The sequence below is a fragment of the Streptosporangium sp. NPDC006007 genome, assembly GCF_040614315.1.
Classification (GTDB): domain Bacteria; phylum Actinomycetota; class Actinomycetes; order Streptosporangiales; family Streptosporangiaceae; genus Streptosporangium.
In genome coordinates this window covers 1-44237 of record NZ_JBEXUG010000042.1, presented here as the reverse complement: position 1 = coordinate 44237, position 44237 = coordinate 1, and the positions used below count along the sequence as shown (strand labels likewise).

Annotated in this window: 40 protein-coding genes and 1 pseudogene; 27 read left to right on the top strand and 14 right to left on the bottom strand. The window is 70.5% G+C overall.

Annotation, left to right across the window (positions count from 1 at the left end):
• The 4 genes and pseudogenes from ABZ194_RS25380 to ABZ194_RS25365 form a co-directional block, all read right to left on the bottom strand.
• Positions 1 to 824: DNA translocase FtsK (locus tag ABZ194_RS25380; RefSeq protein ID WP_355599510.1), on the bottom strand; the 824-nt coding region annotated here is incomplete at its 3' end.
• 117 nt (positions 825 to 941) lie between these two features.
• Positions 942 to 1295, bottom strand: a pseudogene (locus tag ABZ194_RS25375) (Scr1 family TA system antitoxin-like transcriptional regulator); the annotation flags it as partial.
• 57 nt (positions 1296 to 1352) lie between these two features.
• A complete protein-coding gene (locus ABZ194_RS25370) occupies positions 1353 to 1895 on the bottom strand; it encodes a DUF6879 family protein (RefSeq protein ID WP_355599509.1) in 543 nt (180 codons plus the stop codon).
• Positions 1896 to 1898: 3 nt separating this feature from the next.
• Positions 1899 to 2099, bottom strand: coding sequence for a hypothetical protein (locus tag ABZ194_RS25365; protein ID WP_355599508.1), 201 nt, complete (start codon positions 2097 to 2099; stop codon positions 1899 to 1901).
• An 817-nt stretch (positions 2100 to 2916) separates the two neighbouring features.
• Here ABZ194_RS25365 and ABZ194_RS25360 point away from each other — a divergent pair.
• A complete protein-coding gene (locus ABZ194_RS25360; protein ID WP_355599507.1) occupies positions 2917 to 3225 on the top strand; it encodes a hypothetical protein in 309 nt (102 codons plus the stop codon).
• Between the two features lie 371 nt (positions 3226 to 3596).
• Here ABZ194_RS25360 and ABZ194_RS25355 read toward each other — a convergent pair whose 3' ends face one another.
• The 3 genes from ABZ194_RS25355 to ABZ194_RS25345 all read right to left on the bottom strand — a co-directional run bounded on the left by ABZ194_RS25355 (position 3597) and on the right by ABZ194_RS25345 (position 5835).
• Positions 3597 to 4190 carry an AAA family ATPase gene (locus tag ABZ194_RS25355; protein WP_355599506.1) on the bottom strand — a complete coding sequence of 198 codons (594 nt, stop codon included), beginning with the start codon at positions 4188 to 4190 and terminating at the stop codon, positions 3597 to 3599.
• A gap of 440 nt (positions 4191 to 4630) precedes the next feature.
• Complete coding sequence (locus ABZ194_RS25350; RefSeq protein WP_355599505.1) at positions 4631 to 5293, bottom strand: TetR/AcrR family transcriptional regulator; 663 nt, start codon at positions 5291 to 5293, stop codon at positions 4631 to 4633.
• Positions 5294 to 5301: 8 nt separating this feature from the next.
• Positions 5302 to 5835: a hypothetical protein gene (locus ABZ194_RS25345; protein ID WP_355599504.1), complete on the bottom strand. Its 534-nt coding sequence runs from the start codon at positions 5833 to 5835 to the stop codon at positions 5302 to 5304.
• A gap of 402 nt (positions 5836 to 6237) precedes the next feature.
• Between ABZ194_RS25345 and ABZ194_RS25340 the strand changes: the two genes are divergently transcribed.
• From ABZ194_RS25340 to ABZ194_RS25330, 3 genes are all read left to right on the top strand, one after another.
• The gene (locus ABZ194_RS25340; protein WP_355599503.1) at positions 6238 to 6495 is read left to right on the top strand and encodes a hypothetical protein; all 258 of its coding nucleotides are present in this window, start codon (positions 6238 to 6240) and stop codon (positions 6493 to 6495) included.
• 381 nt (positions 6496 to 6876) lie between these two features.
• Positions 6877 to 7719: an alpha/beta hydrolase gene (locus ABZ194_RS25335; RefSeq protein WP_355599502.1), complete on the top strand. Its 843-nt coding sequence runs from the start codon at positions 6877 to 6879 to the stop codon at positions 7717 to 7719.
• A 104-nt stretch (positions 7720 to 7823) separates the two neighbouring features.
• The gene (locus tag ABZ194_RS25330; protein WP_355599501.1) at positions 7824 to 8573 is read left to right on the top strand and encodes a DUF4232 domain-containing protein; all 750 of its coding nucleotides are present in this window, start codon (positions 7824 to 7826) and stop codon (positions 8571 to 8573) included.
• 77 nt (positions 8574 to 8650) lie between these two features.
• Here the strand turns inward: ABZ194_RS25330 and ABZ194_RS25325 are convergent, their stop codons facing one another.
• Positions 8651 to 9265 (bottom strand): phosphatase PAP2 family protein, encoded by a 615-nt coding sequence (locus ABZ194_RS25325; protein ID WP_355599500.1) that lies wholly within the window; start codon positions 9263 to 9265, stop codon positions 8651 to 8653.
• Positions 9266 to 9343: 78 nt separating this feature from the next.
• Entirely contained in the window at positions 9344 to 10321 is a 978-nt protein-coding gene (gene dapD / locus ABZ194_RS25320) for a 2,3,4,5-tetrahydropyridine-2,6-dicarboxylate N-succinyltransferase (protein ID WP_355599499.1), read from the bottom strand.
• A gap of 94 nt (positions 10322 to 10415) precedes the next feature.
• Here dapD and ABZ194_RS25315 point away from each other — a divergent pair, with 94 nt between their 5' ends.
• From ABZ194_RS25315 to ABZ194_RS25305, 3 genes are all read left to right on the top strand, one after another.
• Positions 10416 to 11021 (top strand): GH25 family lysozyme, encoded by a 606-nt coding sequence (locus ABZ194_RS25315; RefSeq protein WP_355599498.1) that lies wholly within the window; start codon positions 10416 to 10418, stop codon positions 11019 to 11021.
• Between the two features lie 215 nt (positions 11022 to 11236).
• Positions 11237 to 13204, top strand: a complete 1968-nt coding sequence (thrS, locus tag ABZ194_RS25310; protein ID WP_355599497.1) for a threonine--tRNA ligase — start codon at positions 11237 to 11239, stop codon at positions 13202 to 13204.
• Between the two features lie 137 nt (positions 13205 to 13341).
• Positions 13342 to 13908, top strand: a complete 567-nt coding sequence (locus ABZ194_RS25305) for an HIT domain-containing protein (protein WP_355599496.1) — start codon at positions 13342 to 13344, stop codon at positions 13906 to 13908.
• On the opposite strand, the gene ABZ194_RS25300 is transcribed toward ABZ194_RS25305, so the two are convergent.
• The 3 genes from ABZ194_RS25300 to ABZ194_RS25290 form a co-directional block, all read right to left on the bottom strand.
• On the bottom strand, positions 13851 to 16088 hold the full coding sequence (locus ABZ194_RS25300) for a hypothetical protein (protein WP_355599495.1): 2238 nt from the start codon (positions 16086 to 16088) through the stop codon (positions 13851 to 13853). The genes ABZ194_RS25305 and ABZ194_RS25300 overlap by 58 nt on opposite strands.
• A 93-nt stretch (positions 16089 to 16181) precedes the next feature.
• Positions 16182 to 17822 carry a family 10 glycosylhydrolase gene (locus ABZ194_RS25295; protein ID WP_355599494.1) on the bottom strand — a complete coding sequence of 547 codons (1641 nt, stop codon included), beginning with the start codon at positions 17820 to 17822 and terminating at the stop codon, positions 16182 to 16184.
• A gap of 127 nt (positions 17823 to 17949) precedes the next feature.
• Positions 17950 to 20082: an elongation factor G-like protein EF-G2 gene (locus tag ABZ194_RS25290; protein WP_355599493.1), complete on the bottom strand. Its 2133-nt coding sequence runs from the start codon at positions 20080 to 20082 to the stop codon at positions 17950 to 17952.
• A 198-nt stretch (positions 20083 to 20280) separates the two neighbouring features.
• Between ABZ194_RS25290 and pgsA the strand changes: the two genes are divergently transcribed.
• The 17 genes from pgsA (at position 20281) to ABZ194_RS25205 (ending at position 38017) form a co-directional block, all read left to right on the top strand.
• Complete coding sequence (pgsA, locus tag ABZ194_RS25285) at positions 20281 to 20913, top strand: phosphatidylinositol phosphate synthase (RefSeq protein ID WP_355599492.1); 633 nt, start codon at positions 20281 to 20283, stop codon at positions 20911 to 20913.
• A complete protein-coding gene (locus ABZ194_RS25280) occupies positions 20910 to 21824 on the top strand; it encodes a phosphatidylinositol mannoside acyltransferase (protein WP_355599491.1) in 915 nt (304 codons plus the stop codon). The genes pgsA and ABZ194_RS25280 overlap by 4 nt, the downstream gene beginning before the upstream one ends.
• A gap of 72 nt (positions 21825 to 21896) precedes the next feature.
• Positions 21897 to 23024, top strand: coding sequence for a glycosyltransferase family 4 protein (locus ABZ194_RS25275; protein ID WP_355599490.1), 1128 nt, complete (start codon positions 21897 to 21899; stop codon positions 23022 to 23024).
• Positions 23021 to 23560: a hypothetical protein gene (locus tag ABZ194_RS25270; RefSeq protein ID WP_355599489.1), complete on the top strand. Its 540-nt coding sequence runs from the start codon at positions 23021 to 23023 to the stop codon at positions 23558 to 23560. The genes ABZ194_RS25275 and ABZ194_RS25270 overlap by 4 nt, the downstream gene beginning before the upstream one ends.
• Positions 23561 to 23642: 82 nt before the next feature.
• A complete protein-coding gene (locus tag ABZ194_RS25265) occupies positions 23643 to 24650 on the top strand; it encodes a DUF3048 domain-containing protein (protein ID WP_355599488.1) in 1008 nt (335 codons plus the stop codon).
• A 368-nt stretch (positions 24651 to 25018) separates the two neighbouring features.
• Positions 25019 to 25933, top strand: coding sequence for a pyridoxal 5'-phosphate synthase lyase subunit PdxS (gene pdxS, locus ABZ194_RS25260; protein ID WP_355599487.1), 915 nt, complete (start codon positions 25019 to 25021; stop codon positions 25931 to 25933).
• 328 nt (positions 25934 to 26261) lie between these two features.
• Entirely contained in the window at positions 26262 to 26852 is a 591-nt protein-coding gene (gene pdxT / locus ABZ194_RS25255; protein WP_355599486.1) for a pyridoxal 5'-phosphate synthase glutaminase subunit PdxT, read from the top strand.
• Between the two features lie 3 nt (positions 26853 to 26855).
• Complete coding sequence (locus ABZ194_RS25250) at positions 26856 to 27608, top strand: YebC/PmpR family DNA-binding transcriptional regulator (protein WP_355599485.1); 753 nt, start codon at positions 26856 to 26858, stop codon at positions 27606 to 27608.
• Positions 27609 to 27858: 250 nt separating this feature from the next.
• Positions 27859 to 29016, top strand: coding sequence for a GNAT family N-acetyltransferase (locus ABZ194_RS25245; RefSeq protein WP_355599484.1), 1158 nt, complete (start codon positions 27859 to 27861; stop codon positions 29014 to 29016).
• Positions 29017 to 29119: 103 nt separating this feature from the next.
• Positions 29120 to 29710 carry a crossover junction endodeoxyribonuclease RuvC gene (gene ruvC / locus ABZ194_RS25240; RefSeq protein WP_355599511.1) on the top strand — a complete coding sequence of 197 codons (591 nt, stop codon included), beginning with the start codon at positions 29120 to 29122 and terminating at the stop codon, positions 29708 to 29710.
• The gene (gene ruvA, locus ABZ194_RS25235; RefSeq protein ID WP_355599483.1) at positions 29707 to 30327 is read left to right on the top strand and encodes a Holliday junction branch migration protein RuvA; all 621 of its coding nucleotides are present in this window, start codon (positions 29707 to 29709) and stop codon (positions 30325 to 30327) included. The genes ruvC and ruvA overlap by 4 nt, the downstream gene beginning before the upstream one ends.
• 124 nt (positions 30328 to 30451) lie before the next feature.
• Entirely contained in the window at positions 30452 to 31510 is a 1059-nt protein-coding gene (gene ruvB / locus ABZ194_RS25230; protein ID WP_355599482.1) for a Holliday junction branch migration DNA helicase RuvB, read from the top strand.
• Between the two features lie 253 nt (positions 31511 to 31763).
• Complete coding sequence (yajC, locus tag ABZ194_RS25225) at positions 31764 to 32111, top strand: preprotein translocase subunit YajC (RefSeq protein WP_355599481.1); 348 nt, start codon at positions 31764 to 31766, stop codon at positions 32109 to 32111.
• An 83-nt stretch (positions 32112 to 32194) separates the two neighbouring features.
• Complete coding sequence (gene secD / locus ABZ194_RS25220; protein WP_355599480.1) at positions 32195 to 33961, top strand: protein translocase subunit SecD; 1767 nt, start codon at positions 32195 to 32197, stop codon at positions 33959 to 33961.
• Entirely contained in the window at positions 33961 to 34998 is a 1038-nt protein-coding gene (secF, locus tag ABZ194_RS25215) for a protein translocase subunit SecF (protein ID WP_355599479.1), read from the top strand. Before secD ends, secF begins: the two co-directional genes overlap by 1 nt.
• A gap of 65 nt (positions 34999 to 35063) precedes the next feature.
• On the top strand, positions 35064 to 35582 hold the full coding sequence (locus ABZ194_RS25210; protein WP_355599478.1) for an adenine phosphoribosyltransferase: 519 nt from the start codon (positions 35064 to 35066) through the stop codon (positions 35580 to 35582).
• A gap of 239 nt (positions 35583 to 35821) precedes the next feature.
• A complete protein-coding gene (locus ABZ194_RS25205) occupies positions 35822 to 38017 on the top strand; it encodes a bifunctional (p)ppGpp synthetase/guanosine-3',5'-bis(diphosphate) 3'-pyrophosphohydrolase (RefSeq protein WP_355599477.1) in 2196 nt (731 codons plus the stop codon).
• Between the two features lie 98 nt (positions 38018 to 38115).
• Here ABZ194_RS25205 and ABZ194_RS25200 read toward each other — a convergent pair whose 3' ends face one another.
• Positions 38116 to 39366, bottom strand: coding sequence for a DUF349 domain-containing protein (locus ABZ194_RS25200; protein ID WP_355599476.1), 1251 nt, complete (start codon positions 39364 to 39366; stop codon positions 38116 to 38118).
• A 38-nt stretch (positions 39367 to 39404) separates the two neighbouring features.
• Positions 39405 to 40268 (bottom strand): peptidylprolyl isomerase, encoded by an 864-nt coding sequence (locus ABZ194_RS25195; protein WP_355599475.1) that lies wholly within the window; start codon positions 40266 to 40268, stop codon positions 39405 to 39407.
• Between the two features lie 148 nt (positions 40269 to 40416).
• Here ABZ194_RS25195 and ABZ194_RS25190 point away from each other — a divergent pair, with 148 nt between their 5' ends.
• The 3 genes from ABZ194_RS25190 to aspS are packed head-to-tail and all read left to right on the top strand — an operon-like array spanning position 40417 to position 44114.
• Entirely contained in the window at positions 40417 to 41112 is a 696-nt protein-coding gene (locus tag ABZ194_RS25190; protein WP_355599474.1) for an MBL fold metallo-hydrolase, read from the top strand.
• A 3-nt stretch (positions 41113 to 41115) separates the two neighbouring features.
• Positions 41116 to 42381: a histidine--tRNA ligase gene (hisS, locus tag ABZ194_RS25185; RefSeq protein WP_355599473.1), complete on the top strand. Its 1266-nt coding sequence runs from the start codon at positions 41116 to 41118 to the stop codon at positions 42379 to 42381.
• The gene (gene aspS, locus ABZ194_RS25180; protein ID WP_355599472.1) at positions 42378 to 44114 is read left to right on the top strand and encodes an aspartate--tRNA ligase; all 1737 of its coding nucleotides are present in this window, start codon (positions 42378 to 42380) and stop codon (positions 44112 to 44114) included. Before hisS ends, aspS begins: the two co-directional genes overlap by 4 nt.
• Positions 44115 to 44237: the final 123 nt, after the last annotated feature.

The window sequence follows — 44237 nt, the reverse complement described above, 5'->3', positions numbered from 1 at the left end:
TCCTTGCCGAGACCGACGATCATCGGATGGTGGTCGGCCTGGGCCACCTGCGAGCGCAGGATGTCGCCGAGGGAGACCAGATCCTTGTCGGTGTTGGGGATCTCGACGCCGATCGCCGACTTGCCGGGGATCGGGCTCAGGATCCGGACGTCGGCGGACTTGACCGCGTAGGCGATGTTCCTGGTGAGCGCGGTGACCTTCTCGACCTTGACGGCCGGGCCGAGGGTGATCTCATAGCGGGTGATGGTCGGCCCGCGGGTGAAGCCGGTCACGGCCGCGTTGACGCCGAACTCCTCCAGCACCTGGGTGAGGGCGGTGACGACGGCCTGGTTGGTTTCGGTGGCCGGGCGCGGCACGGAGCCGGGACGCAGCAGCGACAGGCTCGGCGACCCCACCGGCCTGGCGGAGCGGGCGCCGCCGGTGATGGTGGGGGAGGCGGCCTCGACGTCGAGGGCAGGGGCGGCGTTGGCGGCATGGTGCACGTCCGGAGCCGGAGCCGGCGCGCTGTTCAGCAGCGGGCTGTCGTAGGGGGCGCGTTCCTGCACCAGGCCGGGGTCGACCGGCTGCGTGACCGGTCCGGGGGGGGCGGGGGCCGGCTGCGTGACCGGTGTTGCCTGGCCGCGGGTGTCGTCGGCCGGAGCCGTGGAAGAGGCGGGGACGGCCGGCGGCGCGGGAGCGGATGAGGTGCGGCGGGTCAGGCGGGTGCGCAGCAGGCCCAGCCGGTGCGGCATCTGCCGGGGCGAGGTACGGGCCGCGGCCAGCACGCCACCCGCCACCAGTGCGATCAGCGCCAGGGCGATGACCGGGGCAGGCAACGACGCCATCGGGGTGACCACGATGAGCAGGACGGTAAAACGAAGCTGCGCGCACCTTGAAGGACAGTGCTCAAAGATGCTCACACACGTGAACAGTGACGCGAGCCGAGCACCTTGCCGCACCTTCTACAGGCCAGATACCAGGTCATCCACCGCCCGCTCGATCAGTACACGAGCATCCCGCCCATAAACCGCCATGTCAGCAAGCCGGGCGAACGCGCCCAAATAAGTGGCGACCTCGCTGGCCTGGGTGATCGTGAGCTCCGCCGCGAGAGTCTCCACCGCGACACGCTGATCATCGAAGACGTGGAAACCGTGGATCGGCGCGACCGGGTAACTCGCCTCGAAGGGGATGATCCCCAGGCGGATCGTGCGCATCGTCGAGGCGACCGCCAACCTCTCCAGCTGCGCGGCCATACTGTCGGCTGGGCACAGGCGGAACCGGAGCGCCGACTCGGCGAGCACGAAGTGGAGGCGAGGTCGGCGCCGGTCAGGCGTGCGTCACGGCGCAGTTCACGCAGGCGCAGGCCGAGGGCCTCACGGGCCTTCTGATAGCTGGACACGGGTCTTGTACTCGCTCCAGGGGGTGGCGTAGTGGCGGGCCACGTCCCGGTAGTAGCAATGCCGGACGACTACGGCCGGGTCGGTGACGACGTCGGCGCCGAGCAGCACGTCGTCTTCGCCGAACCGCAGCAGGAGCAGCGTAGTGGAGTCGATCAGCCAGAAGTCATGGCCGGGCAGGTCGAGTCCAGCTGCGTGGTTGCGGGGCAGGTAGCGGATGTCCTCGCCCGCCGCGGTGTTGTGCGCCGCGAGGGCGAGCCCGAACCGGGTGTAGTCGCTGTGCGGTTCGGACACCACCCGTACCCGCTCCATCCGCTGGCCGGAGGCGATTCGGGGAGCGAGTTCCTCGATCCAGTCCGTCATGTAGGAGTCGTCGAGTTCCCCGGTGTCGAGGAACCGGCGGACGATTTCCGTTTCGGACGGCTCGTTGTAGCGGTCGCGGACCTCCAGCCGGAACGCGGTGTGCTCGAAGCCGAGGACCAGGGCGACGAGCCCGGAGGGGGCGGCGAAGTGGGCCACTGGTCACTTGTGTTTCTGGGCGAAGCTCAGCAGGTTCGCGGGGATCTCCACGTAGAACTCGTCGTCTTGGAGGTCGACCAGGTCGGCGATCGCGTCGGGGTCGGTGACGAGTTTGCCCTGGACGACGTAGGTGCCGCGGTCGGTGGCGTACAGGGCGGGGCAGCCGGTCTTTCCGCTGGAGGCGCCGAGCAGGGTGAGTCTCATGGCGGGCCTTCCTGTGGGTGTCTTCGGCCTTGATGCTCTGCCGTGCCGGAGAGTGCGTCAAGGTGCTCAGTGGAGGTGTCTGGAAAGCGCGGGAAACGGCGCGCCTTGGATGGGGAGGAGTGGGAGAATTTTGGGAGAGGTGATCTTGATTGAGGTTCACCGACACTCATCGAGATTCACTGAGATTCGCTCTCACACATACCCTGACCAGGGTGATCAGTGATCGCCCTGGTCAGAATCTTGCGCCGACCGCTTTCACACCGAAGAGGTCACTGGTTCGATCCCAGTATCGCCCACACATGGTAGACGCAGGTAAAGGCCCGGTGGACTACACGGTCCGCCGGGTTTTTTCGTGCCCGCGGAGCCCACGCGGCGTCGGCATGGCGCGAAGTGGATGTACTTAGGAGGGTCACGCCGCGGACGCTGGGCCGTTCCCAGACGCCGGGCTGCTGTCCCGGCGCGCGTGAGGGGTGGCGGCGGACCCGCCGCATGTACGGGCCCGGCTGTTCGGGGGGCGGGCGGCGATACCCGGTGGAGGAAGCAGCGGGAGTTCGCCCGGTCTCTGCTGCCCAAGGAGGCTGCCGGCACCCGGCGACGACCTCGGTGACTGCCGGCACGGCTGCAATGGTGACTGCCTGTCGCACGGCGGGCCGCACGAGTGCGGGTACGCCTGCCACCCGGGGCGGCTCGACTCCCCGCCATGCCGTGTGCGGGGCTTCGGCGGTGCGGCCGGCTAGGCGCTCCCGCGGGATGAGATGACGACACGCTTGCTGAAGCGTTAAGTGCTCGATCGGCTACTCATGGTTATGTTCGTGACATGCACCCGACTAATGGACGCCCTCTGCTCACCGCCGCCCTGGCCGCTCTCATCACCGCCACAGCCGTGGTCCTGGTTTCGCCCGGCAACGCCTGGGCGGGGAAGAACGGCGCGTTATGGATCAACGGCCGACGCCACCACAACCCCAGCGGCTGCTACACCGTCATGGGGCCGCTTTCGGCGACCAACCACACCAACACGGCGGCTGTCATCTACAAAGGCGACAGGTGCAACCACCGGATACTCGGTGCTCTTGGACCTGACCAGCGCAACGAGTGGAAGCTCGTCGGCAGCGTTTACATCGACTAGCGAGGCACGGCGGATACGACGACCACTGACCGGCGCCCTCGCCCGTGACGGGCGGGGGCGCCACGTTCGGGTCAGGCCGTACAGTCCGAGCTCCGGCCGCTCGACGGCGTCGCCGTCGGCGAGCGCACCGAGGGCGTTGCGGGCCGAGCCGAGCCGGCAGGGTGATACCGCTGTGCTCACCCGTCCCGGTGATCATGCGCAGCCGGACTGCGGGGCGCCCCCAGTGCGGAGGGCGGGGCGGTCGGCGGGCCGGCGTGCTGGCGCCATCGGCGCGAACAGGGCGTCGCCCCGCCCGGCGAGCTTCTCGGCGCCGGCCGCGTCCAGGATGACGCGGGAGTCGGCGAGGCTGGGGGAGTTACCTTTGCCGGTGTCTACAGAGGGTGAGCGCCGCGGTCTTCTTGGGCCTGGCCGGCCCGGTCAGGTCTGAGGAGGAATGTCTCCTCGGCCAGGCCGCGCCGGACCGCGTGCATGGTCTGGGCGGGGCTCATGCCGGTCGAGTCGAGCGCATGGTGATCGAAGGCTCCAAGTTCGCCGAACTGCTCGAACATGTGGAGCACCGGATCGGGGTCGGTCAGCGCGCCCTCATCGCGTCCGACCGCCCGCGCCAGGGTGGTCTCCCGATCGGGGCGGAGCACGACGTAGTGCAGTGCGATCCTCCTGGTGGCGGCCTCGTCGCCGAACAGGCCGACGAACCAGGGACCCACGACGCCGTCGACGACCACCTGATAGCCGCCCGCGGCGTATCCGAACGCGCAGGCGACCAGGACGCGCATGACGACCTCGTTCTGCCGTTTGGACTCCGGTAGATACGGGGCCACACGGCCCTGCCGGATGAACGCCCAGAAGTCATCGGTGTGCAGGTGGACGCTCGGCGTCAGTTCATCGCCGAGGAGCCTGGCAACGGTCGACTTGCCGGCTCCCGGAGGACCGGTCAGCACGATCACCGAGGCTTCGTGACTTGCCATGCGATCATCATGACATCTCGCGCACGGGGGTCACCTCGCGCGCGGGGCGGCCACCGTGCGCGGTGCCGGCTCCATGCCGGCGTCACAGGCGCGGGAAGCGAGGGAAGTTCACCCCGTATGCGACCGCCACCACGATCACGATGACGACGGTGCGGACGTGCCGCCCTCGGCTCTCCGGGATCGTTATGGAAACCTCGCAAGCCCGAATGCCGGCCGTACGCCCTCCTGAGTTCTCAAAACGGACGGAACAAGGTGTCGCCGAGTCCGGAGGGAAATCGCCTGCAGCGCCACTGCCGGCTACGCCGAACCGTTGCCGAGGGGTTCAGCGGTTGTTTCTGTGGTGAGCGGGGTGGAACACCGAGTGCGGGTAGGTCTGCCATCCGGGGGTGCGCGAGCAGGACAAGGGGAAAGGCCGGTTTATCCGCCGTCGCGGGAACGGTTCACGGGCTGGTCGTGGTCCCTTGTCCACGCGGGTCAACGTGGCTGTGGGGTGGGTCTTCGGTCCCCGCTGCGGTCCCCGGGCCGGTCCCCGGGCGGTGGTCGCCCGCGCCCCAGAGCCGTGCGAGGAACACCCCGAGCACGTCGGTGACGGACCGGTCGAGATCGCTTGGATGGTCGAGCGCCCACGCATCGAGGGCGCCGAAGACCCCGGCGGTCGCCACAGCGACCAGTTCGGCGCTCGGGTCGGGGGCGATCAGGCCGATCTTCACGCCGTTGGCGACGAGCCCCTGGATCCAGGAGTCGCCGCCGAGACGCGGCCGATCGGCGAGGACCGCCCGGTCATCCGGATGTCCGCGCAGGTGCGCGACCAGTCGTGCTGTGCCCGCCGCCAGTTGGTCCCACAGTTCCTCCTCGGTTGCCACGTCGGTCCAGGGGCCGAGCGCGGCGAGTGTACGGGCGGCCGCGTCGTCGACGACGGCGCCGAGGAGGTCGTCCTTGCCGTCGAAATAGTGGTAGGCGGAAGTCTTCGAGATGCGGGCTTCGGCGATGATCCGGTTGAACGACGCGGCGTCCTTGCCGTCACGGGCGAAGTGGGCACGGGCCACCGCGAGGATGGCGGCCCGCGTGCCGGCGGGCAGTCGGTTGAAGCGGGGAAGTGGCATCGGTTTCCCTAGAGGCCGTGGGGGAGCGGGGCGACCTGCCGCCGGCCGCCGAGCATGCGGTTGACGCGGACCGTCATGATCCAGTGTGCCGCCCACGCGGGGAGGGCGACCGCTCCGCCGATGTATCCGGCCGTCCCAGGGAAGAGCGACAGGATCTGGAGTGTGCACCAGCTGTAGCCGAGGGCGGCCCACCAGCGGATGAGCCCGCCTGTCACATGCCCGTCGGCGGTCAGTGAGGCGGTGACGGTCCGCACGATGAAGAAGTCTTCGGTGAAGTTGCAGGGGATGGCGAACATCCACCAGACCGAGGCGGGGGACGCGGTCCTGGCGGCGGGCCGCACCGCCGTCATCGTGCGCTGGAGGGCGCGGCAGTACAGGGCGACGAGCCCGAGGAAGACGGCGACGGCGATGAGTGCGCCGGGCATTCCCTGTGCGCCGATCTCGCCTAGGATTCCGCGGCCCCACTGCGGCGCCCACAGGGGATGGCTGAGGAGGATCGAGACAACGACGGTGCCCGCGGCTTTGATGAGGGTGACGCTCACGCCAGAAGTGTACTAGTGGTACACACCTTAGGTACACATTTTCCTTGGCTCCGTCGCGGCCGGCATATGGGGTCCGGCCGCCGTCGCTCGCATGCCCCGGCGACCGGTGTCGCCTCTCCATGGTGGCCTCCGGCGGGCACGGCGGTGCCTGGGCCGGCGGCGCGCAGGTTGAAGACCGGCCCAAGGCGGAGCGGAAAGGGCATGGCGGCTTTACCGCCAATGACCCTTTCCGCTCTGTTCGCCGACGTCTATTCGTCTTGGGGTTAGTGGCAGTACTTGGCGCGAGCGTGCTTGAATCCTAGATCGAATCCGCGCTGATATTCCCCGAAGCCGGCGCCGCCTCCGCCACCACCGCCGCCTCCACCGCCCCCGCCGTCCGATTTGCAGGATCGTACGCCGGCGGTGTATCCGTCGCTGTACCCCCTCGCGCAGTTCTTGTCCTTCTGGCATGGCTTGGTCTGGGACGTGGCCGGCGTCTTCGCGGAGGCCGAGCCGGTTGAGGCCGCGTCAGCCGTGTTCATCGCGCCGCCGCCGACCATTGCGATGGTGGCGGCGCCGACTACGATCGCCCGGCGAATTCCGATGGACATGGTAACCATCTCCTTTGCTGATCAGGCGGTCTGGTCTGGCGGGACCGCAAACTCCTCAGCGGAGAGGTGATGCCCGATATGAGCCATCGAAAGAGCTTGAGTTAGGTTAATTGTCGTAAATGGGGTTGTTGGGAAACAATTGTTCGGTAGAGATGTGCGGCTCATTGTTGAGCGAGGCCGATGCCGGCGGGCATACTGCGCGCGGGGGCGCTTACTCCGATATTGCCCGTGCCCAGGGTTGGGGCGAGGCGATGCCGGAAACCATCGTCACGCCGGCCGTCCCGGTCCGCCCGCTCCGGGGGCCGAGGGGCGCGCGGCCGTACCGCCCCGCCGCGCCGGGTGCGCGTGAGGAGCGGTCACCGAGCCGTCGTCACACGCCCGGGAGGTCGGCCACGTCAGAGCGTCGCCACCACACGGCCCGGGAACCGGTCAGATCAGAGTGGAGAACCACATGCCCTACGTCATCGTCGGCAGGGAGAACTCCGGGAACGTCGAGCTCTACTACGAGGATCACGGTCAGGGAAGACCGGTTGTGCTGATCCACGGCTTCCCCCTGAGCGGCCACTCCTGGGAGAGGCAACTCCTGGTGCTGCTCGGCGCCGGATACCGTGTCGTCACCTACGACCGCCGTGGATTCGGGGACTCCAGCCGGCCCACGTCCGGCTACGACTACGACACCTTCGCCGCCGACCTCAAGGTTTTGATGGAAGAGCTCGACCTGCGCGACGCCGCGCTGGTCGGCTTCTCGATGGGAACCGGTGAGGTGACCCGCTACCTGGCGGCCTACGGATCCGGCCGGGTGAGCAGGGCGGCCCTGCTCGCCCCGGTACCGCCGTTCCTGCTCAAGACCGGCGACAACCCCGAGGGGGTCGACGGGAGCGTGTTCGAGGGCATCAAGCGCGCGATCGTCGAGGACCGGCCGGCCTATCTGAAGGCGTTCCTCGACGACTTCTACAACGTCGACAAGCTCCGCGGCACCCGCGTCAGCGACGAGGCGTGGCAGCTGAGCTGGAACGTCGCCGCCGGCGCGTCGGCCAAGGGCACGCTGGACTGCGTCACCGCGTGGCTGACCGACTTCCGCGACGACCTGCCCAGGGTCGATGTTCCCATCCTGGTAGTGCAGGGGGAGGAGGACCGCATCCTGCCCATCGGCGCCACCGGCAGGCGCCTGCCGGCGCTGGTCAAGGACATCCGTTACGTGGAGATCCCGGGCGGCCCGCACAACATCGCCTGGACCCATCCCGGTGAGGTCAACCGGGCCCTGCTCGACTTTCTCGGCGAGGACGACCGTTGACCCCGGCGCCGGTACGGCCTCCCGCCGGACAGGGGACCGTGCCCTCGGACCGCCGGGGACGGCGCGGAGCAAACAAAACCGGCACGGCGCGCGTCCAAGGAGATGTGAAACGGAACAACAGGCCGGGCCGGCTTCCGGCCCTCTCCCTCGTGACGGCGGCCATGCTGGTGGCGGTCGCGGCATGCGCCTCACCTGTGCGGCCCGGAGCGGATCTCACCCCGGCGGGCTCCGGCTCCCCGGGATCGGCGGAACGTCCGGCGGGTCCGGGCGTGAAGGCCGCGGCCGAGAGGCCCGCCCAGGCGGCGGCCGGAGGCCGCGCGCGGCGGACGTCCCGGGAACGCGCCCAGATCACGGAGGCGGGACCCGGCCAGGCCGCGCGCGTACCGGCCGGGGCGGCAGGTACGGCGGCCGGGACCGAGGGACTCTCCGCGGGGAAGGCGGCACCCGGACGCTGCCGTACCGGGCAGCTCCGGGCACGTGTCGGCGAGGTGGACGCGGGGGCGGGGCAGCGGTACGCGCCGCTGGTTCTGACCAACGCGTCGGAGAGGACCTGCTGGGTCTACGGCTTCGTCGGCCTGGTCATGTTCGACCGTAACGGTGACGCGCTGCGCACCAGGGTGCGCAGGGAGAGTGTCCCGCCGCGCAGAGTGACCCTGCGGCCGGGGGCGAGCGCTCACGCCAGGATCCACTGGACCGTGGTGCCGGGCAGGCGCGAGTCCACCTGCCCGTCCGCGGCACGGCTGATGATCATCCCGCCGGACGCGATCGCGCATCTGGAGATCCCCTTCACCTCGGAGGTCTGCGGAGACGGTCGTCTCGGCATCACCCCGATGGCGCCGGGCAGTCGCCTGTAGGCCGACGGGCGAGACGGAGATCGCCACCTCCACGCCCCGGGTCACCTCGGTGTCCCGAACCGGCTCGGTACGCCGTGTCAGGCGTCGAAGGCGGCCAGGGTGCCCCAGGCGGTACCGGCGCCCACCAGGACCCCGGCGGTGACCTGGGCGGGGGTGTGGTGGCCGAGCCGCACCCGCGCCCAGCAGACCGCCGCCACGACCAGCGCGCCCACCACCAGGGCGGGCGCGGCGGGCAACACCCTGGTGAGCACCACCACGGTGCCCGCGGACACGGCCGCGTGGAAGGAGATCTTCCAGCCGAGCGTGATCGGGACCGTCACCGCGAGCGCGGCCAGCATCGCGGTCACCGTGGCGACCAGCAGCCGGGGCGCGCCCAGAAAGACCAGCAGCACCAGCGTGACGAGCACCGCCACGACGGCCACCAGCAGCGGTTTCGTCCGGCTCGCGCGGTCGACCAGGTGGTGGGAGTCCAGCCGCCCCGAACGGACCCCGGCCATGATCACCCCGGCTGGAACCCCGCCGCACAGCAGCGAGGCCCCCAGCCCCCACCCCGCGCCGGGCCAGCCGTCCGCCAGCAGCCCGACGGCCGGGGGCAGCCCGATGACCAGCACCTGTGGCGCGAACAGGCCGGTGATCCACCCGGCGGCCACCGTCGTGGCCCTCTCGTCGCGCGCCGCTTCCCGATCGCCCATCCCACTCCCCATCGGTACGAGGTCCGTGGGATCAACCCTGTCAGGTGCGCGGCCGCGAGACGAACCTCCGCGCGCCGGTCAGTCGTTGGCGTGCAGAGCGCTGTTGAGCTCCACCCCGCCACCCCGGCGGGGGACGACCTCGACCGCCCCGGAGGTGGAGTTGCGGCGGAACAACAGGCCCGAGGCGCCGGAGAACTCCATGGCCTTGGCGACCCGGCCGTCGGGCAGGGTGACCTTGGTTCCGGCGGTGACGTAGAGGCCTGCCTCCACCACGCAGTCGTCGCCCAGGGAGATGCCGACGCCGCTGTTGGCACCGAGCAGGCAGCGGCGGCCGATGGAGATGACCTGCGTGCCGCCGCCGGACAGGGTGCCCATGATCGAGGCGCCGCCGCCGACGTCGGAGCCGTCGCCCACGACCACGCCCGCCGAGACGCGGCCCTCGACCATGGACGTGCCCAGGGTCCCGGCGTTGAAGTTGACGAAGCCCTCGTGCATCACCGTCGTGCCGGCGGCCAGGTGCGCGCCGAGGCGGACGCGGTCGGCGTCGGCGATCCGGACGCCGCCGGGCATCACGTAGTCGGTCATCCGGGGGAACTTGTCCACGCTGTGGACGGTCACCGGGCCGCGGGCGCGCAGGCGCAGCCGTACGGCCTCGAAGCCCTCGACCGCGCACGGGCCGTGGTTGGTCCACACCACATTGCTGAGCAGGCCGAACAGGCCGTCCAGGTTCTGGCCGTGGGGCTGGACGAGGCGGGCGGAGAGCAGATGGAGGCGCAGATAGGCGTCGTGCGCGTCGGCGGGGGCCTCGGAGAGCTTGGCGACTCCGGTGTGCACGGCCACCACCTCCACGCCTCGGGCCCCGTCAGGGCCCAGCAGCCCGGCGGCCTCGGGGCCGAGCGCCTGGACGGCCTCCCGCTCGGTCAGCCGTCTGCTGCCGCCCGATGGGGGCTCGCCCAGTTGCGGGGCGGGGAACCAGGTGTCGAGGACGGTCCCGTCGGAGGTGATGGTCGCGATGCCGGCGCCGTGGGCGCCGGAGGTCTGAGCTGCTGCGTTCACGCCGACCAAGCCTAGCCAAAGCCGGTGCAATGGCCGTACGCCACCGGGCGCGGTGGGCGTGTGTCCCCGCGGCCCGGTCAATAACCTGACCGCCATGTTGCACGGCATCGATGTGTCCAACTGGCAAGGCGCGGTGGATTGGGGCAGGCACGCGGACGACGGTGTCTCATTCGCCTTCGCCAAGGCGACGGAGGGGGGCACCTTCGCCGACCGGTGGTTCGACCGCAACTGGACCGGGATGAGGGAGAGCTGGATCGTCAGCGGGGCCTACCACTTCGCCCGTCCCTCGGGCGACCCCGAGGTGCAGGCGCGATACTTCCTGCGGGCGGTGGAACGGGCGGGCGGGCTGCGCCGCGGTGACCTGCTCGCGCTCGACCTGGAGACCAACGACCGGCTGCCCGCCCGCCGGGTGGCGAGCTTCGCCCGCCGCTGGTGCCAGGCGGTCACCGCGCAGGCCGGGGTACGGCCGGTGGTCTACACCTTCCTGTCGTTCGCCTACGCCGGCAACTGCGCGGGGCTGGAGGAGTATCCTCTCTGGATCGCCGCCCCGGACCAGCCCACCGGCCGGCCGGACGTGCCGGTGCCGTGGCGCAGGTGGACCATTCACCAGTACTCCCACCGGCCGCTGGACCGCAACGTCTTCCAGGGGACCCGGGCTCAGCTCGTCTCGCTCGGCTACCGGCGGCGCCGGAACGCCTGAGGCCTGGCCCGGCCCCGGTGGCGGGAGCGCTTGAGATGCCGCTCGGTCCCCGGTGGCGCCGGAGGGTCTGAGATACGGCCGTCGGCGGTGTCGCGGGGTTTAGGCGCGGCCTCCGGCGGCGTCGCGGCTTGAGAAAACGGCCGGCGGACACCGGTAGCATCGACCCAGGGTCGGATTTTCCGACGACCAGTGTCGCCGTCTACCGAGGAGTAACCGTGTCGGCCGTGTCAGAACTTCGTGTCACCCTCGCCGGAGCCGAGCGTGTGGTGGCGGAGGGCACGACCTACGGCGACCTGCTCGAAGCCGACGGCCGCTCCGTGGTCGCCGCCCGGGCGGGCGGCGAGCTGAAGGACCTGGCGGCGCCGGTCTCCGACGGCGATGTGGTCGAGCCGGTCGAGATCGGCAGCGCCGACGGCCGGGCCATCGTCCGCCACTCCACCGCCCACGTGATGGCCCAGGCCGTTCAGGAGATCTTCCCCGGAGCCCGGCTGGGCATCGGCCCGCCGGTCGAGAACGGCTTCTACTACGACTTCGACGTCGACAGCCCGTTCACCCCCGAGGACATCAAGCGCATCGAGAAGCGCATGCGCGAGATCGTCAAGCAGGGGCAGCTCTTCTCCCGGCGCCGCGTGTCGGACGAGGAGGCGCGCGAGGAGCTGGCCGCCGAGCCGTACAAGCTGGAGCTCATCGGCCTCAAGGGCGGCGGGGACGCCGAGGAGAACGTCGAGGTGGGCGGCGCAGAGCTGACCATCTACGACAACCTCGACCCCAAGAGCGGCGATCTGTGCTGGAAGGACCTCTGCCGGGGTCCCCACGTGCCGACCACCCGGTCCATTCCGGCGTTCAAGCTCATGCGCTCCGGCGGCGCCTACTGGCGGGGCAGTGAGAAGAACCCCCAGCTCCAGCGGATCTACGGCACCGCCTGGGAGTCGCGCGACAGGCAGGACGAGTATCTCCGCCTGCTGGAGGAGGCCGAGAAGCGCGACCACCGCAAGCTGGGCGCCGAGCTCGACCTGTTCTCCTTCCCCGACGAGCTCGGCTCGGGCCTGCCGGTCTTCCATCCCAAGGGCGGCGTGATCCGCCGCGTCATGGAGGACTACTCGCGGCGCAGGCACGAGGAGGCGGGTTACTCCTTCGTCAACACCCCGCACATCACCAAGGAGAACCTCTACCGGACCTCCGGCCACCTGGAGTGGTACGCCGACGGAATGTTCCCCCCGATGGAGCTCGAAGGCGCCGACTACTACCTCAAGCCGATGAACTGCCCGATGCACAACCTGATCTTCAAGGCGCGCGGGCGCTCCTACCGTGAGCTGCCGCTGAGGCTGTTCGAGTTCGGCACCGTCTACCGCTACGAGAAGTCCGGCGTCATCCACGGCCTGACCCGCGTCCGCGGCATGACCCAGGACGACGCGCACATCTACTGCACCCGCGAGCAGATGCGCGACGAGCTCAAGTCGCTGCTCAGGTTCGTCCTGGACCTGCTCCGCGACTACGGGCTGGACGACTTCTACCTTGAGCTGTCGACCAAGGACCCGGTCAAGTTCGTCGGCACCGACGAGGACTGGGAGGAGGCGACCGAGACGCTGCGCGAGGTCGCCGAGTCGGAGAACCTGAAGCTCGTGCTCGATCCGGGCGGGGCGGCGTTCTACGGGCCGAAGATCTCCGTGCAGGCCCGCGACGCCATCGGCCGCAACTGGCAGATGTCGACCATCCAGCTCGACTTCAACCTCCCGCAGCGCTTCGATCTGGAGTATCAGGCGGCCGACGGCGCGCGCAGGCAGCCCATCATGATCCACCGGGCGCTGTTCGGCTCGATCGAGCGCTTCTTCGGCGTCCTGGTCGAGCACTACGCGGGCGCCTTCCCCCCCTGGCTCGCCCCGGTGCAGGTCGTCGGCATCCCGATCGCCGACGCTCACGTGCCCTACCTGCAGGACGTGGCCAAGAAGGCCCGCGAGCGGGGCGTCCGGATCGAGGTGGACGCCTCCGACGACCGGATGCAGAAGAAGATCCGCAACGCCCAGAAGTCCAAGGTGCCGTTCATGCTCCTGGCGGGTGACGAGGACATCGCCAACGGCGCGGTCTCCTTCCGCTTCCGCAACGGCGAGCAGAAGAACGGCGTCCCGGTCGAGGAGGCGATCAACGAGATCGTCGGCGCGATCGAACGCCGCGTCCAGGTCTGACCTGTGGCGGTCTCCCCCCGGCCGCCGGCGGGGAGGCCGCCGAAGGGCACGAGGAGGCGGCCGGCGGCGTGATCGGCGGGTCCGTCCGGGGGCCGGGCGGCGGGCACCGGCTGGATACCCCCACCAGGGGTGGGCCTATGCTGCAATGCATGCAGGAGAGCGAGCCGATCGAGCAGTCCGGCGCGGGGGACCCCGACAACTTTCAGCGGTTGTGGACCCCGCATCGGATGGCCTACATCAAGGGAGAGAACAAGCCGACCGGTGTCAGTCCCGACGACGGCTGCCCATTCTGTGAGATTCCCGGTATGAGCGACGAGGACGGCCTGGTCGTCGCCCGGGGCATCGCCGTCTTCGCGGTGCTCAACCTCTACCCGTACAACTCCGGCCACCTGCTGGTCTGTCCCTACCGGCACGTCGCCGACTACGCCGACCTGGACGACACCGAGACCGCCGAGCTCGCCGACTTCACCAAGCGGGCGCTGGCCGCCCTGCGCAAGGCCGGCGGCGCGCAGGGCTTCAACGTGGGCATGAACCTCGGCGGGGCGGCCGGCGCGGGCATCGCCGCCCACCTGCACCAGCACGTGGTGCCTCGCTGGGGTGGCGACACCAACTTCATGCCGGTGGTCGGTCACACCAAGGTGCTGCCTCAGCTGCTCCGCGACACCAGGGAACTGCTCGCCGGCTCCTGGCCCGCCTCCTCGTAGGGCGCCGTGTCGCCGAGCGCCCTGACACCCACCGACAGCGCCAGCGGCACCCCCAGGGCGAGCGCCATGGACAGCACCGCGGCTCCCGAGTCGTTGACCAGCATGCCCACCACCCCGCTGACCAGGGTGCCGATCAGGCCGGCCCGCAGCGCCGGGGAGTGGCCGAACGCGGCGGGCAGCACACCGGCGCTCGCCGTGTCCGGCCGCATCACCGCGTAGACCAGGAACGCGACCGCGGTGATCACGATCGGCATCAGGTTGGGGCTGAGCAGGGTGTTCAGCATCGCGCCGAACTTGCGGCCGATCACCTCCGCGGCCTCGCCGGTGAGCACCTGGCCGACGAACCGGCCCAGATGCGTCTGGGAGCCGGGCGGGCGCAGGTAGTCGAGGGTGGCGATGGCCATCACGACGACGCCGCCCGCCACGCAGAACGCGCCCAGCCTGATGACCGAGACCCGCTTGCCCGCGATCAGCAGCGCGGTCACCGCGATACCCGGTACGAAGGCGATCACCCCGCCGAAGTCGCTGCCCACCCCGGGCCAGCCGCCCAGGATCATCGCCGTACCGCCCAGCACCGCCACCGCGGCGACCGCGGCGCCCCGGTGACCCCGGGCCGCGAAACGGTGCGCGAGGGCGGTCGCCAGCAGCAGCACCGACGTGGCGAACAGCGCGAAGGGGATGTTGCCCAGGCCGTAGTAGCGGGCGCCGACCACGGCGGTGTACCCCATCACGCTGTTGAGCTGCAGGGTCGTCCCGGTCAGCAGGTCACCGGCGAGCACCGCCGCGGTGATCCCGGCCACCACCGCCAGCGGCCCGAGCGGACGGCGCCGCCAGGGGCCCGCCAGCGCCGTCACCGCCAGCAGGAGCGCGATCCCCGCGATCCCGCCGACCAGGACGGGCAGCGGAGCTCCGCTGTGGTGCCAGGGCAGGAGGTTGATCAGATACGTCGACACCGGCAGGGACGCCAGGACCAGCGCGGCCACGCGGATTCCGTTCAGCCCGCGCCTGCGCCGCATCAGCAGGAACGCGGTGCCGTAGAAGCCGACCTGGAGCACGGCGATCGCCGTGAAGAAGAGCCCGCCCATGTCCCTGATCGTCTGCCCGGCCAGGTCGGCGTCGACCAGCTCGTTCCGCGCGCTCTCCACGCCACCGGTACGGCTCGCACCCGCCCCCCAGGGCACCCCGATCACGGTCGGCGGGGTCGCGACGCCCGTCGCGGCGAGCATCGTGGCGGTGATGTCCGGCAGGATCGTGACGTCCTCGCGATGGGTCGAGGCCGCTCCCAGGAACCGGCCGGAGACGTCCGCGCCACCCGTCATCATGGCCACCCGCAGGTGGGGTACGCCCCCGTGGTCGCCCAGGCCGGCCAGCAGGACGGAGGTGTCCTCGGGTAGCGCGTCCAGCGCCGCCCCGGCCCCGGCGTCGGCCAGTCGCAGTGCCGCCTCCCGCCGCTGCGGGGTGAGGCTCTCCGCGGTCTCGGGCAGTCGCCCGCCGGTCACGTAGGGCCGGATCAGGTCGTCCACGTCCACGGCGATCAGCCGGCAGGCGGTGAACGCCCCGGAGGGAACCTGCGCGGGGGAGGGGGCGTAGCGGTCCACCCTGCCCGTCCGGTCGGCCAGGGCCAGTGCCGCGCCGGGACCGACCGCGAAGGTGCACTCCCCGGCGGCGTGTACGGCGTCGCCGAGCACCCCGGCGTTCCGCTGCCGGGCGACCCGGTGCAGATACCCGTAGTCGGGGATGACCGCGCCGGCCCCGGCGGGGACGGGGGCCGGCGGGAGCCCGCACCCGTAGCCGACCGCGGACCTCACCCCGGCCGACACCGTCAGCCACCCGTCGTAGGGGCACGTCACCCGGCCGACCGTGCGGACCGACAGCGAGCCGACCGCGCTCCGGCCGGCCAGCCGCCACAGGTTCGGCGTGATCTCGGGGCTGAGGTCGCTCCACCGCAGGCCCGGAACCCCGATCAGGGCCACCCGCCCGCCCGCCCGCGCGGCGGGCCCCGTGGTGGCCCGCGCCGGGGCCTGTGCCGGGGCCTGTGCCGTGGTTCGCACTGTGGCCTGCGCTGTGGCCGGAGCCGGGGCCCGCACCGGAGGCGGCGTCGCGACCTCGGCCGCAGCCCATCCGGCCTCGGGCCACAGCGCGCTCAAGACCAGTGCAAACGCGACAAGCGTCCGCCTCACCGGAGACCTCCCCAGACCTCGCTCAAATGCTGGCACCGTAGGGGAACATCGGGCTCGCGGTCTACCGGATGTGATGATCGTGACCCGGCGGGGTCAGGGGATGATCGTTTTGGCGGCCGAGCTCTCGTTGTGCAGGCGGTCCAGTGCCGTGACGAGATACGCTCCGCCACCGGCGCCGGCGGTGAAGGTCTGGCGGTCGCCGCCCGTGGCGGGCACGACCGCGACCAGGTTGCGGCCGTCGGCGGTGGCGCACTTGCCCGCCTTGCCGGAGGCGATCCGGTAGACCGCGTAGGAGCGTGCGCCCGGGGAGGTCCTCCAGCTGATCACGGCCCCCTGTGCCCGCACGTCGGCGGGTTCGGCGGGTGCCCGGCCGCCGAGGCTCTCCATCAGGGGCAGCAGCGCGGGACGCGCGTAGGCGGTCTTGGCGATCCGGCTCAGGACGCCCAGCGGGTCGGTGAGAAGCTGCTTGGCGCTGAAGTAGACGTCGCCGCGGACCTCCTCGTACTCGCGGTTGCGCGTCAGGTGCGAGGGCAGCTCGCCGGGTTTGGTCCAGGCAGGGGTGTCGGTGCTCCCCACCCGGTACAGGCCCTGGCCGATGTACAGATGCACGCCGGTTCCCTTGACCTCGTTCGCCCACCACGGCATCAGCACGTCGTAGTCGGCGACCTTGAACCCGCGGGGCCAGTACAGCTGTGGTACGACGTAGTCGACCGTGCCCTCACGGATCCAGTGGCGGGCGTCGGCGTAGATGGAGTCGTAGGCGGACATGCCGCCGCTGGCCGAGCCGGTGGGGTCCTCGGACTTGTTACGCCAGATCCCGAAGGGGCTCACCCCGAACTTCACGTACGGTTTCGTCTCGTGCACGGCCTTGTCGACCTGCGCGATCAGACTGTTGACGTTGGCGCGCCGCCAGTCGGCCCGTTTGGCGCCCTTGCCGTACTTTTTGAACGCGGCGTCGTCGTCGAACGCGGTGCCCGCCCCCGGGTACGGATAGAAGTAGTCGTCGAAGTGGACCCCGTCCACGTCGTAGCGCCCCACCACGTCCTTGACGACCGATGTGACGTGGTCGCGGACCTGCGGCAGGCCGGGGTTGTAGTAGATCTTGCCCTCGTGCCTGACGATCCAGCCGGGGTTCCTGCGGGCGGGGTGGTTGGCCGGCAGGCCCTTCAGGCCGCCGTCGTAGGCGGCGCGGTAGGGGTTGAACCAGGCGTGGAACTCCAGCCCGCGCCGATGGGCCTCGGTCACCAGGAAGGTCAGCGGATCCCAGCCGGGGTCCTTGCCGGCCGTACCGGTCAGATACTGCGACCATGGTTCCAGCGCCGATCGGTAGAGGGCGTCGGAGGCGGGGCGGACCTGGACGAACACCGCGTTGAACCGCCGCTTGACCGCGCTGTCGAGGATCCTGACGTACTCCGCCTGCTGCTGGGCGGCCGAGAGGCCGGTCCGCGAGGGCCAGTCGATGTTCTTCACCGTGGCGATCCAGACCCCGCGCAGCCGGCGCTTGGGGTACTCCGCGCTGACCGGGCACGCCGTCGCCCCCGAGGCCGGGGTGGTCGTGCCGGAGACCTGCTCGGCGGTGGTGTGCGTCGCCGGCTTGGCCGGCTTGGTGGGTTTGATGGGCTTGACCACCTTGGCGGGCTTGGCGGGCGGGGCGTCCGGGCCGAAGGTGTAGGCGGCGCCGGTGGTGATGACGGCCAGGGCGGCGGCGGCAAGCAGAGGGCGTCCGGTTCGCATGGTTAATTAGTCTGGCATCGGGGTCGGGATGCTTTGGCCGGAAAAAAGAAATCGTTCCGTGACATTACTGTTACCGGATTAAATCTTTGGGAGGCGAGAACCGGGAGGTTCGCGCCTCCCCGCGAGATCAACCGGCGACCTTGTCCACCAGATGGGCCGGGAGCGGCTCATAGCGGAGAAAGGCGCGGTGGAACGTCCCTGTCCCGTGCGACATCGACCTGAGGTCGATGGCGTAGCGGGTGATCTCCAGCTCGGGCACCTCGGCCCGGACCAGCGTGCGCCCGACGCCGACCGGCTCGGTGCCGAGAACCCGGCCCCGGCGGCTGGAGAGGTCGGACATCACCGCGCCGACGTGGTCGTCGAGGACCAGCACCGCGACCTCGTCGACCGGTTCCAGCAGCAGCGTGGGGACCTTGGTCGCCGCCTCCTTCAGCGCGAGCGCCCCGGCGATCTGGAAGGCCATGTCGGAGGAGTCGACCGAGTGGGCCTTGCCGTCGTACAGCGTCACCCGCACGTCCACCATGGGATATCCGGCCAGCACACCGCGCTGCATCTGGGCGCGCACGCCCTTCTCCACCGACGGGATGAACTGGCGCGGCACCACGCCGCCGACGACCTTGTCCACGAACTCGAAACCCCCGCCGGACGGCAGGGGCTCCACCTCCAGGTGGCAGACGGCGAACTGGCCGTGGCCGCCGGTCTGCTTGACGTTGCGTCCCAGGGCTCGGCAGCTGCCGCCGAAGGTCTCCCGGAGCGGCACCCGCAGCTCGACCTTCTCCACCTCGACGCCGTGCCGCCTGCTCAGCCGGTCCAGCAGGACGTCGGCGTGGGCCTCGCCCATGCACCAGAGCACGAGCTGCCGGGTCTCGGGGTTGTTCTCCAGCCGGAGCGTCGGGTCCTCGGCGACCAGCCGCTGCAGCGCCTGGCCGAGCTTGTCGTCGTCGGCCTTGGACCTGGCCTGGATCGCCACCGGCAGCAGCGGATCGGGCATCGTCCACGCGGTCATCAGCAGGGGCCGCTCCCTGTCGGAGAGGGTGTCGCCGGTCTCCGCGCGAGACAGCTTGGCCACCGCGACGATGTCGCCGGCGACGCACTTGGCGACGGTCCGCTGGATCTTGCCCAGGGGGGAGGAGAGCGCGCCGATGCGCTCGTCCACGTCGTGGTCCTCGTGGCCGCGCTCGGCCAGCCCGTGTCCCGAGACGTGCACGGTCATGTCGGGGCGCAGCGTCCCGGAGAACACCCGCACCAGGCTGATCCGGCCGACGTAGGGGTCGCTGGTGGTCTTGACGACCTCGGCCACCAGGGGGCCGTCCGGATCGCAGGAGACGCCGGGGACCGGCCTGCCGTCGATCGAGGTGATCTCCGGTAGCGGGTGCTCCAGCGGAGAGGGGAAGCCCTGGGTGATGAGTTCGAGGACCTCCAGCGCGCCCACACCGCCCCCGGTGGCGAGCACCGGGTGGAAACCGCCGCGCGCGACCGCCTTCTCCAGGTCGGCGACGAGGGTCTCGGTGCCGATCTCCTCGCCGGCGAGGTAGCGGTCCATCAGGGACTCGTCCTCGCTCTCCTGGATGATCCCCTCGATCAGCGGGTCCCGGTATCCCTCGATCTGCCCCTGGTAGGAGGGGCCCGGCGCGTTCTCGGTCCGCGCGCCGGTCGCGTAGTTGTAGAACTTCTGGGTCAGCAGCCCGATGAGGCCGTTGAGCCGGCCGTTGGTCACCACCGGGAGGTACAGGGGGGCCACGCCCTCGCCGAAGGCGTCCTGGCAGACGGCGAGGACCTCCTCGAAATCCGCCCGCTGGTGGTCGAGCTTCGTGATCACCACGGCGCGCGGCATTCCGACGGCCGCGCACTCCTCCCAGAGCATCCGGGTCAGGCCGTCCACCCCCTCGGAGGCCGAGACCGCGAAAAGCGCCGCGTCGGCCGCGCGCAGCCCGGCGCGCAGGTCGCCGACGAAGTCGGCGTAGCCGGGGGTGTCCAGCAGGTTGATCTTGATGCCGTTGTGCACCATCGGGGCCACGGTCAGGTTCACCGAGCGCTGCTGGCGCATCTCGACCTCGTCGAAGTCGCTGACCGTGTTGCCGTCCTCGACCCGGCCCGCCCGCTGCACGGTCCGCGTCGCGGCCAGCAACGTCTCCACCAGGGTCGTCTTTCCCGCGCCGGAATGGCCGACCAGCGCCACGTTGCGAATCATGTCCGGCCGGTCGGCCACGGGTGCCCTGCCCGCGGCTCCCGCTGTCACACCGGTTGCCTTCTCTGCCACGTCGCCTCCCGCGTCGTTGCCGAAGGAGCGCGGCCGGCTGCGGCCACACCCCGGGTCCGCCGCCGCGTCCATACACCGCAAGGACGCGGTGTGTTCACCAAATACCCATGTGGCAAATATCACAAGAGGCCTGTGGCAATCCGCTTGCGGAGCGTTGGATGCGCGCTCACATGTCGTGTGGCCTACGATCGGACCGCGATGCTGAAACTTCTGCGCCCCGCCGTAACCCGAATCCTGACCCCCCTGGGCAGGGCGCTTGCCCGCCGGGGGATCAGCCCCAACGTGGTCACCGCGTTCGGCACGTTCGGCACCGTCGCCGCAGCCCTCTTCTTCTATCCCCGGGGGGAGTTGTTCCCCGGCACCGTAGTGATCACTATTTTCGTACTGGCCGATCTGCTCGACGGGGTCATGGCCAGAATGGGGGGCGAGGGGAGTCTGTGGGGGGCCTTCCTCGACTCCACCCTCGACCGGGTGGGCGACGCCGGGATCTTCTCGGGGTTGGTGATCTGGTTCATGGTGAGCGGGCAACGGACGCTGGCCGCGGTGGCGCTGTTCTGCCTGGTGGCCGGGGCGCTCGTGTCCTATGTCAAGGCCAGGGCCGAGGGGCTGGGCCTGAACTGCGACGTCGGTCTCGCCGAACGGCCGGAGCGGCTGGTCGTCGGCCTGGTCTCGGCCGGTCTCGGCGGTCTCGGCGTGCCGTACGTGCTGGCCGCGGGGCTCTGGCTGCTCGCCGTCGCCAGTGTGGTCACCGTCGTTCAGCGCCTGCTCCACGTCCGCCGCCAGGCCGCCTCCGCCGCGGCGGGGACCCTTCGTTCACCGGGAGAGCGATGACCGACAAGCCGTCCCCGCAGGATCGTCTCGTCGCGGCCGGGTTCGGCGCCGGCTGGGCGATCGTTCCCCGCCTCCCCGAACGCCTCACCGCCTGGGGGTTCCGGGTGGCCGCCGACCGGCTGTGGAGGCGCCGCGGCACGTCCGTGCTCCGGCTGGAGGCCAACCTCGCCCGGGTCAAGGGCACCTCGCCGGACGATCCGGCCGTCCGGGCGCTGAGCCGTGACGGCATGCGCTCCTACTTCCGCTACTTCCACGAGGTCTTCCGGCTGCCCTCCATGCCCACCCGCGAGATCGTCTCCCGCATGCACGTCACCGGCGACCAGCAGATCTACGACAACCTCGCCAGGGGACGCGGGGTGGTCCTCGCCCTGCCCCACATGGGCAACTGGGATCTGGCGGGCGCCTGGTTCGCCCGGACGGGACACCCGTTCACCACCGTGGCCGAGCGGCTCAAGCCCGAGTCGCTGTTCCACCGCTACACCGCCTTCCGCGAGGGGCTGGGCATGGAGGTGCTGCCGCTCACCGGAGGGGACGGCCACACCTTCGGCGTCCTGTCGCAGCGGCTGCGGGCCGGTCTGCCGGTCGCGCTGCCCGCCGAGCGGGATCTGACCGCCCGGGGGATCGAGGTCCAGTTCTTCGGCGAGACCACCCGGATGCCCGCCGGTCCCGGCCTGCTGGCCGTGCACACCGGGGCCGCGCTGATCCCGGCGATCCTCTACTTCCAGGGGCGTGACTGGGGTCTGCAGTTCCACGAGGAGATCGCGGTCCCCGCCGAGGGCACCCGCAAGGAGAAGGTGGCGACCGTCACGCAGGGCCTGGCGGGCGTCTTCGAGAAGGGCATCGCCGAGCACCCCGAGGACTGGCACATGCTCCAGAGACTCTGGCTTGAGGACCTGGAACCCCGCGGATGACGGACGGCCGGGATACGCCGAGGCGGGCCGGGGGACACGTGAGAGGCGACGAGGAAGCAGTGAGGCAGTGAGGTGAGGATCGGCATCGTCTGCCCGTACACCTGGGATGTGCCGGGCGGCGTCCAGGCGCACATCCGCGATCTCGCCGAGGCGCTCATCGAGGAGGGCCACCAGGTCTCCGTGATCGCCCCCGCGGCCGACAACGCGCCGCTGCCGCCCTACGTGACCTCGGTGGGCAGGGCGGTTCCCGTCCCCTTCAACGGTTCCGTGGCCAGGCTCTCCTTCGGCTTCCTGTCGGCCAACCGGGTGCGCCGCTGGGTGCGCGAGGGCCGCTTCGACGTGCTGCACGTGCACGAACCGGCCGTCCCCTCGGTCGGACTGCTGGCCTGCTGGGTGGCCAGGGGGCCGATCGTGGCCACCTTCCACGCCTCCTTCGAGCGGTCCCGCACCCTGTCGGTCACCACGCCGGTGCTCATGAGCGCACTGGAGAAGATCACCGGCCGGATCGCCGTGTCGGACGCCGCGAGGAAGACCCTGGTCGAGTTCATCGGCGGCGACGCCGTGCTCATCCCCAACGGGGTGACGGTGGGCCGCTACGCCCGCGCCGAGCCGCTGCCGGGCTGGGACGGGGGCGAGGTGATCGGCTTCCTCGGCCGGATGGACGAGCCCCGCAAGGGCCTGCCGGTGCTGCTGGACGCGTTCGCCGCCCTGGCCGCCGAGCGTCCCGGGCTGCGCCTGCTCATCGCGGGCCCCGGTGACGCCGACGAGGTGCTGCAGCGGGTCCCGGCCCATCTCCACGACCGGATCGGCCTGCTGGGCATGGTCAGCGAGGAGGACAAGGTGCGCGCCTACCACTCGGTGGACGTGTTCTGCGCGCCCAACCTGGGCGGGGAGAGCTTCGGCATCGTGCTCACCGAGGCGATGTCGGCGGGTGCCGCGATCCTGGCCAGCGACATCCCGGCCTTCCGCAAGGTGCTCGGCGACGGCCAGGCCGGGGCGCTGTTCGCGACCGGCGACGCCGGGTCGCTCGCCCGGGAGGCCGCCGCGCTGCTGGACGACCCCCGGCGCCGGGCCAAACTGTCGGACGAGGCCCGCCAGGCCGTGTGGAAGTACGACTGGTCCACGGTCGCCCGCGATGTCCTGCGCGTCTACGAGACCGTGGCCAGTGGCTCCGGGGTTGAGGAGGACGACGTTCCGTGACGACCACGCTGATCCTGGTGGTGGGCGCGTTCGTGCTGCTCACCGCCGTCTACGTCTCCTGGCGGGCAGGGCGGCTGGACCGGCTGCACATCCGGCTGGAGCTGGCCCGCGAGTCCCTGGACGCGGCCCTGGTACGGCGGGCCGCCGTCGCCCTCGAACTGGCCGCCTCCCGGTTGCTGGACCCCGCGACGAGCCTGGTGCTGGCGGCGGCGGCCCACGAGGCCCGCACCGCGGGGCCCGACGAGCGTGAGCACGCCGAGAGCGACCTGTCGCGCGCGCTGCGGGCCGTCGTCGACCAGGAGCGTTTCCGCGACCGCCTCGCCGACACCCCGGCGGGTGCCGCCCTGCTTGAGGAGCTCGGCGCCGCGGTGGCCAAGGTGGTCTACTCGCGCCGCTTCTACAACAACGCGGTCGGCGTGACCCGGACAGCCCAGCGCCGCTGGCTGGCCCGGACTCTGAGGCTGGCCGGGCACACGGCCTATCCCGGCTTCTTCGAGATCGACGACGCCCCACCGCAGGCCCTCGGTATCGAATAGAGGGAATACGAACCGGGATATCCGGCAAGTCGGACACAGGTAAGCTCTTGGGCGTTTCGTGGCCGATTTGAGGAGATGAGCCGTGCGGGTACCCCGGATGATCGCCGTCACCCTGGTGGGAGTGGCCGTTCTCGCGCCGGTGGCCGCCTGTTCCTCCGACGAGCCCGCTCCGGGAAGAAACCCTCAGGCCGCCCCTCCCGTGCCGCCGACCCCCACCCCGGAGCCGGTCCATCCCTTCACCGGGCTCCCCGACGCCGCGCGGAGGCCCGTGCTCGCGGCGAAGATCGAGAACACCTCGGCGGGCAAACCCCAGCTGGGGCTCAAAAGCGCCGACATCGTCTACGTCGAGCAGGTCGAGGCGGGGCTGACCCGCCTCATGGCGATCTTCTCCTCAAGGCTCCCGCCCAAGATCGGCCCGGTCCGCAGCGCCCGGATCTCCGACCTGCACCTCCTGCCGCAGTTCGGCAAGCCCGCGCTGGCCTACTCGGGCGTGCAGACCAAGATGATCCCCAAGGTCCAGGAGGCGTCGCTGGTCGACGTCTCCGACAGCAGGGCGCCCGGCGCGTACTTCCGTCAGCCGGGCCGCTACGCGCCCTACAACCTGTTCGCCGGCACCAGGCGGCTGCTGGCCAAGGCGCCCGCCGCGACCAAGGCCAAGGACATCGGCCTCACCTTCGGCGACGCCCCGCAGGGGGGCGTGCCCAGGAAGACGTTCGGTGTCAGATATCCCGCGGCCCGCTTCACCTTCGGCTGGTCGCAGGCCGCGGGCAAGTGGCTGATCTGGCAGGACGGCAAGAAGAACATGGCGGCCGAGGGCGGCCAGCTCGGCGCGCCCACGATCGTGGTGCAGTACGCCAAGACCGAGCGCTCGGAGTATCACGACCTGAACCAGAGCTACACGCCCCTGGTGCACAGCGTCGGCAAGGGCAGGGCGGTCGTGCTCCGCGACGGCCAGGCGTTCAAGGCCAGATGGTCGCGTGCCACGGAGGAGGACGGCACGGTCTTCACCACCGAGTCGGGCGAGCCGATGAACTTCGCCCCCGGTCAGGTCTGGATCGTCCTGGCCGCTCCCAAGCCCGTCATCCCCTGACCGCCCCAAGCCCGTCTCCTGCCGCCCCGGAATCACCTGTGGGCGGTATTAGTCCTTTTGGGTTGTTCTTCGGGATCTTCCCCAGTCGGCCTGGGCCGTTCCGGTCGCTCCCGGACCCGCCGCCCCTCGGCCGTTTCCGGTGTCGGGGCGCCGCCTTCCAGCCGATCGGGGAAGACCGCCGTACGGCCTGGAACCCCAGGAATTCCCCGCCCATCGACGCAGGTCCTCCATGATGTCCAAGAAGATCGCTCGATGGAGACAAGATGGTGTGTAAGAGGACATGCCGCCCAGCGCCTACGATGGAGGTGCCGGAAACCGCCCTGGGGGCGGCCCGTGATCCGCAACCCAGCCGTCGTGAGGTAGAGACCGTGTCCAGCAGCACGCCCGAAGTCACCGAGACCGCCGTCACCGGAACCGCCCGGGTGAAGCGCGGCATGGCCGAGATGCTCAAGGGCGGCGTCATCATGGACGTCGTCAACGCGGAACAGGCCAAGATCGCCGAGGACGCAGGCGCCGTCGCCGTCATGGCCCTTGAGCGGGTCCCCGCCGACATCCGCGCCCAGGGGGGCGTCTCGCGGATGAGCGACCCCGACATGATCGACGGCATCATCTCCGCCGTCTCCATCCCCGTCATGGCCAAGGCCCGCATCGGCCACTTCGTCGAGGCCCAGGTGCTCCAGTCGCTCGGCGTCGACTACGTGGACGAGTCCGAGGTGCTGACCCCGGCCGACTTCGCCAACCACATCGACAAGTGGCAGTTCACGGTGCCCTTCGTCTGCGGTGCGACCAACCTGGGTGAGGCGCTGCGCCGTATCACCGAGGGCGCGGCGATGATCCGTTCCAAGGGTGAGGCCGGCACCGGCGACGTCTCCAACGCCACCACCCACATGCGTAAGATCCGGGGCGAGCTCAAGCGCCTGTCCTCGCTGCCCGAGGACGAGCTGTTCGTCGCGGCCAAGGAGCTGCAGGCGCCGTACGAGCTGGTGGCCGAGGTCGCCAAGACCGGCAAGCTGCCCGTGGTGCTCTTCACCGCCGGGGGCATCGCCACCCCGGCCGACGCCGCGATGATGATGCAGCTCGGCGCCGAGGGCGTGTTCGTCGGCTCGGGCATCTTCAAGTCCGGCAACCCGGCCCAGCGCGCCGCGGCGATCGTCAAGGCCACCACCTTCCACGACGACCCGGACGTCATCGCCAAGGTCTCCCGCGGCCTGGGCGAGGCCATGGTGGGCATCAACGTCGAGGACATCCCGGCCCCGCACCGTCTGGCGGAGCGCGGCTGGTAGGCGTTCCCCCGGAAAAGGCGGCATCCGCGAGGAGGCCGCCTTTTCCGCTTTCCGGGGCCGGTCTCCGCGCCCCGCGCCGGTCGGCGCCCTAGGCCGCCCCAGGCCGCGCGGGGCCGCGCGGGACCCGCCGGGGCGTGCCCACCCCCGGCGATCTTCTCCCGCCGAGGAGGGGGCCGGTGGGCGAGGGCTCCGGGAACGGTCCGGGCCGGAGGCGAGGGCCCGGACCGGACGGTTCCGCGGGAACGGTCCGGAGGATGATCGGGTTTGGGGCGGCGCGCGCGGTGGCCATACGCTGAAGGAGCCTTCCGCGCCCCTTGAGAGGACCACTGTGAGCATCGCCCCGACCATCGGTGTGTTCGCCCTGCAGGGAGACGTGCGCGAGCACGTGCGCTCTCTGGAGGCGGTGGGTGCGAAGGCGGTGGCCGTACGGCGTCCCGGTGAGCTGGAGGCGGTCGACGGCCTGGTCATCCCCGGCGGGGAGTCCACCACGATGTGGAAGCTCGCCGACACGTTCGAGCTGCTCGAACCGCTCCGGCTGAGGATCAAGGGCGGCATGCCCGCCTACGGCTCCTGCGCCGGCATGATCATGCTGGCCGACCGGATCGAGGGCGGGGTCGAGGGCCAGCAGACGGTCGGCGGCATCGACATGGTGGTCCGCCGCAACGCCTTCGGCCGCCAGGTCGACTCCTTCGAGGCCGACGTCGACTTCGCCGGGCGCGGCGCGCTCCGCGCGGTCTTCATCCGCGCCCCGTGGGTGGAATCCGTGGGTTCCGAGGTTGAAGTGCTGGCTCGGGCCGAAGCGGGGGATAGGATCGTCGCGGTCCGCCAAGGACCGCTGCTCGCCACGTCCTTCCACCCGGAACTTACCGGGGACGTCGGGGTGCATTCATACTTCGTTGAGATGGTGAGGGAGCTCTAGCCGATGTCGGGCCACTCCAAATGGGCGACGACCAAGCACAAGAAGGCCGCGCTTGACTCCAAGCGGGGCAAGCTGTTCGCCAAGCTCATCAAGAACATCGAGGTCGCGGCTCGGACCGGTGGCCCCGACCCGGACGGCAACCCGACGCTGTACGACGCCATCACCAAGGCGCGTAAGAACTCGGTCCCCATCGACAACATCGAGCGCGCCCGCAAACGCGGCGGCGGCCTGGAGGCCGGCGGCGCCGACTGGCAGACCATCATGTACGAGGGCTACGCCCCGGGCGGCGTCGCGGTGCTGATCGAGTGCCTCACCGACAACCGCAACCGCGCCGCCTCGGAGGTCCGGGTCGCCCTGACCCGCAACGGCGGCTCCCTGGCCGACCCCGGATCGGTGTCCTACATGTTCAACCGCAAGGGCGTCGTGCTCGTCCCCAGGGGCGAGCTGTCGGAGGACGACGTGCTGACCGCCGTGCTCGACGCGGGAGCCGAGGAGGTCAACGATCTCGGCGACTCCTTCGAGGTCGTCTCCGAGGCCACCGACCTCGTCCCGGTCCGCAAAGCCCTGCAGGCCGCCGGGATCGACTACGACTCGGCCGAGTCCGGGTTCCTGCCGACGATGAACGTCCCGCTCGACGAGGACGGCGCCCGCAAGGTCTTCAGGCTGATCGACGCCCTTGAGGACAGCGACGACGTTCAGAACGTCTGGGCCAACTTCGACGTCTCCGACGAGGTCATGGAGAAGCTCGACGCCTGAGCGCACCCGCCCGGCGCCCGTCGCCGGTGACCCCTGCCCGCCCCCCTGGCGCGTCGATCGGCGGGTCGGCCGGCTCCGGGGTTCGCCGCAGGTGGACGCCTCGCCGCACGGGGGTTTTGCGGGAGGTCCGCCGGGACCGTTCCGCAGGAGGGGCGAGGGCCGAAGGCGGGACCGCCTTTTCAGCGCGCTCTCGACGTGGACCGTTCCTCCGCGGCTCCCGCCCCAGGCGGATGGCCTAGGTTGGACGACTGTGCAGCTACGTGATTTGACCCTTGACGATCTCGACGCCGTGATGGACAACCGCACGCGTGCCTTCGGGCTCCTGTCCGAAGCCGAGCAGGAGGTCTGGCGCAGGCTGGTCGTCCCGATGCTCGGCGGCGGGAGATACCTCGGCCTTGTCGACGGCCCCCGGCTCGTCGCGACGAGCCGGATCGCCGACTTCACCCAGTGGTGGCACGGCAGGCCGATCTCCATGGGCGGCGTCGCCTCGGTGACCGTCGCCCCGGAAGACCGGGGACGTGGCGTCGCCCGGACCCTGATGCAGGCCACCCTCGACCGCTGCGCGGACCTGGGACATCCGGTCTCGGCCCTCTATCCGGCCACCACCCCCCTCTACCGGTCGCTGGGCTGGGAACACGCCGGCGCCATGTACCGGGCCACGCTGCCGGCCGAGGCGCTGCGCGGCATCGGGCTCACCGAGCGGGTCGGGCTCCGCCGGATGGGCCCCGGCGACGCCGCCGAGGTGATCGCGCTGCTCGGCCGCGTCCACGCGGCCACCCGCGCCTCCGGCCCCGTCCGCTGGGACGCCGGTGCCTGGGAGTCGCGGCTGGCGGACAAGGACGCCTTCCTCTACCTCGCCGACGACGGCTTCGTCGTCTATCGCTGGAACGGCAACGACATCGAGGTCTCCAACCTCGTCGCGGGCTCGGAGGCCACCGTCCGGGCCCTGTGGTCGCTGGTGGGCTCCTCCGCCTCGATCGCCAAGTCGGTCCGCGCGGTCGTCGCCCCCGACGACCCGGTTCTCTGGCTGATCGGCGACCGCGCCGAGGACAGGATCGAGCAGACCCGCTGGATGTTCCGCGTCGTCGACCTGGCCTCCGCCGTCGCGGGGCGAGGCTTCCCGCCGGGTGTCGTCCTCGACACCGTGATCCAGGTGGACGACCCCCGGCGGGAGGCCAACTCCGGCAGCTGGCACCTGACGGTCTCCGGCGGATCCGGTACGGTCCAGCCCGCCGGCTCCCGGCCCGGGACCGTTCCCGTCCTCACGGCCAACGCCCTCGCCGCCCTGTACGCGGGGGTTCCCACACCCACCCTCCGCCGCTCGGGACTCCTCACCGGGCCGGCGGACGGTGACGCGGCCCTCGACGAGGCCTTCCAGGCCAGGCCCCACATGCTCGACTACTTCTGACGGGGCGGTGCCGGGTAACCGTGCGTCGCGTGCTCACACACGGTAGAGTCGGGCACCGAACAGATGTTCGGCGAGTGGAGGCGTGTCGGTGCGGTTGCCCGAGTTGCGGGTGATGGGGGTCGACCCGGGGCTGACCCGGTGCGGCCTCGGCGCGGTCGAGGGACGGCCGGGAGCGCCGCTCACCCTGGTCAAGGTCGGAGTCGTGCGGACCCCCGCCGACGAGGAGATCGGTGCCCGTCTGGTGGCGATCGAGACGGGGATCGAGAGGTGGCTCGACGAGATCGAGCCCGACGCGGTCGCGGTGGAGCGCGTCTTCGCCCAGCACAACCTCAGGACCGTGATGGGCACCGCCCAGGCTTCCGCGGTGGCGATTCTGTGCGCGTCCCGCCGGGGGCTGCCGGTGGCGCTGCACACGCCCTCCGAGGTCAAGGCCGCGATCACCGGCAGTGGTACGGCCGGCAAGCAGCAGGTCGGGGCCATGGTGACCCGGCTGCTGCGGCTGGACGCGATGCCCAAGCCCGCCGACGCCGCCGACGCCCTCGCCCTCGCCATCTGCCACGTGTGGCGGGGTGGCGCGCAGAATCGGCTGGCGGAGGCGGCGGCCAGGGCCCGCTCAGGCCCCGGCACCACCGCCGCCGCCTACTTCCGCGGACGCGGCCGGGCCGCGGGGCATCCGAGAGGAACCACGCAGTGATCGCCTCGGTGCGCGGACGGGTGGCCACGATCGCGCCGGACGGGGCGGTGGTCGAGGTCGGCGGGGTGGGCATGCTGGTCCACTGCACGCCGGGCACGCTGGCCACGTTGCGGCTGGGGGAGGAGGTCAGGCTGGCCACCTCCCTCGTGGTCCGCGAAGACTCGCTGACGCTGTTCGGCTTCGCCGCCGACGACGAGCGCGCGGTCTTCGAGATGCTGCAGACGGCCAACGGGGTCGGCCCCAAGGTCGCCCTGGCGATGCTGGCCGTGCACACGCCCAACGCGCTCCGGATGGCCGTGGCGAGCGCGGACGTCAAGGCGCTGACCAGGGTGCCGGGGGTCGGGCCCAAGGGCGCCCAGCGGATCATCGTCGATCTCAAGGACAGGCTCGGCACGCCCGAGGAGGCCGTCAACGCCGCCCTCGACGGGGGCGGGGTCACGCCCCCCTGGCGTGACCAGGTGCATTCCGGGCTGGTGGGGCTGGGTTACCCGGCCAGGGACGCCGACGAGGCCGTCGCCGCCGTCGCCCCCCAGGCCGACGCCGAGATCGCGCAGGGCCGGGTCCCGCAGGTGGCGGCGCTGCTCAAGGCCGCGCTCCGCGTGCTGAGCGTCCGGTGACCCCGGTGACCCCGGACGCCGCGACGCGGACGCCGGTCGTCCCGGGGCGCCACGGGTCTGGGTGGCGAGGGGCCGGCAGGACGACGGCCCGGCCGGGCGTCCCAGCGAGTGAGGGTGGATCGGCGTGACTTCCGAGCGGGATCTGGTGTCGCCGGAGGCCGAGGGCGACGAGCGGCTCGTCGAGGCGGCGCTCCGGCCCAAGCGGCTGGAGGAGTTCATCGGTCAGGCGCGGGTGCGCGAGCAACTGTCCCTGGTCCTGCACAGCGCGCTGCGGCGCAACCGGCCGCCGGACCACGTGCTGATGAGCGGTGGACCGGGGCTGGGGAAGACGACCCTCTCCATGATCATCGCCACCGAGCTCTCCGTGCCGCTCCGGATCACCTCGGGCCCCGCGCTGGAGCGGGCAGGCGACCTCGCGGCGATCTTGTCGACGCTCTCGGAGGGCGAGGTCCTCTTCATCGACGAGATTCACCGGATGGCGCGCCCGGCGGAGGAGATGCTCTATCTCGCGATGGAGGACTTCCGCGTCGACATCGTGGTGGGCAAGGGGCCGGGGGCGACCGCGATCCCGCTGGAGGTCGCGCCGTTCACCCTGGTCGGGGCCACCACCCGGGCCGGGTTGCTGCCCGCGCCGCTGCGCGACCGGTTCGGGTTCGTGGCGCACATGGACTTCTACCACCCCGCCGAGCTGGAGCAGGTTCTGCACCGTTCGGCGCGGCTGCTCGGCCTGCGGCTTCCCGGTGACGCGGCCCGCGAGATCGCCGGGCGCTCCCGGGGCACGCCCCGCATCGCCAACCGGCTGCTGCGCCGGGTGCGCGACTTCGCGGAGGTGCGGGCCGACGGAGTGATCACCCGGGATGTCGCCTCGGCGGCGCTGAACCTCTACGAGGTCGACGCCGAAGGGCTGGATCGGCTGGACCGGGCCGTGCTCGGGGCGCTGCTGCGTAAGTTCGGCGGCGGCCCGGTGGGTCTGTCCACCCTGGCGGTCGCGGTGGGCGAGGAGCCTGAGACCGTCGAGGTGGTCGCCGAGCCGTTCCTGGTGCGGCAGGGACTGCTGGCCCGCACGCCCCGCGGGCGCGTCGCGACCGCCGCCGCCTGGCTTCACCTGGGCCTGACCCCGCCCCCGGAGGCGTTCGGCGCCTCGATGATCGGTGATCTCGGGGATGATTCGGCCCCTCCCTGACGTTGAATTCTGGGAGGAAGGCCGCGTCACGTTGATCACGAATTGGTGACAACGGTATCGAAATGGGAACTTCCCCGCGCGCCAGATCGTGACTTCGTTGCCGCGCTCCTAACAGCTCGCCTAAACTCCGTGGCTTGGCTGGCTGTGTAGGCTGACGTGCTGAGCGGCGTGGCCGTATACGACGTCCGGCGCCAGGCCGGTCATTCTTAAGTGAAGGAGCGGCCCTATGGGCGGCAACTATTCGAGCCTTATCATGATCGCTCTGATGGTCGTGGTGTTCTACTTCCTGCTCATCCGGCCGCAGCGCAAGCGGCAGCAGGAGCAGGCCCGGATGCAGAACTCCCTGGCCCCGGGGACCAGCATCATGACGACCACCGGGCTTTTCGCGACGGTGGTGGCGATCGACGCCGACGATGTGATCCTTGAGATCGCCCCCGGTGTTGAGACCCGCTGGGTCAAGGCCGCGATCGGCCGCGTGCTGACACCGGTCGACGACGTGGAGGACGATGATGTCAAGAACGTCGGAACCGTGGACGACAACGTGGCCGGGACCGTGGAGCCGCATGGTGACGACCAGGACTCGACGACCAAGAAGTCATGAGTAGGCACGCCAACAATCCCTACAGCCGAAAGAACTGACGACCAGTGGCCCGATCGACCAGTGGCCAGAGCAGACCGGGACGCATGCTCCTCCTGCTTCTGGCGATTATTCTCGCCATGGGCGGGGTGATGCTCCTGAACAAGGCGTACACCCCCCAATATGGCCTTGACCTCGCCGGCGGCACGACAGTGACGCTGCAACCCGTCACCCCGAACGGTACCCCTCCCACCGAGGAGAGTATCGACCTGGCCGTTGGCATCATCCGTAATCGGGTGAACGGCAGCGGCATCTCCGACGCCGAGGTCGCCAAGTCCGGCGACAACATCATCATCTCCGTCCCCGGAGTGGGCCAAGAGGAAGTCGTCAAGCTGGTCGGCACCACTGCGGAACTGCGATTCCGTCAGGTGATGGCGGTCGCGGCCGGATCACCTCAGCCCCCGGGGCAGATGCCCACCCAGGCGCCGACGCCGACTCCTACAGCCCCCGGCGGGAAGGGGGCAAAAACGCCGGCCCCGTCCTCCTCGCCCAAGGCCGAGGGCAAGGAGGACACCGGTTCGTCTCGGCCGGCCGCGACCATCACCGCGGCACCCACCCCGAGCGGCTCGCCCGCCGGTCGCGCCCTGTCCGCGGCGCTCATCAACCCCAGCCCGGCCCCTACCCCCTCCAGCAAGCCCGACAAGTCCGACAAGCCCGGTAAGAGCGCGACTCCGTCCGCGCAGCCGCCGCAGCCCGCGGAGTCCGACGACCCCCTGGCGGGGGTGGACCCGACCGGCATCGATCCGGCGGTGCTCAAGCAGTTCGAGACCCTCGACTGCTCCAAGGACAAGGGGCAGGGCGCCCAGGACGACCCCAACAAGCAGTTCGTCGGCTGTAGCGAGGACGGCAGCGCCAAGTACGTTCTCGACAAGGCGGCCGTGATCGGCAGCTCGATCGCCACCGCGAACGCCGGTGTGGATCAGACCACCGGCGAGTGGCTCGTCCAGCTCTCCTTCAAGGGGCAGGGCCCCGACCAGTGGTCGAAGGTCACCACCACCGCCTTCAACTCGCAGCCGCCGCGCAACCAGGTCGCCATGGTCCTGGACGGCGTGGTGATCTCCGCGCCGGTCATCCAGGAGCCCATCACCGGCGGCCGGGCGCAGATCTCCGGCAACTTCACCGACGCGTCGGCCAACGAGCTGGCCAGCCAGCTCAAGTTCGGCGCCCTGCCGCTGAAGTTCGAGAAGGGCTCGATCAACGAGGTCTCCTCCGCCCTGGGCGCCGACCAGCTCCGCGGCGGCCTCATCGCCGGCGCGATCGGCCTGGGCCTGGTCCTGATCTACTCGATGCTCTACTACCGGGGTCTGGGCGTCGTCTCGGTGCTGAGCCTCGTGGTGGCGTCGACCCTGACCTTCCAGGCGGTGGTGCTCCTCGGCGCGTTCGCGGGCTTCCGCCTGTCGCTGCCGCACATCATCGGCCTGATCGTCTCGATCGGCATCACGGCGGACTCGTTCATCGTCTACTTCGAACGCATCCGCGACGAGATGAAGGAGGGCCGCCGCTCGCTGCGGACGGCCGTCGAGGTCGCCTGGGTCCGTGCCCGCCGGACGATCCTGATCGCGGACGCGGTCATGTTCATCGCCGCGATCGTCCTGTACTTCCTGGCGGTCGGCGGCGTGGCCGGGTTCGCGTTCGCGATGGGCCTGACCACGATCATCGACATCGTCGTGGTGTTCATGTTCACCAAGCCGCTCGTGGCGCTGCTGGCCAAGCGGAAGTTCTTCGCCAAGGGGCACAAGCTCTCCGGCCTCGACGCCGAGCGGATGAGCAGCACGGCCGCCGTCGGCTCCAAGACCGTTCCGCAGGAGGCCTGATGTCCGGCATCGCGCGCCGGTTGTACCGCGGCGAGATCGACGTCGACTTCGTCGGACGCAAGAAGCTCTGGTACGGCCTCTCCGCCGTGCTGCTGGCGATCTCCATCGCCGGTCTGGTCTTCCAGGGGCTGAACCTGGGAGTGGAGTTCAAGGGCGGGTCGGTGTTCTCCTTCAAGGCGCCGACCACCTCCATCCAGGAGGTGCGGAGCACCTTCGGCGACGCGGGCGCCCACCAGGTCATCGTGCAGACCACGAACAACGGCTGGTGGGTCACCACCGAGAGCCTCCCGGCCGAGGAGGTGACAAGCGTTCAGAAGACGGTGGCCCAGAAGTTCGGCCTCCCGCAGAACCAGGTCAACCTCCAGGTCATCGGCGCCTCGTGGGGTGGTCAGGTGGCCGACAAGGCGGTCACCGGTCTGATCGTCTTCATGCTGGCGATCATCCTGTACCTCACGCTCGCCTTCGAGTGGAAGATGGCGCTGGCCGCCGTCGTGGCGCTGCTCCACGACCTGGTGATCACCGCCGGCGTCTACGCGTGGTCCGGCTTCGAGGTCACCCCGGCGACCCTGCTGGGCTTCCTGACGATCCTCGGCTACTCGCTGTACGACGCGGTCGTGGTGTTCGACATGATCAAGGAGGTCACCGCCAAGCTTGGCACGACCTCCAAGGTGACCTACACCCAGGCCGCGAACAACGCGCTGAACCACACACTGATCCGGTCGCTGAACACCACCCTGGTGGCGATTCTGCCGGTGGCCGCGATCCTGTTCATCGGCACCACGCTTTTCGGGGCCGGTACGCTCAAGGACCTGTCGCTGGCGCTCTTCGTCGGCATGCTCGTCGGCACGTACTCCTCGCTGTGCGTGGCGACGCCGCTGCTGGTCACGTTGAAGGAGCGCGAATCGCGCTACCAGGCGCTCGCCCGCAGGCTCGCCTCCCAGGGGACCAAGGGCACGGCCAAGAGCGTCCGGCAGCCGGTGACGGCGGGAGCCGCCAACGGCTCCCCGTCCGATGGCGAGAAGCGCAAGAAGAAGTAGGCCGCGGAGATCGAGCCTCCGTCCCCTGGTTCGGGGGACGGAGGCTTTTCCTTGAGGAAGTGACGATGAGTGACCTGAGCAGGCTGATCCTGACCCGGATCCGCGACGTGTCCGACTACCCCCGGCCGGGGGTGCTGTTCAAGGACATCACCCCCCTGCTCGCCGATCCGCCGGTGATGGCCGCCGTGGTGGACGAGCTCGCCGGCCTCCACCGGGTGGACAAGATCGTCGGGATCGAGGCCCGGGGGTTCATCCTGGCGGCCCCCGTGGCGTACAAGGCCGGCGCCGGCTTCGTCCCGGTGCGCAAGAAAGGCAAACTGCCCTCGGAGACCCTTGAGGAGTCCTACGATCTGGAGTACGGCTCCGCCACCATCGAGGTCCATCGAGACGCCTTCGTCCCAGGGGAACGCGTCCTGATCGTCGACGATGTGCTCGCCACCGGCGGCACGGCGTGCGCGGCGGTGGAGCTGGTCCGCAGGGCGGGTGCCGACGTCGTCGCCATCGCCGTCCTCATGGAACTGGCCTTCCTCAACGGCCGGGAGCGGCTGGACGGCGTCGAGGTGCATTCCCTCGTGATCGTCTGATGGCACCCCGCCGGGGAGGGCATCGGAGTCGGTCTGGATACACTGGGGGGATCTGGACTCGAATGTGAGGAGTCTGAGTGCCCCGTGATGTGGTCGTTCCCGACGTGACCGCCGACGGTGGCGGTCCCGCGACGGCCGTCCCGGCAGGCGATGCCGGTTCTGCCGTGTCCGGAGCCACCGAAGAGAGGCCCGCGGTAAGGCGCAGGCTCGCACGCCTTGGGGGGCAATGGGGTGGCGCCATGAACCCGGTGCTTGAGCCGCTGTTCCGGACGGTCCGCGCGACCCATCCGAAGGCAGACCTGCGGCTCATCGAGCGTGCCTACGATGTGGCCGCCTACCATCATCGCGATCAGAAGCGCAAGAGCGGGGATCCGTACATCACCCACCCGCTGGCGGTGGCGACCATCCTCGCCGAGCTGGGCACCGACGACGAGACGCTCTGCGCCGCGCTGCTGCACGACACGGTCGAGGACACCGCCTACGGGCTGGACGAGCTGCGCTCGGACTTCGGTGACAGCATCGCGCTGCTGGTCGACGGCGTCACCAAGCTCGACAAGGTCAAGTTCGGTGACGCCGCGCAGGCCGAGACCGTGCGGAAGATGGTCGTGGCGATGTCCCGCGACATCCGGGTGCTGGTGATCAAGCTCGCCGACCGGCTGCACAACATGCGCACCATGCGCTACCTGCCCGAGCACAAGCGGCAGCAGAAGTCCCGTGAGACGCTGGAGATCTTCGCGCCTCTCGCCCACCGGCTGGGCATGAACACCATCAAGTGGGAGCTGGAGGACCTCGCGTTCGCCATGCTCTACCCCAAGCGGTACGACGAGATCGCCCGGATGGTGTCGGAGCGGGCCCCGCGCAGGGACCTGTTCCTGCAGGAGGTCATCGAGAAGGTCTCCGGCGACCTGCGTGAGGCCAAGATCCGTGCGCTGGTCAAGGGCCGTCCCAAGCACTACTACTCGGTCTACCAGAAGATGATCGCCAGGGACGTCGCCTTCGACGACATCTACGATCTGGTCGGCATCCGGGTGCTGGTCGACACGGTCCGCGACTGCTACGCCGCCCTCGGGACGATCCACGCGCGATGGAACCCGGTGCCGGGCCGGTTCAAGGACTACATCGCGATGCCCAAGTTCAACATGTACCAGTCGCTGCACACCACGGTCATCGGCCCCGAGGGCAAGCCGGTGGAGCTCCAGATCCGCACCCACGGCATGCACCACAGGGCCGAGTACGGCGTGGCCGCGCACTGGAAGTACAAGGAGGACATGACCACCTCCGGCCCGCCGGGGGCCAAGCTGAAGCCGGCCAGCGACATGGCCTGGCTCCGCCAGCTCCTCGACTGGCAGAAGGAGACCGCGGACCCGGGGGAGTTCCTGGAGTCGCTCAGGTTCGACCTGTCGGTCTCCGAGGTCTACGTCTTCACCCCCAGAGGCCAGGTGATCGCCCTTCCCGAGGGGGCGACGTCGGTCGACTTCGCCTACGCGGTGCACACCGAGGTCGGCCACCGCTGCATCGGCGCCCGGGTCAACGGCCGCCTGGTGCCGCTGGAGTCGCGGCTGGGCAACGGCGACACCGTGGAGATCTTCACCTCCAAGTCGCCCGACGCGGGGCCGTCGCGCGACTGGCTCAAGTTCGTCAAGTCCGGCCGGGCCCGCAACAAGATCCGGCAGTGGTTCTCCAAGGAGCGCCGCGAGACCGCGATCGAGGCGGGCAAGGAGGCCATCGGCCGGGCCATGCGCAAGCAGGGCCTGCCCCTGCAGCGCCTGATGTCCGGAGAGTCCCTTCTGGCCCTCGCCAGGGACCTGCGCTACCCCGATGTCTCCGCGCTCTACGCGGCCGTCGGAGAGGGCCACGTGGCCGCCCAGGCGGTGGTTCAGAAGCTGGTCCACTCCATCGGGGGGGTGGAGGGCGCCGAGGAGGACATCGCCGAGGCCTCGGTCCCGACGAAGCTGCGCGGCCGTCCCCGTGGCAGCGGCGGGGCGGGCGTGGTGGTCGCGGGCGACTCCGACGTCTGGGTCCGGCTGTCGCGCTGCTGTACCCCCGTGCCCGGCGACGAGATCATCGGCTTCGTCACCCGCGGTCACGGGGTGTCGGTGCACCGCACCAACTGCCCCAACGTGGAGCAGCTGAGGTCGGAGCCCGACCGCCTGGTGGAGGTGGCCTGGTCGGTGGGCGACGACTCGGTGTTCCTGGTCGCGCTCCAGGTCGAGGCGCTCGACCGGCCGCGCCTGCTGTCGGATGTGACCCGGACCCTGTCGGACCAGCACGTGAACATCCTGTCCGCGTCGGTGACCACCTCCAGGGACCGCGTGGCGATCAGCAGGTTCACCTTCGAGATGGGCGACCCCAAGCATCTGGGGCACGTCCTCAAGGCCGTCCGCAACATCCCGGGCGTCTACGACGTCTACCGGGTGAGCGGCGCCGGCTCCTGATCCCGGCCGCCGTCCTCCCCGATCCGCCGGCCCGAGTGCCGTAACGGTTCCGGGGGGCGTGCCCATGGCGGGCACGCCCCCGGAAACCTCGGGATCCGTCAGGAGAACTCGGCGAGTGTACGCTCGGCCTCCTCCAGCCAGGAACGGCGGGCGGTCAGGGCCTCCTCGGCGTCCTTGGCGTCCTTGTCCTTGCCGGCCGCCTGCGCCTTGGTCAGGCGGGCCTCCAGCTGCTCGATGGACCTGCGGAGCTGGTCGACCGTGTTCTGCGCGCGGGCGCGGGCCTCGGGGTTGGAGCGCTTCCACTCCGCCTCCTCGGCCTTGCGGACCGCGTCGTCGATCTTGCGCAGCCCGCCCTCAAGGCGGTCGCGCTGCTCACGCGGGACCGGGCCGGCCGCCTCCCACCGCTCCAGGACGCCGCGGAGCGCGGCCCTGGCGGAACGGGCGTCGGAGATCGGGAGGATCTTCTCGGCCTCGGTCAGCAACTGCTCCTTGACCTCGGCGTTGGCCGCGAGCGAGGCGTCCCGCTCGGCGAAGACCGTCGAACGGGCCTGGAAGAACTGGTCCTGGGCGCCCTTGAAGCGGCCCCAGAGCTCGTCCTCGACCTCCCGGGAGGCCCGGCCCGCCGACTTCCACTGCTGCATCAGCTCGCGGTAGGCGGACGCCGTGGCGCCCCAGTCGGTGGAGGAGGCCAGCGCCTCCGCCTCGGCCACGATGCGCTCCTTGGAGGAGCGCACACCCTCACGCTGCTCGTCCAGCCCGGCGAAGTAGGCCTTGCGCCGCTTGGCGAAGGCCGTGCGGGCGGCCGAGAGGCGCTTCCAGAGGGCGGCCTCGGTGACCCGGTCGATGCGCTCGGCCGTCTTCCACTCCTCGACGAGCTGGCGCAGCCGCTCGCCGCCGGTCTTCCAGTGGGTGGTGTCGTCGGCGATGCGCTCGGCCTCGGCGACGATCCGCTCCTTGATGCCCCTGGCCTCCGCGCGGGCCACGTCCCTGGCGGCCTTGACCTCCTCGCGGCGCTGGGCGACCAGCTCCGTGACGGCGTTCAGCCGCCCCAGCAGCGCGCCGAGGTCACCGACGGCGTGCGCGCCGGTGATCGCCTCGCGGAGCTTGACGATGGTCGCCTCCGCCTGGGCGGGCGGCAGGTCGGTGCCGCGGACCCGCTGTTCCAGCAGCGTGACCTGCCCGGCCAGCTCGTCGAACTTGCGATGGAAGTAGGCCAGGGCCTCCTCCGGTTCGCCGGCCTGCCAGGACCCGACGGCCCGTTCTCCCTCAGCCGTACGCACGTAGACGGTGCCGTCGTCGTCTACCCGGCCCCACGGGTCGGTGCTCACCGTGTCCTCCCGCACTTTCATCAGCCTTTCGAGGCTAACCGCCTCTTGGTTGTATTACGTCAGCTCTTGCTGGACATTGTCACGTCTTTGATTTCCACGGTTTCCTTCGGAGCCCCGGTGCCGTCGGGCCCCGGCGTGATGACACCGCCCTTGTTCACCTTGTCGATGATCTCCATTCCCTTGGTGACCGTACCGAACGGGGTGTAGTCCGGGGTCAGCGGGGCGTCGCCGTACACGATGAAGAACTGGCTGCCGTTGGTGTCGGCGCCGCTGTTGGCCATGGCCACGACGCCCCGGGTGTACTTCGCCCCCTTGAGGTTCTCGTTGACGAAACGGTACCCGGGACCGCCCTGGCCGTCGGTCTGGCTCTTGCCGTCGGCCTTGGCCAGCGGATCGCCGCACTGCAGCACCGGGAACCGGTCGGAGCCGAGGCGGTGGCACTTGGAGCCGTTGAAGAACTTCTCCTTGGCCAGGAAGGCGAAGGAGTTGACCGTGCAGGGTGTCTTCTTGGCCGACACCTCGACGACGATGTCCCCCCGGTTGGTCTTCAGGGTCATCGTCTTGGGTGACATGTCCACCTTCGCCGGGGGCAGGCCGACGTCCTTGGCCGGGCCGCCGCCGGTGTCGGCGACGTAGCCGCAGGTGCCGGCGGCGGGGTCGAACGCCGTCGGCCTGGCGGTCTCCTGGGTCGCCGACGGGCTCGACGGCGAGGCCGCCGGGGTCTTCTCGACCGTGGCCGAGGAGGGGTCACCGCCTCCGAGCAGCGCGGTCACGGCGATCACACCGCCCACGACCACCACCACGGCCCCGCTGGTACCGATGATCGCGTTACGCTTGGCCCGGGCCTCACGTTCCATGCGCCGCTGGATCTGCCGCTCGTGGTGCTCGCGCGCCAGCTGCTTCTGGCGGTCCTTGCCGCTCACCGCTTCGCCCTCCCGAGTGCCGGAGTATCACTTATTGAGGTGGGCGAATCGTATCGGCCAATGGGTAATGGTTCGCAGCCCGCCGACCCGCACCGGTACCCTTCGGTTACATTCCCATCCGTATTCTTGACGAGATCAGCTGAGGCAGATGCTCATCGCCGGGTTCCCCGCAGGGTCGTTTCAGACCAACTGCTACGTCGTCGCCCCCGCCGCGGGCGAGGAGTGCGTCGTCGTCGATCCGGGCCAGAACGCCGTCGGCGACCTGGACGACGTGCTGCGCGAGCATCGGCTGAAGCCGGTCGCTGTGCTGGTCACCCACGGGCACATCGATCACATGTGGTCGGTCGCCCCGGTCTGCGGCGCGCGTGACATCCCCGCGTGGGTTCATCCCGAAGACCGTGAGCTGCTCTCCGATCCGGGCAAGGGGCTCCCCCTGGCGGCCAGGCAGCAGCTGTTCGGCGGGCTGACCTTCACCGAGCCCGACGACGTGCGGGAGATGGCCGACGGTGAGGTGCTGCGCCTGGCGGGCATGGAGCTGACGGTCGACCACACCCCCGGCCATACCAGGGGGTCGGTGACGTTCAGGTTGCCCCGCACCGAGGAGATCCCCGACGTGATGTTCTCGGGCGACCTGCTGTTCGCCGGCTCCATCGGCCGCACAGACCTTCCGGGCGGCGACTACCCGACCATTCTGCGCAGCCTGGCCACCAAGTGCCTGCCGCTGCCGGAGGACACGGTGGTCCTGCCCGGACACGGACCACAGACCACGATCGGCCACGAGCGCGCCACCAACCCGTATCTCGCGGAGGCCGCGCCGTACGCCGGTCCCACCAGGGGACTTTAGAAGATGACTCTGCAGGCGCCCAAGGGCACCTTTGACTGGCTCCCGCCCCGCTCGGAGCGGGCGCTCGCGGTCCGCGAGGCGCTGACCGCCCCGGTCCGCCGCGCGGGATACGGCTACATCGAGACACCGGTCTTCGAGGACACCGCGCTGTTCGTGCGGGGTGTCGGGGAGTCGACCGACATCGTCTCCAAGGAGATGTACACCTTCGAGGACAAGGGCGGGCGCTCGATCACGCTCCGCCCCGAGGGCACCGCGCCGGTCGTGCGGGCCGTCCTCCAGCACGGCCTGCACAACGGCAGGCTTCCGGTGAAGCTGTGGTACTCGGGCAGCCAGTTCCGCTACGAGCGGGCCCAGAGGGGCCGCTACCGCCACTTCTGGCAGGTCGGCGCCGAGGCCCTGGGGGCGGAGGACCCCGCGCTGGACGCCGAGCTGATCGTGCTGGCGGCCGACGGCTACGCCGGGCTGGGGCTGACCGGCGTCCGGTTGCTGCTCAACACGCTGGGCGACCGGGAGTGCCGCCCCGCCTACCGCGCCGCGCTGCAGGACTTCCTGCGCGGGCTCGACCTCGACGAGCCCACCCGGGCCCGGATCGAGATCAATCCGTTGCGCGTGCTCGACGACAAGCGCCCCGAGGTGCGGGCGCGGCTCACCGGCGCCCCGCTGGTCGTCGACCACCTGTGCGAGGCGTGCAAGATCTACCACGAGGAGGTCCGCTCGCTGCTGACCGCCTCAGGTGTGGCCTACGCCGACGACCCCAGGCTGGTCCGCGGTCTGGACTACTACACGCGCACCACGTTCGAGTTCGTCCACGACGGGCTGGGCTCGCAGTCGGCGGTCGGCGGCGGCGGGCGCTACGACGGGCTCAGCGAGGCACTCGGCGGGCCGGCGCTGCCCGGCGTCGGCTGGGCGCTCGGCGTCGACCGCACCCTTCTGGCGATGGAGGCCGAGGGGCTGCTCGACGGCCAGGCCCCCGAGTCCCGCGTCCAGGTGTACGGTGTGCCGCTGGGCGCCGAGGCGGGCCGCCGGATGTTCCGGCTCATCACCGAGCTGCGCCGGGCCGGCCTCGACGCCGACATGTCGTTCGGCGCCAAGGGCGTCAAGGCCGCGATGAAGGGCGCCGACCGGTCGGGGGCGAGCTACGCCGTGATCCTCGGAGATCGAGATATCGCCGAGGGATCCGCCCAGGTCAAGGACCTGGTCAGCGGTGACCAGGCCGCCGTACCGCTCGCTGAGATCGTCACGATCCTGGAGGAGAGACTGAACAAATGATCCGCACGCACGAAGCGGGATCACTGCGCGCCGAGCACGCCGGGCAGCTGGTGACGCTGGCCGGCTGGGTGGCACGCCGCCGCGATCACGGCGGCGTGGTCTTCATCGACCTGCGCGACGCCTCCGGCTCCTCCCAGGTGGTCTTCCGCGAGGAGGACGACGCGCACGGTCTGCGCGCGGAGTACTGCGTCAAGGTCGTCGGACAGGTGCGAGTGCGCCCCGAGGGCAACGAGAACCCCGAGCTGCCGACCGGCGCGATCGAGGTCGTCGCCTCCGAGGTCGAGGTGCTCAGCGAGTCCGCGCCGCCGCCGTTCCCGGTCGAGGGCGCCGCGGGCGTCTCGGAGGAGGCCCGCCTCAAGTACCGCTACCTCGACATCCGCCGCCGGCAGGTCGCGCAGGCCATGCGGATCCGCTCCAAGGCCACCTACCTCGCCCACGAGGTGATGAACCAGCACGGGTTCAACTACGTCGAGACTCCGACGCTGACCCGTTCCACACCCGAGGGCGCCCGCGACTTCCTGGTGCCGGTCCGGCTCCAGCCCGGCAGCTGGTACGCCCTGCCGCAGTCGCCGCAGCTGTTCAAGCAGCTCCTCATGGTCGCCGGTCTGGAGCGCTACTACCAGCTCGCCCGCTGCTTCCGCGACGAGGATCTGCGCGCCGACCGGCAGCCGGAGTTCACCCAGATCGACATTGAGATGTCCTTCGTGGACCAGGACGACGTCATCGCGCTGGGTGAGGCCCTGATCGGCCGCATCTGGAAGGAGACGATCGGCTACGAGCTGCCCGTGCCGCTGCCCCGGATGACCTACTGGGAGGCCATGGCCCGCTACGGCTCCGACAAGCCCGACCTGCGCTTCGGCCAGGAGCTGGTCGAGATGACCGGGTTCTTCGCCGACACCGCCTTCCGGGTGTTCCAGGCGCCCTACGTGGGTGCGGTGGTCATGCCGGGCGGGGCGTCCCAGAGCCGCAAGGAGCTGGACGGCTGGCAGGACTGGGCCAAGTCGCGCGGCGCCAGGGGGCTGGCCTACGTGCTCGTCGGTGAGGACGGCGCGCTCGGCGGCCCGGTCGCCAAGAACCTGTCGGAGACCGAGAGCGCGGGGCTGGCGGCCAAGGTGGGCGCCGCGCCCGGCGACGCGATCTTCTTCGCCGCCGGTGCGGCCTCCTCGTCCCGCGACCTGCTCGGCGCGGCCCGGCTGGAGATCGGCCGCCGCTGCGGCCTGATCGACGAGTCGGCGTGGAGCTTCCTGTGGATCGTGGACGCCCCCATGTTCGAGGAGGACGGCGAGGGCGGCTGGACCGCGGTCCACCACCCGTTCACCGGTCCCAAGCCCGAGTGGGCCGACAACTTCCAGGACCACCCCGGCGAGGCCCTCGCCTACGCCTACGACATGGTCTGCAACGGCATGGAGATCGGCGGCGGCTCGATCCGCATCCACCGGGCCGAGACGCAGCAGCGCGTCTTCGACGTGCTCGGCATCTCCAAGGAGGAGGCGGAGAGCAAGTTCGGCTTCCTGCTGGAGGCGTTCAAGTACGGCCCGCCGCCACACGGGGGCATCGCCTACGGCTGGGACCGGATCTGCATGCTCCTGGCGGGTGGCGACTCCATCCGCGACGTCATCGCCTTCCCCAAGACGGCCTCCGGCTTCGACCCGCTGACCGCCGCGCCCACCCCGATCACCGGGGAGCAGCGCAAGGAGGCGGGCGTCGACGCCAAGCCGAAGACGGACGCCTGACCTCCCGGCGCCTCCCGGTCTCCGGAAACGGCGGACGGCCCCCGGACATCCGGGGGCCGGTCGGCGATTAGGGGGAGCATTATGAGTTGGTGTGGGGTGCCTCAGGAGCATGGTTTTAAACGG

Excerpts from the sequence above, each read along its gene's own strand:
- ABZ194_RS25350 (WP_355599505.1), bottom strand. The coding sequence starts at position 5,293 with ATGCCACTTCCCCGCTTCAACCGACTGCCCGCCGGCACGCGGGCCGCC.
- ABZ194_RS25295 (WP_355599494.1), bottom strand. The coding sequence starts at position 17,822 with ATGCGAACCGGACGCCCTCTGCTTGCCGCCGCCGCCCTGGCCGTCATC.
- yajC (WP_355599481.1), top strand. The coding sequence starts at position 31,764 with ATGATCGCTCTGATGGTCGTGGTGTTCTACTTCCTGCTCATCCGGCCG.
- ABZ194_RS25190 (WP_355599474.1), top strand. The coding sequence starts at position 40,417 with ATGCTCATCGCCGGGTTCCCCGCAGGGTCGTTTCAGACCAACTGCTAC.
- ABZ194_RS25335 (WP_355599502.1), top strand. The coding sequence starts at position 6,877 with ATGCCCTACGTCATCGTCGGCAGGGAGAACTCCGGGAACGTCGAGCTC.
- hisS (WP_355599473.1), top strand. The coding sequence starts at position 41,116 with ATGACTCTGCAGGCGCCCAAGGGCACCTTTGACTGGCTCCCGCCCCGC.
- ABZ194_RS25355 (WP_355599506.1), bottom strand. The coding sequence starts at position 4,190 with ATGGCAAGTCACGAAGCCTCGGTGATCGTGCTGACCGGTCCTCCGGGA.
- pgsA (WP_355599492.1), top strand. The coding sequence starts at position 20,281 with ATGCTGAAACTTCTGCGCCCCGCCGTAACCCGAATCCTGACCCCCCTG.
- ABZ194_RS25205 (WP_355599477.1), top strand. The coding sequence starts at position 35,822 with ATGAACCCGGTGCTTGAGCCGCTGTTCCGGACGGTCCGCGCGACCCAT.
- ABZ194_RS25280 (WP_355599491.1), top strand. The coding sequence starts at position 20,910 with ATGACCGACAAGCCGTCCCCGCAGGATCGTCTCGTCGCGGCCGGGTTC.
- ABZ194_RS25250 (WP_355599485.1), top strand. The coding sequence starts at position 26,856 with ATGTCGGGCCACTCCAAATGGGCGACGACCAAGCACAAGAAGGCCGCG.
- aspS (WP_355599472.1), top strand. The coding sequence starts at position 42,378 with ATGATCCGCACGCACGAAGCGGGATCACTGCGCGCCGAGCACGCCGGG.
- ABZ194_RS25200 (WP_355599476.1), bottom strand. The coding sequence starts at position 39,366 with ATGAAAGTGCGGGAGGACACGGTGAGCACCGACCCGTGGGGCCGGGTA.
- ABZ194_RS25315 (WP_355599498.1), top strand. The coding sequence starts at position 10,416 with ATGTTGCACGGCATCGATGTGTCCAACTGGCAAGGCGCGGTGGATTGG.
- ABZ194_RS25360 (WP_355599507.1), top strand. The coding sequence starts at position 2,917 with ATGCACCCGACTAATGGACGCCCTCTGCTCACCGCCGCCCTGGCCGCT.
- secD (WP_355599480.1), top strand. The coding sequence starts at position 32,195 with ATGCTCCTCCTGCTTCTGGCGATTATTCTCGCCATGGGCGGGGTGATG.
- ABZ194_RS25365 (WP_355599508.1), bottom strand. The coding sequence starts at position 2,099 with ATGAGACTCACCCTGCTCGGCGCCTCCAGCGGAAAGACCGGCTGCCCC.
- ABZ194_RS25210 (WP_355599478.1), top strand. The coding sequence starts at position 35,064 with ATGAGTGACCTGAGCAGGCTGATCCTGACCCGGATCCGCGACGTGTCC.
- secF (WP_355599479.1), top strand. The coding sequence starts at position 33,961 with ATGTCCGGCATCGCGCGCCGGTTGTACCGCGGCGAGATCGACGTCGAC.
- ABZ194_RS25325 (WP_355599500.1), bottom strand. The coding sequence starts at position 9,265 with ATGGGCGATCGGGAAGCGGCGCGCGACGAGAGGGCCACGACGGTGGCC.
- ABZ194_RS25305 (WP_355599496.1), top strand. The coding sequence starts at position 13,342 with ATGCTGCAATGCATGCAGGAGAGCGAGCCGATCGAGCAGTCCGGCGCG.